Origin of the sequence: Marinomonas profundimaris (assembly GCF_000508165.1) — a bacterium.
GTDB classification, from domain to species: domain Bacteria; phylum Pseudomonadota; class Gammaproteobacteria; order Pseudomonadales; family Marinomonadaceae; genus Marinomonas; species Marinomonas profundimaris.
Genome location: NZ_AYOZ01000034.1, coordinates 173,014 through 230,684 on the forward strand (window position 1 = coordinate 173,014; position 57,671 = coordinate 230,684).

56 protein-coding genes and 1 pseudogene (2 of these 57 only partly in view) are annotated in these 57,671 nt (G+C 44.3%); 30 read left to right on the forward strand and 27 right to left on the reverse strand.

Features of this window, described 5'->3' with window-relative positions:
* Positions 1–252, reverse strand: the 5' end (the start) of a protein-coding gene (locus tag D104_RS31595; protein WP_024024656.1) for an HD domain-containing protein. The gene continues 357 nt to the left of window position 1, outside the view; the window shows 252 of its 609 coding nt (coding positions 1–252); it begins with the start codon at positions 250–252; its stop codon lies beyond the left edge, outside the window.
* Between the two features lie 161 nt (positions 253–413).
* Between D104_RS31595 and D104_RS31600 the strand changes: the two genes are divergently transcribed.
* Positions 414–803, forward strand: coding sequence for a hypothetical protein (locus tag D104_RS31600; protein WP_024024658.1), 390 nt, complete (start codon positions 414–416; stop codon positions 801–803).
* 54 nt (positions 804–857) lie between these two features.
* Here the strand turns inward: D104_RS31600 and dkgB are convergent, their stop codons facing one another.
* Positions 858–1,673 (reverse strand): 2,5-didehydrogluconate reductase DkgB, encoded by an 816-nt coding sequence (dkgB, locus tag D104_RS31605; RefSeq protein WP_024024659.1) that lies wholly within the window; start codon positions 1,671–1,673, stop codon positions 858–860.
* A 14-nt stretch (positions 1,674–1,687) separates the two neighbouring features.
* On the reverse strand, positions 1,688–2,875 hold the full coding sequence (locus D104_RS31610) for an MFS transporter (protein ID WP_024024660.1): 1,188 nt from the start codon (positions 2,873–2,875) through the stop codon (positions 1,688–1,690).
* Positions 2,876–3,061: 186 nt separating this feature from the next.
* Here D104_RS31610 and D104_RS31615 point away from each other — a divergent pair, with 186 nt between their 5' ends.
* From D104_RS31615 to D104_RS31630, 4 genes are all read left to right on the forward strand, one after another.
* The gene (locus tag D104_RS31615; protein ID WP_024024662.1) at positions 3,062–3,952 is read left to right on the forward strand and encodes a LysR family transcriptional regulator; all 891 of its coding nucleotides are present in this window, start codon (positions 3,062–3,064) and stop codon (positions 3,950–3,952) included.
* A 167-nt stretch (positions 3,953–4,119) separates the two neighbouring features.
* Entirely contained in the window at positions 4,120–4,341 is a 222-nt protein-coding gene (locus D104_RS31620) for a YgaP family membrane protein (protein ID WP_024024663.1), read from the forward strand.
* A gap of 32 nt (positions 4,342–4,373) precedes the next feature.
* Positions 4,374–6,338 carry a putative bifunctional diguanylate cyclase/phosphodiesterase gene (locus tag D104_RS31625; protein ID WP_024024664.1) on the forward strand — a complete coding sequence of 655 codons (1,965 nt, stop codon included), beginning with the start codon at positions 4,374–4,376 and terminating at the stop codon, positions 6,336–6,338.
* Between the two features lie 208 nt (positions 6,339–6,546).
* On the forward strand, positions 6,547–7,767 hold the full coding sequence (locus D104_RS31630) for an EAL domain-containing protein (protein ID WP_024024666.1): 1,221 nt from the start codon (positions 6,547–6,549) through the stop codon (positions 7,765–7,767).
* A 117-nt stretch (positions 7,768–7,884) separates the two neighbouring features.
* On the opposite strand, the gene yghU is transcribed toward D104_RS31630, so the two are convergent.
* Complete coding sequence (gene yghU / locus D104_RS31635) at positions 7,885–8,748, reverse strand: glutathione-dependent disulfide-bond oxidoreductase (protein WP_024024667.1); 864 nt, start codon at positions 8,746–8,748, stop codon at positions 7,885–7,887.
* Positions 8,749–8,793: 45 nt separating this feature from the next.
* A complete protein-coding gene (locus tag D104_RS31640) occupies positions 8,794–9,570 on the reverse strand; it encodes a ferredoxin--NADP reductase (RefSeq protein WP_024024668.1) in 777 nt (258 codons plus the stop codon).
* Positions 9,571–9,954: 384 nt separating this feature from the next.
* Here D104_RS31640 and msrA point away from each other — a divergent pair, with 384 nt between their 5' ends.
* The 5 genes from msrA (at position 9,955) to D104_RS31665 (ending at position 14,733) form a co-directional block, all read left to right on the forward strand.
* On the forward strand, positions 9,955–10,581 hold the full coding sequence (gene msrA, locus D104_RS31645) for a peptide-methionine (S)-S-oxide reductase MsrA (protein ID WP_024024669.1): 627 nt from the start codon (positions 9,955–9,957) through the stop codon (positions 10,579–10,581).
* Positions 10,582–10,829: 248 nt separating this feature from the next.
* Positions 10,830–11,399, forward strand: a complete 570-nt coding sequence (locus tag D104_RS31650) for a porin family protein (RefSeq protein ID WP_024024670.1) — start codon at positions 10,830–10,832, stop codon at positions 11,397–11,399.
* A gap of 143 nt (positions 11,400–11,542) precedes the next feature.
* A complete protein-coding gene (nfsA, locus tag D104_RS31655) occupies positions 11,543–12,280 on the forward strand; it encodes an oxygen-insensitive NADPH nitroreductase (RefSeq protein WP_024024671.1) in 738 nt (245 codons plus the stop codon).
* A gap of 49 nt (positions 12,281–12,329) precedes the next feature.
* Positions 12,330–12,854: a peroxiredoxin gene (locus tag D104_RS31660; RefSeq protein ID WP_024024672.1), complete on the forward strand. Its 525-nt coding sequence runs from the start codon at positions 12,330–12,332 to the stop codon at positions 12,852–12,854.
* 214 nt (positions 12,855–13,068) lie between these two features.
* Entirely contained in the window at positions 13,069–14,733 is a 1,665-nt protein-coding gene (locus D104_RS31665) for an EAL domain-containing protein (protein ID WP_024024673.1), read from the forward strand.
* On the opposite strand, the gene D104_RS31670 is transcribed toward D104_RS31665, so the two are convergent.
* Together D104_RS31670 and D104_RS31675 are read right to left on the reverse strand one after the other, a co-directional pair.
* The gene (locus D104_RS31670) at positions 14,730–16,184 is read right to left on the reverse strand and encodes a cache domain-containing protein (RefSeq protein ID WP_024024674.1); all 1,455 of its coding nucleotides are present in this window, start codon (positions 16,182–16,184) and stop codon (positions 14,730–14,732) included. The genes D104_RS31665 and D104_RS31670 overlap by 4 nt on opposite strands.
* Positions 16,185–16,324: 140 nt before the next feature.
* Positions 16,325–17,263: a LysR family transcriptional regulator gene (locus D104_RS31675; RefSeq protein WP_024024675.1), complete on the reverse strand. Its 939-nt coding sequence runs from the start codon at positions 17,261–17,263 to the stop codon at positions 16,325–16,327.
* A 190-nt stretch (positions 17,264–17,453) separates the two neighbouring features.
* Here D104_RS31675 and D104_RS31680 point away from each other — a divergent pair, with 190 nt between their 5' ends.
* Positions 17,454–18,107, forward strand: a complete 654-nt coding sequence (locus tag D104_RS31680) for a nitroreductase family protein (RefSeq protein ID WP_024024676.1) — start codon at positions 17,454–17,456, stop codon at positions 18,105–18,107.
* A 111-nt stretch (positions 18,108–18,218) separates the two neighbouring features.
* On the opposite strand, the gene D104_RS31685 is transcribed toward D104_RS31680, so the two are convergent.
* Complete coding sequence (locus D104_RS31685) at positions 18,219–18,431, reverse strand: DUF924 family protein (protein WP_084546035.1); 213 nt, start codon at positions 18,429–18,431, stop codon at positions 18,219–18,221.
* Between the two features lie 22 nt (positions 18,432–18,453).
* Here D104_RS31685 and D104_RS31690 point away from each other — a divergent pair.
* Positions 18,454–19,406, forward strand: a pseudogene (locus D104_RS31690) (IS3 family transposase); the annotation flags it as partial.
* Positions 19,407–19,541: 135 nt separating this feature from the next.
* On the opposite strand, the gene D104_RS31695 reads toward D104_RS31690, so the two are convergent.
* A complete protein-coding gene (locus tag D104_RS31695) occupies positions 19,542–19,850 on the reverse strand; it encodes an ArsR/SmtB family transcription factor (RefSeq protein ID WP_024024678.1) in 309 nt (102 codons plus the stop codon).
* Positions 19,851–20,039: 189 nt separating this feature from the next.
* On the opposite strand from D104_RS31695, the gene D104_RS31700 reads away from it, so the two are divergent.
* Genes D104_RS31700 through D104_RS31720 form a run of 5 tightly spaced genes read left to right on the forward strand, consistent with a single transcriptional unit; the run spans position 20,040 to position 25,130 of the window.
* Entirely contained in the window at positions 20,040–21,068 is a 1,029-nt protein-coding gene (locus tag D104_RS31700; protein ID WP_024024679.1) for an AfsA-related hotdog domain-containing protein, read from the forward strand.
* A gap of 10 nt (positions 21,069–21,078) precedes the next feature.
* The gene (locus D104_RS31705; protein ID WP_024024680.1) at positions 21,079–21,750 is read left to right on the forward strand and encodes an HAD-IA family hydrolase; all 672 of its coding nucleotides are present in this window, start codon (positions 21,079–21,081) and stop codon (positions 21,748–21,750) included.
* Positions 21,731–22,957, forward strand: coding sequence for a cytochrome P450 (locus D104_RS31710; protein ID WP_024024681.1), 1,227 nt, complete (start codon positions 21,731–21,733; stop codon positions 22,955–22,957). Before D104_RS31705 ends, D104_RS31710 begins: the two co-directional genes overlap by 20 nt.
* Before the next feature lies 1 nt (position 22,958).
* Positions 22,959–24,494: an MFS transporter gene (locus D104_RS31715; RefSeq protein WP_024024682.1), complete on the forward strand. Its 1,536-nt coding sequence runs from the start codon at positions 22,959–22,961 to the stop codon at positions 24,492–24,494.
* A 51-nt stretch (positions 24,495–24,545) separates the two neighbouring features.
* The gene (locus tag D104_RS31720; RefSeq protein ID WP_024024683.1) at positions 24,546–25,130 is read left to right on the forward strand and encodes a hypothetical protein; all 585 of its coding nucleotides are present in this window, start codon (positions 24,546–24,548) and stop codon (positions 25,128–25,130) included.
* 131 nt (positions 25,131–25,261) lie between these two features.
* Here the strand turns inward: D104_RS31720 and nadS are convergent, their stop codons facing one another.
* The 6 genes from nadS to hutU all read right to left on the reverse strand — a co-directional run bounded on the left by nadS (position 25,262) and on the right by hutU (position 31,562).
* The gene (gene nadS / locus D104_RS31725) at positions 25,262–25,552 is read right to left on the reverse strand and encodes a NadS family protein (RefSeq protein ID WP_024024684.1); all 291 of its coding nucleotides are present in this window, start codon (positions 25,550–25,552) and stop codon (positions 25,262–25,264) included.
* Positions 25,549–25,863, reverse strand: coding sequence for a type II toxin-antitoxin system RelE/ParE family toxin (locus D104_RS31730; RefSeq protein ID WP_024024685.1), 315 nt, complete (start codon positions 25,861–25,863; stop codon positions 25,549–25,551). The genes nadS and D104_RS31730 overlap by 4 nt, the downstream gene beginning before the upstream one ends.
* 256 nt (positions 25,864–26,119) lie before the next feature.
* Complete coding sequence (gene hutG, locus D104_RS31735) at positions 26,120–26,932, reverse strand: N-formylglutamate deformylase (protein WP_024024687.1); 813 nt, start codon at positions 26,930–26,932, stop codon at positions 26,120–26,122.
* Positions 26,933–26,942: 10 nt separating this feature from the next.
* Complete coding sequence (gene hutI / locus D104_RS31740) at positions 26,943–28,163, reverse strand: imidazolonepropionase (RefSeq protein WP_024024688.1); 1,221 nt, start codon at positions 28,161–28,163, stop codon at positions 26,943–26,945.
* A 77-nt stretch (positions 28,164–28,240) separates the two neighbouring features.
* On the reverse strand, positions 28,241–29,776 hold the full coding sequence (gene hutH / locus D104_RS31745; protein WP_024024689.1) for a histidine ammonia-lyase: 1,536 nt from the start codon (positions 29,774–29,776) through the stop codon (positions 28,241–28,243).
* 94 nt (positions 29,777–29,870) lie between these two features.
* Positions 29,871–31,562 (reverse strand): urocanate hydratase, encoded by a 1,692-nt coding sequence (gene hutU / locus D104_RS31750; protein ID WP_024024690.1) that lies wholly within the window; start codon positions 31,560–31,562, stop codon positions 29,871–29,873.
* Between the two features lie 309 nt (positions 31,563–31,871).
* Between hutU and D104_RS31755 the strand changes: the two genes are divergently transcribed.
* Positions 31,872–33,269 carry a formimidoylglutamate deiminase gene (locus D104_RS31755; protein WP_024024691.1) on the forward strand — a complete coding sequence of 466 codons (1,398 nt, stop codon included), beginning with the start codon at positions 31,872–31,874 and terminating at the stop codon, positions 33,267–33,269.
* Entirely contained in the window at positions 33,262–33,840 is a 579-nt protein-coding gene (locus tag D104_RS37060) for a HutD/Ves family protein (RefSeq protein WP_024024692.1), read from the forward strand. The genes D104_RS31755 and D104_RS37060 overlap by 8 nt, the downstream gene beginning before the upstream one ends.
* Positions 33,841–33,923: 83 nt before the next feature.
* Here D104_RS37060 and hutC read toward each other — a convergent pair whose 3' ends face one another.
* The gene (gene hutC / locus D104_RS31760) at positions 33,924–34,676 is read right to left on the reverse strand and encodes a histidine utilization repressor (RefSeq protein WP_024024693.1); all 753 of its coding nucleotides are present in this window, start codon (positions 34,674–34,676) and stop codon (positions 33,924–33,926) included.
* 83 nt (positions 34,677–34,759) lie between these two features.
* A complete protein-coding gene (locus D104_RS31765) occupies positions 34,760–35,419 on the reverse strand; it encodes a cytochrome b/b6 domain-containing protein (RefSeq protein ID WP_024024694.1) in 660 nt (219 codons plus the stop codon).
* Between the two features lie 165 nt (positions 35,420–35,584).
* On the opposite strand from D104_RS31765, the gene D104_RS31770 reads away from it, so the two are divergent.
* From D104_RS31770 to D104_RS31795, 5 genes are all read left to right on the forward strand, one after another.
* Positions 35,585–36,616: a hypothetical protein gene (locus D104_RS31770; RefSeq protein WP_024024695.1), complete on the forward strand. Its 1,032-nt coding sequence runs from the start codon at positions 35,585–35,587 to the stop codon at positions 36,614–36,616.
* 392 nt (positions 36,617–37,008) lie between these two features.
* Positions 37,009–38,298 (forward strand): Xaa-Pro dipeptidase, encoded by a 1,290-nt coding sequence (gene pepQ, locus D104_RS31780; RefSeq protein ID WP_024024697.1) that lies wholly within the window; start codon positions 37,009–37,011, stop codon positions 38,296–38,298.
* Positions 38,299–38,599: 301 nt separating this feature from the next.
* A complete protein-coding gene (locus tag D104_RS31785; protein WP_024024698.1) occupies positions 38,600–39,592 on the forward strand; it encodes a tripartite tricarboxylate transporter substrate binding protein in 993 nt (330 codons plus the stop codon).
* 81 nt (positions 39,593–39,673) lie between these two features.
* Complete coding sequence (locus tag D104_RS31790) at positions 39,674–40,189, forward strand: tripartite tricarboxylate transporter TctB family protein (RefSeq protein ID WP_024024699.1); 516 nt, start codon at positions 39,674–39,676, stop codon at positions 40,187–40,189.
* 7 nt (positions 40,190–40,196) lie between these two features.
* Complete coding sequence (locus D104_RS31795) at positions 40,197–41,696, forward strand: tripartite tricarboxylate transporter permease (protein ID WP_024024700.1); 1,500 nt, start codon at positions 40,197–40,199, stop codon at positions 41,694–41,696.
* Between the two features lie 381 nt (positions 41,697–42,077).
* Here the strand turns inward: D104_RS31795 and D104_RS31800 are convergent, their stop codons facing one another.
* On the reverse strand, positions 42,078–43,931 hold the full coding sequence (locus D104_RS31800) for a bifunctional sugar phosphate isomerase/epimerase/4-hydroxyphenylpyruvate dioxygenase family protein (protein WP_024024701.1): 1,854 nt from the start codon (positions 43,929–43,931) through the stop codon (positions 42,078–42,080).
* A 318-nt stretch (positions 43,932–44,249) separates the two neighbouring features.
* Here D104_RS31800 and pcaQ point away from each other — a divergent pair, with 318 nt between their 5' ends.
* Positions 44,250–45,215, forward strand: coding sequence for a pca operon transcription factor PcaQ (gene pcaQ / locus D104_RS31805; RefSeq protein ID WP_024024702.1), 966 nt, complete (start codon positions 44,250–44,252; stop codon positions 45,213–45,215).
* Positions 45,216–45,264: 49 nt separating this feature from the next.
* Positions 45,265–46,206 carry an AEC family transporter gene (locus D104_RS31810; protein ID WP_024024703.1) on the forward strand — a complete coding sequence of 314 codons (942 nt, stop codon included), beginning with the start codon at positions 45,265–45,267 and terminating at the stop codon, positions 46,204–46,206.
* Positions 46,207–46,305: 99 nt separating this feature from the next.
* On the opposite strand, the gene aroQ is transcribed toward D104_RS31810, so the two are convergent.
* The 6 genes from aroQ to D104_RS31840 all read right to left on the reverse strand — a co-directional run bounded on the left by aroQ (position 46,306) and on the right by D104_RS31840 (position 50,974).
* Complete coding sequence (gene aroQ, locus D104_RS31815) at positions 46,306–46,758, reverse strand: type II 3-dehydroquinate dehydratase (protein ID WP_024024704.1); 453 nt, start codon at positions 46,756–46,758, stop codon at positions 46,306–46,308.
* 47 nt (positions 46,759–46,805) lie between these two features.
* A complete protein-coding gene (locus D104_RS31820) occupies positions 46,806–47,738 on the reverse strand; it encodes an AEC family transporter (protein WP_024024705.1) in 933 nt (310 codons plus the stop codon).
* Positions 47,739–47,821: 83 nt separating this feature from the next.
* Positions 47,822–48,523, reverse strand: a complete 702-nt coding sequence (locus D104_RS31825; RefSeq protein ID WP_024024706.1) for a GntR family transcriptional regulator — start codon at positions 48,521–48,523, stop codon at positions 47,822–47,824.
* Positions 48,524–48,635: 112 nt separating this feature from the next.
* Positions 48,636–49,490 (reverse strand): shikimate dehydrogenase family protein, encoded by an 855-nt coding sequence (locus D104_RS31830; protein WP_024024707.1) that lies wholly within the window; start codon positions 49,488–49,490, stop codon positions 48,636–48,638.
* A gap of 273 nt (positions 49,491–49,763) precedes the next feature.
* Entirely contained in the window at positions 49,764–50,627 is an 864-nt protein-coding gene (locus tag D104_RS31835; RefSeq protein WP_024024708.1) for a class III extradiol dioxygenase family protein, read from the reverse strand.
* Positions 50,627–50,974 (reverse strand): protocatechuate 4,5-dioxygenase subunit alpha, encoded by a 348-nt coding sequence (locus D104_RS31840; RefSeq protein ID WP_024024709.1) that lies wholly within the window; start codon positions 50,972–50,974, stop codon positions 50,627–50,629. The genes D104_RS31835 and D104_RS31840 overlap by 1 nt, the downstream gene beginning before the upstream one ends.
* 254 nt (positions 50,975–51,228) lie before the next feature.
* Here D104_RS31840 and D104_RS31845 point away from each other — a divergent pair, with 254 nt between their 5' ends.
* The 4 genes from D104_RS31845 to D104_RS31860 all read left to right on the forward strand — a co-directional run bounded on the left by D104_RS31845 (position 51,229) and on the right by D104_RS31860 (position 56,282).
* Positions 51,229–52,443, forward strand: a complete 1,215-nt coding sequence (locus D104_RS31845; RefSeq protein WP_024024710.1) for a LysR family transcriptional regulator — start codon at positions 51,229–51,231, stop codon at positions 52,441–52,443.
* A 153-nt stretch (positions 52,444–52,596) separates the two neighbouring features.
* Entirely contained in the window at positions 52,597–53,544 is a 948-nt protein-coding gene (locus tag D104_RS31850; RefSeq protein ID WP_024024711.1) for a Gfo/Idh/MocA family oxidoreductase, read from the forward strand.
* Between the two features lie 101 nt (positions 53,545–53,645).
* The gene (locus tag D104_RS31855; protein WP_024024712.1) at positions 53,646–54,626 is read left to right on the forward strand and encodes an aldo/keto reductase; all 981 of its coding nucleotides are present in this window, start codon (positions 53,646–53,648) and stop codon (positions 54,624–54,626) included.
* Positions 54,627–54,971: 345 nt separating this feature from the next.
* Positions 54,972–56,282, forward strand: a complete 1,311-nt coding sequence (locus D104_RS31860) for a methyl-accepting chemotaxis protein (RefSeq protein ID WP_024024713.1) — start codon at positions 54,972–54,974, stop codon at positions 56,280–56,282.
* Positions 56,283–56,376: 94 nt separating this feature from the next.
* Here the strand turns inward: D104_RS31860 and D104_RS31865 are convergent, their stop codons facing one another.
* The 3 genes in view from D104_RS31865 to D104_RS31875 are tightly spaced (at most 42 nt apart) and all read right to left on the reverse strand, a layout consistent with a single transcriptional unit that may run on beyond the window.
* On the reverse strand, positions 56,377–57,231 hold the full coding sequence (locus tag D104_RS31865) for a class III extradiol dioxygenase family protein (protein ID WP_024024714.1): 855 nt from the start codon (positions 57,229–57,231) through the stop codon (positions 56,377–56,379).
* Positions 57,231–57,593, reverse strand: a complete 363-nt coding sequence (locus D104_RS31870; RefSeq protein WP_024024715.1) for a protocatechuate 4,5-dioxygenase subunit alpha — start codon at positions 57,591–57,593, stop codon at positions 57,231–57,233. Before D104_RS31870 ends, D104_RS31865 begins: the two co-directional genes overlap by 1 nt.
* Before the next feature lie 42 nt (positions 57,594–57,635).
* Positions 57,636–57,671 carry the final stretch of an amidohydrolase family protein gene (locus D104_RS31875; RefSeq protein WP_024024716.1) on the reverse strand. Its footprint extends 837 nt past the window's final position, so the window shows 36 of its 873 coding nt (coding positions 838–873); the start codon falls outside the window, past its right edge; its stop codon occupies positions 57,636–57,638.

A 57,671-nucleotide genomic window follows, 5' to 3' on the forward strand; every position in this document is an offset into this window, starting at 1 on the left:
TTCAACGATGTCGTGAATCAACAGCATTTTAATCACTCGATCCACATTAATCGGGTTTTCTGAACGGTCTTTTAGAATCAAAGCGTACATGGCCAAATGCCACGAATGCTCGGCAGAGTTTTCTTTTCGAGATTGATCAATGAGTGGCGATTTACGAATCACAGATTTGAGCTGGTCTATTTCACGTAGAAAATCGAGTTGTTGTTCGATGGCATTTTGATCGGCGGTGTTGTCTTCAAAAAAATCTGGCATGTGCGCTCTTACTAAATGGCTATTCGTGTAACGCGAAGAGTAACTGGAGTAACTTCCATTGGCCAGTCAGTGAAGTGTTCGTTGTGGCAATTTTTTTCTGTTCAAAGTCCATTTCGTCAGCAAGAATAGGCATTACTATAATAAATATAAAAGGAGATTGAATGGAATTCATTGAGGTTCTAGCACAACTAAAGAACAAGGGTTATCACGTCAGAAGCAACGAGCGTCGCCAAAATATTGCTGTAGGATCATGGAAAACACTGTATCGCCTTAACGTGTGTAAAAATTCGACAGGCCGATTTTGTATTGAAGGCGGATCGAATGCGTCCTTTATTTCTGGTTTATTAAGCGCCCTTTTCCTGTCTACTTTCCTATTGGGCGGAGGAATACTCAACACGTCATTGTCTAATATTCTCTTTAGTCTGGCCATGTTTGTCGTCTTGATCATGTATATGCGCTTTATTAATAAGAAGGAGCAAGCCGCCAGAGAAGACATCGATCAAATGTTGTTTGACCTCCAAATAGCAGAATATAAAACAACAAAATCCTAAGATAAAAAAAGCCAACTCAACGAGTTGGCTTTGCTTTATAAAATATCCATTACATTAACGAGACGCATCCCATTCTGGGGCAAAATCAGGGTTGGCTTGTCGGTCATTACAATCCAGCATGGCAATTTGAGCCATTTCTTCGTCGCTTAAGGTGATGTTTATTTTCTCAAGATTAGAAATAAGGTTGCTGCGCTTAGTGGACGACGGAATGGTGATAATGTCCCGTTGGGCCAACCACTGAATCACCAATTGTGCCGTGCTAACAGCATGCTTCTCGGCGAGAGCTTTCAGCGTTTTGTCGCTTAATACTTTGCCATAAGCAAACGGCATGTAGCCTGTCACCTTGATACCATTGGCTTGACAGAAGCCTACCAGCTTGTCGTTTTGTAGATACGGATGCACTTCTATTTGATTGGTGAACATATTCTCTGCGCCAAGGATCCCAATCGCTTGTTGCGTTTGGGCGATGGTAAAATTGGAGACACCAATGTCTCGGGCGAGGCCAAGCGCTTTGGCTTTTTTCAATTCGTTTAGATACAACGCCATATCAACGTCATCTTTTGGCGATGGCCAATGGATCAAGAGTAAATCTACATAATCGGTTTTCAATTTCGTCAGGCTTTCTTTCACGCTGTCGATGAATTTAACGTCGTCAAAATATTCAAACCACACTTTTGTCGTGATAAATAATTCGTCTCTTGGGATACCACTGTCTGCAATAGCCTGCCCAACGTCGGCTTCGTTCCCATAAATTTGTGCGGTATCAATGTGGCGATAACCTTCTTCTAATGCCATTTTGACCGAATCATACGCAACCTGATCCTGTAAACGAAAGGTGCCCATTCCCAAGGTAAATTTACTGTTTTTCATCATACTGATCCTAATTAAATGTTGTTGATTGGAGTGACAAAACGCTCTTTTTTATCTAAAAAACCACTTAGGCGCGTTAATGCAAAGGCGAATAATACGATGACCGCACCAACCCAAGCCGTGTCTATCAGGCGATATTGATCGACAATATGCCCGCCAATCAATGCACCAAGAGCGATACCTACGTTGAACGCTGCGATGTTTAAACCCGATGCGACGTCGACGGCGTGTGGCGTTTCTCGTTCCGCGATTTGCACCACATAAACCTGCAACCCCGGCACATTGCCAAAGGCAAACGCCCCCCAAAACAAGACAGTCACCAAGGCCAACCATGGATAAGGTGCTGTGAAATAAAACACCAACAACACCGCCGCTAACGCCAAGAAAATAGTGGATAAGGCGGCAATGGGTCCAACTCGATCCGCCATTTTCCCGCCCCAAATATTGCCAACCGCCACCGAAACGCCGTACACCAACATAATCAAACCGATCGCAGAAGAAGGAAAACCACTGACCGTTTCAAGAATAGAAGCAAGGTAGGTAAAAGCGACAAAGGTACCGCCATAGCCTACAGCTGTCATAGCGTAAACCAACAATAGTCGAGGTTTTACCAACACTGACATTTGCTTGACCAAGCTCGCACTCGACGATTGTTTAAGATTGTTCGGCACCAAGATAGCGCTGCCGATCATTGCGATTAAGCCCAATGCCGACACCACTAAGAAGGTCGCACGCCAGCCGAAGTGTTGACCGATCCAAGTACCAAGCGGCACGCCCGTGACTAACGCAACGGTTAATCCGGTGAACATCAAGGCAATCGCGCTGGCTTCTTTTTCTTTTGGTACCAAACGCGTCGCGATGGTCGAACCAATGGAGAAAAACACACCGTGTGCCAAACCCGTTAAAATGCGCGCCACAATAAGCGAGTTATAACCCGGCGCGGCCCACGCCAGCATATTGCCAAGAATAAACAAGCTCATCAGGCCAATGAGCAACCATTTACGGTTAAACGTTCCTGTGAGCGCCGTCAGCACTGGCGCGCCAATCGCCACGCCCAATGCGTAAAGACTGACCAATAAACCCGCGCTGGGCAAAGTGACGGATAAGTCGTTCGCGATGGTTGGGATCAACCCCACAATCACGAACTCTGTTGTTCCAATAGCAAAGGCACTGAGAGTCAGCGCCCAAAGAGCAAGTGGCATAATCATGCACTCCTAAGTTGAAGAAACATTCCATTAAAGAAAATGATCTTTAAAAGAGAAATCTCAAGTTGTGTTGGAGTGAAGTATGAAGCTTGCTAATATTTACAAAAACAGCATAAGTAACAAATCACTTTATCGAAATTTGCAACAATATAAGCTAGCAATAATAACAAACAGGGAGCACCAATGAATGGCATTCGATCTAAAACAGAAGACTTAGAAATACTCTTGGCGGTGGCAGATCATGGCGGCTTTTCGGCGGCCGCGAATGCTTTAGACATTCAAGTGGCAAAAGTCTCCCGCGCGGTGGCCCGTTTGGAGCAAGAACATGCTTGCAGCCTGTTCACCCGAACCACTCGAAAAGTCAGTCTGACACAAGAAGGTGAGCGATTTATTAACGCCATTCGTCATGCAATGGAACAGATTGCGGTCGCCGAATTTGCGTTAACGGAGCAAAAAACGCGACCTAGCGGTCGATTACGCGTGGATGCTGCTAGCCCTTTTGTACTTCATCAATTAGTGCCTTTGGTTAAACCGTTTAGAGCAGCGTACCCAGACATCGAACTTGAATTAGTGTCGAATGAAAGCTTTACTGATTTAATCGAAAAACGCACGGATCTCGCGATTCGGATTGGAGAATTAACAGACTCTGGCTTACACGCTAGTTTGTTAGGTCGAAGCCCACTTCACTTGGTAGCCTCACCAGACTATCTAAAGGCATTCGGCACACCGAATACCTTAGAAGAATTAACTCGACACGATATTATTGGCTTCTCCGATATCGCCAATCTAAACAAGCTCCCGACGACGCCACCAATCAGTTTGCCGATCCACATAAAAGCCAGCAGCGGCGAAACGGTTCGCCAATTATGTTTAGCGGGGAACGGCATTGCGTTGCTTTCTCACTTCATGGTGAGTGAAGACATCATAACAGGACGCTTGGTCAGCCTACTGGCTGAATCCATACAAACACCAAACCCAAGAGAACAAGTTAATGCGGTGTACTACAAACACACTCAATTAGCGTCGCGTATTGACGCATTTTTGAACTTTATAAAAACGCGTCTAGACTTATAAAGGAAGAAAGGAAGAAAGAAAGAAAGGAAGAAATGAATTCATACAAATAAACACAATTCCAATATAGCGGCCGACTTTGGGATGCACTTACTTACAGTTTTTGCATTGTTTATATTATAATCAGGGGTAATAATTGATTGTAGAATTATGTTTTCAGGAGAAATAGAATGACCAAAAACTTACACCCAATTGATCGTGTAGCACGAGGCCTAATCGGCGTGGCTATTATTGGTTTTCTGTCTTTGAATTACAGCCAGGGCTACCTTGAAGAGCCTGTATTAATTGTATTATTAGGTATTTTTGGAGTGCTAAACCTAATATCTTTAGCGACCAGCTGGTGTCCCGTTTATCATTTCGCTGGTATTAATACTCGTAAAAAAAATCAATAGACTGCTGATTTACGCTTTAACGCAAGGAATTTATGCCACCGATATTAGAACTACAACGAGACAAACTGCTTCGTTTACGGTTAATTCTTGTATGCCTTGCCGTGGCCTTCAGTGTTTCAGCCATTTATATTGTGGTTTCTTATCGCCTTTCTTCTGAGCTAGGTATCGAGGCGGAAAAAACCTCACTTCATCGTCAAGCCATGTTATTCCATGCTGAACTTGTTGAAGCCGACAACGACCCCGAAGAACGCCTTTATGAATTGGTAAACCTCATCTATTTAAACGACCATGTCGGCGCAAAACTCCTCTATGTAGAAGCTCATGGGGAAGGCTTCGACTGGTCGCTTAATCACAACATGACGCTTAACCAAATCACCACACTCAAAACCACATCGCAAGTAGAGGCAAAACAGAGCACTCACCCGTCGATGGCAAATGGCCTTGAGAAGCTCGATGGGAAACGTTTTCTTTGGCAAGTCGTCGATGGAAACGGCTTCAACATTGTCATTTTCGAATCGGCCTCCAGCGTCGATGCAGCGCTTAGCCTAATCGCAAAACGTCTATCGGTGACCTCTCTTATCGTTTTTTGGCTGGCCATTTGGTTAGCCCTCACATTATCTTCGTGGATGACGCAACGCATACAGAGAAAGAACGACGCACTGGCAAAACTCGCCACGTACGATTCCTTAACGGGTCTTCCAAACCGATTGTATTTAACCAATTTAATGCAAAGCATCATGCCGGAAAACCCATCTTCGTATGCGCTGCAAGCCTATGAAAGCGAACCTCCTGAACCCGTAACGGGTTGCCTATTTGCCATAGATCTAGACAAATTCAAAGAGGTGAACGATACATTTGGGCACGCTGCTGGCGATCTATTATTAAAAAAAGTGTCTAGAAAATTGGCGTTGTCCATTGATCCAACGCAAACCGTGATGCGCATAGGCGGTGATGAATTTATCATTTGGGCGCCTAATTTATCGATTGAAGACGCACAAAATCTTGCTCAAAGCCTGATTGAAGTATGCAATGAATCCGTGATGATCAATAAACTTTCTATTAATACTGGTGCCAGTATTGGCCTTGCACATTACCCAAGCCATGCCGTTGATGCAGAATCTTTGGTCATTTGTGCTGATATTGCCATGTACGAAGCCAAACAAAAACGCAGCGGCTGGAGTGTCTTTAGTGAACGCAATACTCAAATAGGGCGTCAGCGATTACAGCTTCGTGCGGACTTAGAAAACGGCTTATCAGAAGAACAAATCAAACTGTATTACCAACCAAAAGTATCCTTAATTGATGGCCGTATCATTGGTGTTGAAGCCTTGTCTCGTTGGTATCACCCAACCGATGGGCGACTGTCACCTGTTCATTTTATTGATCTCATCGAGCAAAGCTGCCGAGTACAAGAGTTCGGTCGATACGTGATTCAAAACGCCATTCAGCAATTGTCGATATGGCATCGCCAAGGCATTACCATTCCTGTGGCAATCAATTTATCCCCATACAATTTGCTGGATCCGGACTTACTCAACTTCACTTTGACGCGCCTAAAAGATTATGCCGTGCCACCGAATTTGTTGGAGATAGAGTTAATCGAGTCGTCCACCAGCATGAATATTGATTATATTTCTGCACGTCTAAACGATTTTAAAGACGCAGGGATTCAGTTGGCGATTGATGATTTTGGTACCGGCATGAGCTCACTGTCTTACATAAGTAACCTTCGTGTGGACAACATCAAAATAGATCGCTCCTTTATTACCGATTTTGAACAAGACCCCAAGAAACAAGCCGTGGTGACCGCGGCCATCGCTTTAATTAAATCCTTCGGCAGTAACGTCATTGCAGAAGGTATCGAGAATAAAAGCCAAGCAGATTTGCTCATCGAAATGGGCTGTCTCTGCGGGCAAGGTTATTATTTCGCGAAACCCATGAGAGCCGACGAGGTCGAAACATTATTGCTTTCTAACACCTCTCTTCCGCTCGCCTGAAAATGGGCGTTTAAACACGTCACTACCGCCATTTTACCCAGCTTAAACACTACGCAACAAAAAGCGCACAAAACCTCGCACAACAACTACGGTCATAATATAAGAAAACGCTAAACTAGTTTTATAGCCATTCAATAATGCAGTCGGCTGATGACCAATCACTTTCAACTCAACAACCCGTGAATCAATCACTCGTAGTGAGACCAATATGAATATCGACACACTGCAAGACTTTGTTTCTCCAGAAAAGATTATTCCTATCACTGCAACAATAGAAGAATTGGAAAAAATTGTTTCTGCCGTTCGAGTCTACTTAAAAATGGACATCGCTATCATTGCTGAAGTAAAAAATAACAGCTTATATTTCCGTTATGTTGACGCGGATCCTGCGAGTACGTTTCCTCAAAGCCGAGCCCCACACCCTTACGATGGATCATATTGCCAATTATTGGTAAATGGACAAATACCTAGATTAATCCAAAATACTCAAGAACACGCCGTGGCCAAAGAGTTAGCTTCAACAAAAGCGTTCAGCATTGGGTCATTTGTTGGCGCGCTGATTTATTTAGAAGACGGGACTTTTTATGGTGCCGTTTACTGCTTTCAAAACAAACCAGATTACACATTAAACGAACGAGACCTTTCGGTAATTGAATATTTTGCCGATTTAATAGGCAATACGCTCGACGATCATACGAAAAAGACACAGCAGCGCCATGAAGTTGAGAGTCGTATTCACACGGTCATTGCCAACGACTTTATCACCATGCATTACCAACCGATTCTCGACCTTAATACAAATAACATCAGTGGCTATGAGTCCTTGGCTCGCTTTAACAGTGACCCTTATGTCACACCAGATATATGGTTTGAAGATGCACAATTAGTTGGTTTGGATGAAAAACTGGAGATGTTGGCCGTGAGGTCGGCACTGAAACTTGATCATCTTTTTCGTGACAACAACCATTATTTATCCATTAATGCCTCACCTAGCCACATCCTCAGTGGCGCACTGGAAAACACCATTGGCCACCTTGCGTGTAACGTATTAATTGAAATAACCGAGCATCAACCCATTGCAGACTATGCGGCTTTTCAGCGCGCACTGTCATCGTTAAGATGCGAAGGTGTCAAGCTCGCAATTGATGATGTGGGAACGGGTTACTCCAATCTCAGTCATATTTTGGAACTGGAGCCAGATATCATTAAATTGGATTTAAGCCTGACCAGAGACATCCACAAAGACAGAAAACGCAGCGCATTAGCGTCTGCACTGTGCACTTTTGCCAAAGAAATTGACTGTGAAATCATTGCTGAAGGCATCGAAAACGTCAACGAACTCAATAAATTAAAAGAGCTCGGCGTCAATAAAGGACAAGGGTATTTCATCGGGCGACCCTCGCCTTTTCCATGCAATTACACTCATTGAGATGCATTCGCTCTCTTATAAAGTTCTTTCACTAAAGTTCGCTTAAAAAATACACATAAAAAAAAGCCTAGTCATCGGTGACTAGGCTTTGATTGTCTAACATGTTGACGCGCTTAATTAGAGACCTAACGCATTGATATCAGCCGCATCATGACGTTCAGCCAATTGCGCACCGTCACCAAAAACCTTATTCACTACTCGGCCACGTTGCACAGCAGGACGTTGTTCAATCGCTTTCGCCCAACGCAGTACGTTTTTATAAATACCTACGTCTAAAAACTCAGCGGCATCGTACAAGTTACCCAACACCAAGTTGCCGTACCAAGGCCAAATGGCGATATCGGCAATTGAATAGTCTTCACCCGCCATGTAAGTGTTGTCAGCAAGTTGCTTGTCTAAGACATCCAATTGACGCTTGGTTTCCATGGTAAATCGATCGATTGGGTACTGCATTTTTGTCGGCGCATACGCGTAAAAATGACCAAACCCGCCACCCAAATACGGCGCGGAACCCATTTGCCAGAACAACCAGTTACGGCACTCTGTTTTCCCTGCTAGGTCTTTTGGAATCAAGGCATCAAATTTTTCTGCCAAATACTGCAGGATTGAGCCAGATTCAAAAACACGCGTTGGCGGTGTGGTACTGTGATCCATCAATGCAGGAATTTTCGAGTTTGGGTTGACCTCAACAAAGCCAGAACCAAACTGATTGCCCTCACCAATGTTGATCAAATACGCGTCGTATTCGGCGTCGCTTTTGCCCAACGCCAACAGTTCTTCCAGCATGATGGTCACTTTCTGGCCATTCGGTGTTGCTAAAGAATGAAGTTGTAGTGGGTGCTTACCTACTTCCAATATTTTTTCGTGCGTTGCACCTGAAACCGGGCGGTTGATGCTGGCAAATTTACCACCGCTTTCCACGTCCCATGTCCAAACTTTTGGAGGAACGTAATCTTGATTCGACTTTGTATCAGAACTCATAACATCTCCTAAAACTGCGCATCGGTGAGAGAGTATCTCCAACCATTAATGTTCGACAAAAGCCCGTTCAATGACGTAATCCCCTGGCACACCAATTTTTGGTGATTCTTTAAAGCCCAGTTCATCCAGCAACGCGGAAGTGTCTTTCAACATACTAGGACTACCGCAAATCATCACTCTGTCATCTTCGGGATTCAAGGTTGGCAAACCAATATCTTCTGCCAATTTACCACTGCGGATCAAGTCTGTCAGACGACCCTGGTTACGAAAAGGTTCCCGAGTCACAGTAGGATAGTAAATCAATTTCTCACGGACTTGGTCGCCAAAGAACTCATTATTAGGCAATTCGTTCTCAATAAAATCTGCGTATGCGAGTTCGCTTACGTGGCGAACACCGTGTATCAACACGATTTTGTCGTATTGCTCGTAAGCGTCAAAGTCCTGAATGACGCTAAGAAAAGGCGCCAACCCCGTGCCGGTAGACAACAAATATAAATGTTTGCCCGGTAATAAATCACGCGTAACTAACGTACCTGTAGGTTTACGGCTAACCAAAACATCATCGCCAACTTGAAGGTGTTGCAAGCGCGATGTGAGCGGGCCATTGGGAACTTTAATGCTAAAGAACTCAAGGTGCTCTTCGTAGTTCGGGCTGGCAATACTGTAAGCTCGTATTAAAGGGCGCGCTTCCGTTTCCAAACCAATCATCACGAATTGACCATTATCAAAACGTAAGCTTGGGTTTCGTGTGGTCTTGAAACTAAATAAATTTTCATCCCAATGGTGAACGCTTAACACGCGTTCCGTAACAAATGCACTCATGTTTACCTCATTAAAAATAAGACGGCGGTGTCGATCCCAATCGAATCAAGCAACACAGCCGTTAACATCTTTCCCCTAACACCAACGAACAGAGTTCAACTCATCAGAATAGGAATACTATTGATTAATATGCATATTATAAGATAAGTCTATATTTGTTTAATTGATAATTTAGATGACTTTAATACATTCAGCATATATAGCTATAAACAGCACTCACACTGGCTCGGTGAAGAGTATGTCACGTAAATGTACAAAAAATGTGCGGATAGTTAGGATAAATAAATGTCTGTGTAAGAAAACCATCACATGGAACGTCCAATACACCATGAAGGCAACCATTCCTCTGGGCGCTTTTTTAAAAACCAATAAAGGACACGGTAAATGACAACTCGAAATGCACTCAATAACACAGTAGGATCGCTATTACTGGCTGGTATCGCGGTCTTTAGTGGTGCTTCATATGCCGCGCCCCAAACTATGATCGTAGCAGGTGGTTGTTTTTGGTGTGTGGAATCGGACTTCGAATTGGTTGAAGGCGTGAGCGATGTAATCTCGGGCTATACAGGCGGTCACACAAAGAACCCAACCTATAAACAAGTCTCATCCGATAAAACAGGCCATTTTGAAGCCGCAGAAATACACTTTGATGATGAGATTGTTTCTCTAAAAGCACTGGCTGAGTATTACTGGAAAACCATTGACCCAACCGATGCCGATGGTCAGTTCTGTGACAAAGGCACACCTTATAAAACCGCTATGTTTTATCAGAACGATCGGCAAAAAGCCGTTTTTGAAGCATCGCTCGCCCACGTACAAAAAAACAAACCATTTAAAGACGACATTGTTACTCAGCTCCTTCCGGCGGCAACCTTCTATCCCGCAGAGGAGTATCACCAGAGTTATTACACAAAAAACCCAATCCGGTATGCTTTCTATCGATCCAGCTGTGGTCGTGACAACCGAATTGAACGTTTATGGGGCAACGTAGCGAGCCATCAATACCATTAAACACAATCAAAAAGTGCCAGACTTTGTTCTTGGCACTTTTCTTCTCCTATTACTCTCATTCTTTCTATTGGTTATCACAAACCAACCTAACGCAAGTATCAGCAAACTCCCTTTTAGCTCCATTAACCGCATAGAAAATGGAGAAAAATCGTAAAAAACGCCAAAAACCTAGCCATTAGAAAATCCATATTCCAGAGTAATAACTCAGTTCAAGACACTCTCAACCAGTCACTAAAAGGAGTTATACAATGAAATCATTCATTCCAGTCATCGCAGGCAGCATCGTTTTGGCCGCTTTCAGTGGTGCCGCTAGCGCACAAGACATGTCTGAAAATAACAGTGGTTTTTATGTAGGCGGTAATTATGGTTATCTGAAAGTGGAAAGCGACGATGACTTTGATGACAATAACGAAGTAACGCAAGGTATCGTCGGTTATCGGTTGAATTCATTCCTTGCCCTTGAAGGCAGCTACATCAATTTCGGCCGTTACGGCAACCACGCAGCGAACGCGAAAACCACCGGTTATACGGCGGCCTTAAAAGGCACGATTCCGATTACGCAAACCGTCGAATTATTCGCAAAAGCGGGACAGCTCTGGCATAAAACAGACTACAGCATCGCCACTGTATCGGGCAGTTCGGACGATAAAAGCCTGTTTGCAGGCGCCGGTGTCAATTTTAAAGTCACCGAGAATTTTCTGCTAAACGCCCAATACACATGGTATGACGTCGATCTAGAAGCTGACAACGTGTCTTCTGACTCTAAGTTCGAGACCGATTTCAACCAAGCGAGTGTCGGCGCAGAATACCGTTTCTAACCCAATTCCTTCACCTTCACTTAAAAAGCTTACCTAAATGGGTAAGCTTTTTTGTTTTGTACTCTCTGTCCTTAATAAGGCCTTTGACCCTCCTCCCCTAAGTCATTAGTATCTAAATATCTCATTCTTTAAAGTGGTTGATTATGAACCCTATCCTTCAAGCTCAAAGTGCTCACAAATCCATTCGCCAATATACTGACAAAGCCATCGATGAGGCTTTGCTTAAGCAACTTATCCAATGCGCTCAAGGTGCAGCATCGTCCAGTTTTATTCAGGCGTACTCGATTATTCAAGTGAGCAACAAAGACAACCGAGAAAAAATTGCCACGCTGGCAGGTGGTCAAAAGTGGGTAGAATCCGCGGCGGAATTTCTCATTATTTGTGCGGACCTAACTCGTGTTGAATATTGCAGTCAGCAGCAAGGTTTAGGGGAATTAGAAGGTAATGCGGAACACTTTATCGCCGCGACCACTGACGCAACGTTCATGGCACAGAACTTAATGCTTGGTGCGGAATCGGTTGGGCTTGGTGCAGTATTTATTGGCGGCATTCGTAATGACCCTGCGCACGTCGCAGAGCTACTAAATTTACCGAAGCAAGTTTACCCTATTTTCGGCCTTTGTCTTGGCTATCCAGACACGCAGCCTGATTTAAAACCACGCTTGCCCGTGGATGTTATTCTCCACAAAGACAGCTACGACAGCAGCCGTTGCGCAGACGATGTAAAAACCTACGACGCTCAAATGCAAGCCTACTATCAAAGTAGAGGTAACAATCAAAAAATGAGTAATTGGTCAGAACAAACCGCCGCGGCCGTACAGAAAAAGAAACGCGAACATATGCTAAGCTTTCTACAGGATCAAGGTTTCTTAAAATGCTAAAACGGCTTAATCATCCAATTTAATAACCTAAAAACGGTAAGGAAAACCTATGCAGACTCATGTACCAAATGTTGTATTTAAAACACGTATTCGCAATGAAGCGGTTGGCGGTGCAAACCCATTTGAGTGGAAAGATGTCACCACGAACGACCTTTTCAAAGACAAAAGTGTCGTTGTCTTTTCTTTACCAGGCGCATTTACTCCAACGTGTTCGACATCACACCTGCCTCGCTTCGAAGCGCTTTACGACGAGTTCAAAGCACAAGGCGTAGATGCGGTTATCTGTGTTTCTGTGAATGATGCGTTTGTGATGTACCAATGGGGAAAAAGCCAAAATGCCAAGAATGTCTTCTTGCTTCCTGACGGCAATGGCGACTTTACGCGCCAAATGGGCATGCTGGTGAAAAAAGATAACTTAGGATTTGGCATGCGCAGCTGGCGTTATGCCATGTACGTTGAAAATGGCGAGATCAAGAAAATGTTCTCTGAACCTGGCCACCAAGACGATGCACCGAGCGACCCATTTGAAGTGTCGGATGCGGACACCATGTTAAACTACTTGAAGGCACGCTAAACCTTGTAATGGTGATTCGAAAAAGGAAGGAGACAATGGTTCATTGCCTCCTTTTTCATCCCGTTAAATACCAACATGTGCGTTTATTTAAATACAGAAGCTATTCAAAAAATTACACAACCTAATATTTTAAGCTTTATTATTAATAAGCGCTCAACAGAGAAAGCGCTAAGTATGATTGTTCTTTTTGTAATGCCTATTTGAGGAAATCGAGATGTTAGGATATGTCAGAAAAAAGTCCATCATATTAGACATAATTTTATCCTCCCTTGTTCTACCATCATGGAAAAATCTATTTTTTTTTATTCTACCTTTTTTATGCATTAGTATTTTCCTTCATCATTGGAGCGCGCTATCTACTGAAGAAAAAAATTTAGAGAATTACGTGAATGGCATTGCGGGACGAACAGCGCAAACTATTTTCCAGATGGAAACCAGCCTTGCCTTAGCAAATCAAAGTAAAGCCCCTCACTGTTCACCTGAAGACATAAACACATTGCGTAGAATTCTTGTCAATTACCCTTACGTAGAAGATTTAGGGCGTATTTCAGACAATAATGAAGTCACTTGCAGTGCTTTTTGGGGCGCCTTTCCCGAACCAAAAAAGCTGCCAGATGAGTACATTGAAGACACCAACTTTCAAAAAACTTGGATAGACATTGATGGGTTCTTTTCCGCTAACCAACAGCGCTCCATTTTTAATATCGGTGATGCATTCTCCGTTTCCTCCCCCGCGACTTTTTTAGCATTAAGCCGATACTCACAAAAAACAGGAAGCGTACTTTACAACGCATCGCAGAAACATATTTATCAAATTTTCGATGATATTACGTACCAGCAAGCCCGTAATATTATTACCATGCCAACAAATCATTTTTTATGGATTCCTATCCCACAAAACTTCTTAACCTTTACTTTCTGCCCGCAATATTACGAATTTTGTGTCACAGGAATGGACACAAAAATAGGCGTCTATGATATGAGCGCTTGGGAATGGTTACAAATAGCCATATTGGGCATTCTTTCTGGTTCTATTGTTTCTTTTGGGCTCACACTTTTTAAATCAAACCGTCGTACTTTAATGTACCGTCTGAAATATGCACTGAAGGTAAACGATTTCTATTCTTTGTATCAGCCTAAAATACACCTAAAGACTGGGAAAATAGTCGGTGTAGAAGCGCTTGCGCGATGGGATGACAAGGAATTAGGTTCCGTTTCACCCGATGTTTTTATTCATTGTGCCGAAGAGAATCAGTTAATTACCATGTTGACCAAAAAGCTGATTGCCAAAAATCTAAAGCAAATGAAACCTTTTTTAAATAAGGACCCTAAATTTTCACTTAGCATCAATCTCTCGGTACAAGACCTATCCGATCAAAGCCTTTTGAACTTTGTAGACAATCATGTCAGAAAAAATGGGATCAACACGGAACAAATTATTTTTGAAGTGACCGAACGTTCTGCGGCCCAAAATAATGTCTTAAAAAGAGCAACCAAGCAATTTTTGCGCAAAGGTTATAAAGTATCTCTGGATGATTTTGGAACGGGGTTTTCCAACTTATCTTGGCTTACCACCTTCGAACCAAATGAAATAAAAATAGATAAGATGTTTGTACAATCAATAGGAACACAAACCGTCAGCCAAATTGCACTAAACGGGATATTCCAACTCGTCGGTAACTTGAATGTTGCACTTGTATTTGAGGGGATAGAGTCCGTTGAAGAAATCCATTACATTATTCGACATACCCCGAATGCTATTGGTCAAGGTTGGCTTTATTCAAAAGCAATTAACACTGCTGAGCTACAGCTTTTAATTGATCAACAGCCTTACATGGAGACATCTTTTCTAGAGCATCAAAAACAAGCAAGACGTTAGAAGTTGATACTATCCATATCCTGAATCATTTTGTCTGACTGAGTTTTATGCTTAAGAACCAACTCAGTCACCACATTCAAAGAGGATAAAATCTCATCAAAGTGCTGATCTAGCTCATTGGGTGTTTCATTAAACAAACTTTCTTGAGCCTGCACAATCTGCTCAATTTGCTGCTTCACATTTATTAGGTTTTCCCCTAACGATTCTAAAGACAACCTTTGTTCACCAAAGGAACTTAAGAACTGGGTTAGCTCGCCACCAGATTGCTGCACTGATACTTTCAACGCTTCTATACCCTGCTCTAGCTCGGATAACATCACTTTAGCCTGTCCTAACGAGTCTGAGTGTTTTGCATCAGAAAAAGTTTCTATCAACACATCAAATTGATGAACATGTTGACTTAATTTGAGTAATGCATTGGTATCACCAATCAATGATGCTTCTATCTTTTTAAACTCTTTTTCATTGTTCGTATTGATCGTTATGTTATCCGTTACTCGGCTCGTCACAATGTCTAAATATTGTTCGCTACTCGCTAATCTAGAATGGATTTTTTGCGCTTTCTTTTTATTGCTGCTTAACATTTCATCGACCCGTTCACTCTCATTCGCTGCAGCGTCAATTAAGTGTGCAACCCCCTTGGCTGAATAAACCAAATCGACACTATCTTTTGACAATGACTGATTCTGACTTCGCAATAAATTCAAAATTGAATGGATGTGTAGATAGAAGTTACGGATCGTATTCAGCAAGCTATCCTGCGAGTAATCGTCATTTTCTGTGTCTTGAAACCCCTCTTTCTCAGCCTTATTAACCAGTTCAATAACCGTTTGAGGATCGTCGCCCAATTGGTAAATAACACTGCGATAAACCCAAAAAACAACGCTAAAAATAGCCAAAAACATCACAATTGACGCAATAATAAGTGAGATAGCAAATTGGTGAATTTCTGACTCTAATTCATCCACGTACACACCAATGCCTAACATCCAGTTCCATTCAGGCAAAAGCGTCATGCCATTTACCTTTACGTACAACGCATTCGAATTGGCTTTTTCACTTTCTATCACAACAAACATAAAGGGATTTTTAGAGAGGTATCCAATGTATCTTGCGTACGAAGATTGAAAGACACCAATAACATTGTCTTTTATGTGCACACGAGCAATACCGTTTGCATCATTTGCCCACAAAAAGTAATTGCCATCTCGCATATTTGAAAATAAACGAACAATGCCTTCTTCTGCTTCTTCTCGAGTTATTTTATTGGCTTTTTCGAGTTCCACAAAGTCACGTGCTTGGTTCAAAGAAAAAGTAAGAATGGATTGAATTTCATGTTTTCTAGAATCGATTAAATTGTTCTTTAGCGTATTCATGGCAAAGACACCAAAAAAAGTCATGGTGACAACCAGCACCAACGCCACAAGACCAATTTTTATAGAAAGCTTCATGCGTACTCACTTTGACAATAAATTATTATTTAAAATCACTATACGTCTGTGCATCGTGAAAATAACGTTTTTTTATGTATCAATTAGCACCAGTTATGCAATGTTTATAAAACCTATTTTATAAACATAAAGACAGTCGATTAATCTTCTAAAATGCTTTTGTCTAAAAAACCATTTTCCACCAACTGTGACAACAGCGCTTTTGTTCGCTCCCTAAACATATCCCGTAATAAGCGAACCGTTGGTGTGATCGATTGTCGGCTCGGGCAAACCAGCCAGAGTTCACCAAGATCGACTTTATAATCAGGCATCAAAGGCACAATGCGGCCAGCTAATAGATCACTGGCAATATCCAAGGAAGACTTTATCGCCACGCCTTTTCCGGCCACACACCAACGCCGCACAAGATCACCATCGTTGGCGGCACAATAGGCTTTCGGTTTGATTTTATAGGTATTATCAACATCAGAAAAACGCCATGTGTCGTTCAAAATATCCTGTAATTGATAAAAAAGCCCCTGATGATTAAGCAAATCTTTTGGATGCTGGGGCGAGCCGTGCTTTTTAAGATAGTCCGGACTGGCACAAAGAAGACGAGGCACATTGCAGATTTTAAACCCATACAAATTGGAATCCGCTGGCGGGCCGTAACGTAACGCCATATCCAACGCATCACGATAGAAATCGATATTGCTGTCACTAATGTGGGCTCTTAATGTCACTTTTGGGTTAAGTTCCATGAACGCATCAATCCACGGCATTGCCACGTTTCGCCCTAAATCCGACGACACCGCAATGCGTATTTCGCCACTTACCGTGTCGGAATCCGAATGTATGGTTTGCTTAGCTTGATCCAACATAGACAACGCCGCGGTGCATTGCGGTAAATAGCGCTCACCCGCACTGGAAAGTCGAAGGTGCCGCGTTGTCCTAACAAACAACTCAACACCTAAAGCGGCTTCAACACGCTTTACCGCCGCGCTCGCTGTTGCTGTTTGCATGTCTAAATGGGTAGCCGCCGCGGTAATGCTTCGAAACTCAGCCACTTTTAACACCACCTGAAGGTCATCAAGCTGCATTACCTTCTCCTAGAAAATGAATAATCAATGTATTATCAAATATTTTTTGATAATAATTCAATAAAAACCCTGTTTTTCATTCCATAGCTCCTCGTTACTATAGCCACATACAGTACAGCGCCAATCAATTTGAAAGAGCGCTACTCAATTTAAAAATGCGTAAATAGCCAAACGCCTTATGGAGCAAAACATGTCACACCCGATCATTGCAGACTTAAAAAAACGCCACACAGTCAAACATTACGATGCGTCTAAACGCATTCCTGCTGAAGATTTAGCGGTTATTTACGACGCATTGCGCTTGTCCCCTTCTTCGATTAATTCTCAGCCTTGGAAATTTATCGTGGTCGAAAGTGACGCCGCTAAGCAACGTTTACACGACTCTTTCGCGAACAAGTTTCAATTCAACCAAAAACACGCAAAAGCGGCATCACATACCATTTTGTTCGCACACAAAACCCACTATGCTCGCGCCGACTATGGAAAAGTAATTGATACAGACATCCAAACCGGTCGCACTCCATCAGAAAACAAAGAACAGGCATTTGGAGCTTTTGCTTTCGTGGATATGAACACCGACGATAAAGGCAATAATGCCGCGTGGACAAAGGCGCAAACTTACCTTGCGCTTGGCAACACTATGCACGCATTGACACGCCTCAACATCGACTCCACGCCAATGGAAGGGGTTGACCATGAATTGATCAGTGAATTGTTCCCAGAACTTGAGGGCTACCAATGTGACGTCGCACTCGCAATGGGCTACAACGACGCCGAGCAAGACTACAACGCCGCGTTACCAAAATCGCGTTTAGCGCTAGAAAACATAATGACAGTCTTGTAACTAATGAGTTAAAAACTCAAACACGCGTTACAAACAAGAAAAGCTAAAAAAGAGCAAGCCATGAAAATGGCTTGCTCTTTTTTATGACACTTAAGAGGAAATGAAATTTTCCTAAAAACTCGAATTGGGCTCTTGTAAAAAAACCAACTCTTCAGCTGACGATGTCCGCCCCAAAATAGTATTTCGATGTGGATAACGACCAAAACGATCCACAATTTTTTTGTGTTTTAACTCAAACTCCAAAGTATTAGACGTTTCCAACGTTGTAAACAAGACCACCGCCATCTCATGTATTAACGCAGATTCACTGTGCATAAGCGGCATATACAAAAAGCTTCGCTCTGATGAAGACAACGCCTGTGACGTGATTGGATTCTCAACAAGAATCTTACAGCGTTGGCGAATAGAGGGTGAAATTGGCGCAGATAAAAGGCCAACAGCCACTAGGCCGGAGCCTAGGAACAAGCTGAGTAAAGCGGAAAGACAAGCTGTGATTGATGTGTGTAACAGTGAAGAGTTTGCCTCGTTACCGCCAAGCCAAATTGTACCCATACTCGCCAATAGAGGTGAGTATATCGCTTCGGAATTGAGTTTTTACCGTGTATTGCACGCCCAAAATATGCTCATCACAGAGGCAAAGCTAAGCCGAGAAATGTCCATAAAAAGCCAACAAGTTATACGGCTAAAAAAGCGAACGAAGTGTGGAGTTGGGATATCAGCTACCGGCCTACAACTGTTATAGGAAAGCACTATTATCTGTATATGATTGAAGATATTTACAGTCGAAAAGTCGTTGGTTGGGAAGTTCATTACAACGAGACGGGTGAGCAAGCGGCAGCACTACTAGAGCGTAGCGTGTGGGCAGAGAAATGCTTAAAGAAAGACGTCGTGTTGCACTCAGATAATGGCGCCCCCATGAAGAACTTGACGATACGAGCTAAGATGTACGATTTAGGCGTTGTGACCTCACGAAGTCGTCCAAGGGTGAGTAATGATAATCCGTACTCAGAATCACTGTTTAGAACGGTAAAGTATCATCCAAGTTGGCCGAGTGAAGGCTTTAGATCATTAGATGAAGCGCGTAAATGGGTAAATGAATTTGTTTATTGGTACAACAACGAGCATCGCCATAGCAGGATTAAGTTTGTGACACCAAACCAGAGACTTGATGGCCTTGATGTTGGGATACTGGCGAAGCGAAAAGTGTTGTATCAGACAAAAAGAAATGAACATCCAGAGCGATAGTCAAAAGAAGAGCGAAACTGGCAGCCCATAGGCGCTGTGGAGTTAAATCCATAGCAACACAAAGAAGCTGCTTAACAATTTAGGCGATAACTGTCTTGAAAAACACCGGTATTATAAATTAGTTTAATGCGAAATAAATCGATATAAAAGACAAGGTATAGGTTTTAGTCTTAACCTATACCTTGTGACTTAACAGCCTTTTAGTAAGTGAATAAGGCCAGGATATTCTTCCTCAAGTGCTACTCGCCTTAATAGCGCGAGAGAGTGATTTCCTCTATCAATATGAGAGATTAAACCTACATCTTTCAATAACTTAAAGTGATGAGAGCGCGTTGCTTTAGAGACAGTTAAGCCAAAGGAGGTACAGTGTCTTTCTGCATCATCTTCATCATTAATCAGGTCCACAATAATTTTCAATCGCATCGGATGCGCGAGCGCTTTTAGGATTAGCAACATTCCATCGCGTTTTGAGCTGTTTTTAGTTTCGTCGTTTGGCATGACTTTTCCTTTTTATACACATATCAAACTGTTGACACAAGAATCTTGCCAATATAAGGTTTGATAAAAATCGAACGTTTAGTTTTTACAATACGTATTAATTTATTATAAACGTATTGTTATTTTCTTACCATTCTAGTGAGAAAATACCTTTCTGTCATGGATTTGTAACTAATAGAGGGAATTAGTATGGAATTTCAGAGTAATAAAACGTGTTTAAAACTGAACAAAATACAAGCGAATGTGATAACGAAAGAGCTTAGACACACCCACTGTTCATTTGGTAATACAGTAAGTAAAGAGCTTGTTCATAGAGCCGCAGTCAGCGAAGTATTTCTAACAGATGTTGATACTTTAGAAAAAGATAAATTCTATACTGGCGCGCATCTTCCAAGAACACATTCTTATTACAACGATACGCCAAGCAAAACACACTATGAAAATATTGCCTTGTTAGAAGTCTGCAGACAATCTTCTATCATCATTGCCCATAATGCTTATAGCGTGCCTCTTAATGCAAAATTCATTTTCAATGAAGCAAAATTTCATATCGAAAACAATGACACCCTATTGATCAAAACAACACCTTCCTATGTTTTAACTGAGGTGGATGTTATTTCCAAAGAATACAGAAGTGATAATTTATGCGGTTTAACCTTTGAAATGCGCCTCTATGTGGATGATTGCCTTGCTGCAACTAAACTCATGGATATTTCTTGGATGGACTCTTCTGTTTGGAAAAAAATAAGAAGAAAAGGCCTGAAATTTGTCGAAGGCTTTTCTGAAATTGAATATACAACGCCTTATTCACACCTTGAAAATAAAGACATCGTAGGCAGAAACAGTTCTGAGAATGTTGTCTTACACAAGGTCGAAGAAGTCGACGGCAAATATACGGCTAATCTTTATGTTAACAATACCCATCCTGCCATGTTTGATCATCCGCTAGACCATGTGCCCGGCATGCTATTAATCGAAGCATTCAGACAAATGACCCTTGTCTATATTCATAACAAATATAGCTTAACGCATGACGACATCTATATGAAAGAGTGTGATATCGCGTTCACTAAATTCACAGAGCTAAAAATTGATTCATATTGTTGCATCGAAAGCGTTTCTTTAGATGAAAATACCGATGAAATATCGCTTTTACTATCGACCTCTCAGAACAATGCAACAACCGCAAAGTGCCACATCAAAATCGTACGTAAATAAGGATTTACCCATGGACTACAAAATGATCTGGTTCGACTTTGGCGGGGTTTTATCACCGCCAATTGACGAGCTATTTGATATTTACCAGAGCAGAGCAGGGATACCCTCTTCTGCTCTAAAAGATGTGATGCGTAAAGTCGCTGCCGAGATGGGTTTAGAAATGTTATCACCCATAGAGAATGCCTTGATTAGCGAGTCAGACTGGGGAGCAGCACTGCGACAAAGTTTGCACACTCACTACCCTGATATTGATACCACTAAAGCACGATTAGAAGCCTTTGGCGAGCAATGGTTTAACGGTGTAAGCCCTAATCAAGAGATGGTGAATGAGTTTATTCGCTTAAAAAATGAAGGCTTTAATGTCGGTATACTCACCAACAATGTTGTTGAGTGGGAACCGTATTGGAAAGCCATGTTAAACCTTGAAACCAGTGCCGATTTTATTATCGACTCCTGTAAAGAAAGAAGACGTAAACCAGAGCCTGAGTTTTTCTATCTAGCAGAACAAAAATCAGGTTTCGCCCCTTCTCAAATGCTGTTAATTGATGACCTTAAAGTCAATTGTGATGCAGCAACAGCAAGAGGATGGGGGACAGTACACTTCAAGGATACTAAAACCGCACTTATTAATTTAAGAAATCAGTTAAATTCAGGGAAGAACAATGAGTATCGAATTGCATAATAGGCTAAGTAGTATCAATGACATACCCAACTACGATGCTAAACCCGCTTATTCAGTCATAAAAAAAGCGACCTATAAAGAACATGGTCTAATCCGCATATTAAGCGGACATGAGGCCCATCATATTATTAATTTTCAAGACGTAAAGAAAATACTGGTCGATAAAACCTGTGTCAGAGGTCCGTCTAATGCCGAAGGTGGTCCAAGTATATTACCCACTTTAACACCTAAAGATTTGCTACTGAATTTGGACTTTCCTGACCACTCTCGTTTGAAGCAATTCGTGTCTAAAGATTATAGCCGCAGTGGGCTTAGTTGGTTAAAGCAATACATAGATGAAATGACACACATTTGCGTTGATAAGATGCTAACCAGTGGCAGTAGAGACTTGTTTATAGATGTACTCGATAAAGTCTCTATTAACACTAACTGTAAACTTTTAGGGATAGATATTGACGATATCACCTATTTTCGAAGTTTGGCAAAAACGGTTCAAATATCCGATAAACAGGATATTGATGGCCTCACACAACAGTTCACTCATTTGTATGAGTATTTAATGGAGCATGTTAAAGGCACTCGCACGCATGCTGACGATGGTCTCATTCACAAATTTATTAATAATCGAAACAAAAGCACTCCCCCCTTAAACGATGATGAAATTGTCTCGATTCTGCTTGGTTCTTTACTTGGAGGTGATCAGAACACGTTAACGATTATGAGCAAAGTCTTGTATGCCGCTCTCTCCTTGCCTGATATTTGGGATGACATAGTTAAACAACCCGCGTTAAGAGAACCCTACATTGAAGAGCTATTAAGGCTCACCAACTTAGGTAATAGCTCAACGTTTCCACGTATTGCGACCCAAGACGTAGAAATTTCGACCGGTATTATTCCCGCTGGTGCCACAATTTATGCCGATGTGTTTATGGCGAATCGAGATCCTAGCGCGTTTAAAGACCCATTAACGATCAACCCAAATCGAACCGGTCCTGCTCACTTGCAGTTTGGCTATGGCATGCACCAGTGCATGGGTAGAGAACTTGCCAAAATGGAAGTCAGTGCTGTCCTCGATGTATTAGCTCAAAGATTACCTAATATGAGGCTTAAAGAGGGCCTAGAAAAAATCGACTGGTCTGAAGGCATTATTTTAAGAAGACCAGATAACTTGCCAATTAGCATTAACCCACGCCATGGAGAGCATTAACATGAGTAAAACACATCAACCTAAAAACTTTCTAATACTGTTTGCAGTACTGTTAGCCGTCTTTATTGTTCCAAGTTCCATCTCAGGAACAGCTATTGCATTACCTTACATCAGTGTTGATATTCAATCTGATCTATCGAGCCTACAATGGGTCGTCAATGCATTTAACTTAACATTTGCGTGTTTTACGCTCATTTGGGGTAAAATCTCAGACGTTTGGGGCAAGAAACGCTCCTTCTTTATTGGTGCATGTATTTACACCATTGCGTCTGTCGGTTCTGCCTTATCACCCAGCGCCCTTTGGCTTGATGTTTTCAGAGCCCTAGCAGGTATCGGCGGAGCAGCGATTTTTGCCTGTGGGAGTGCGATTTTCATCCAGACATTTGAAGGTGATGCAAGAACCAAAGCCTTTGCTTTATTTGGCACAACGGCGGGTCTTGGTATTACTCTTGGGCCAACCATTTCAGGAGTTTTACTTGATTCGGTCGGTTGGCAAGCTATTTTCTTCATGCATGCAGTGGCCCTATTTTTAGTCCTGATTGTAAGTTTTAATATCCCTGCGGATAACGCCCAAGGTGGCTCAATCTCTCAAATTGATCTGGCTGGTTCATTCTTTTTTATCGCAAGTATGTTTATGTTGATGTTAGCGCTTTCAAAAGGGTATGACTGGGGTTGGAAAAGCCAAGCAATACTACTGAGTTTTATCAGTAGTGCCCTTTGCTTTTTGGCCTTTGTTATTCGAATTAAAGCCGCAAAGTTCCCTGTACTCAGCCTCGAATTACTTAAGAATAATAAGTTTCTTGGCTTAATCCTCGTACCTGTTGTCGCAAGTTTTACCTTTGTTACTTTGCTCACTTATTTCCCCACGTTCCTCATGGGATCAATGCAACTTTCAGCTTCTAAAGCAGGCTTAATTATGCTGTTTTTAACGGCGCCTGTTTTGGTCTTCCCTTTGATCGCTGGAAAGTTGTCCGCTAAAGGCGTCAGTACTAATCTGCTGATGTACTTAAGCGTGATCAGCATGTTGGTTGGCGCAGGTGTCTTGATCTTTGTGGTACAAAGTCAAATTACAATTTTAGCTATCGCCTTTGCTTTAATTCTTATTGGGATTGGCATGGGTATGTCAGCAGGCTTAGTGGATGGACAAGCCCTTAGTTGTGTTAACGAGAATGATGTCGGTATGGCTGCAGGTTTGTTAAATACCTTTAGACTTGGCAGCGAAGCCATTGGCGTGGCTATTTACGGTTCGTTGCTTAGCTCGATTGTCAGTAACATGGTACCGATAAAGCTGCAAGATCACCTAGTAGTAGACTCTCAAGATTGGGTCAATGCCATCTCTTCTGGTAACTTTGCAAGCATGTTAGATAATACCGGTGATCAAACCGCTTTAATGGACACTATGATATCGATTTACAACAGTGCCTTTATCACGACAAATATCGCCCTAACAGGGATAGCACTGCTCTTCTCTTTTCTTATCCTTTTCTATCTAAGAAAAGAGACAAAAACAACACAAAATGAGGCTTACAACGTTTAACTGTTTGCCTTTTACATGATATCAAAATGAGCACAGGCACTGTTTGTACCTGTGCTCATTCTTATCGTTTCGTTTGACCCGTCTTTTATACGTTTCAATATAATCTCACTAAACAAAACATTCAGTAAGCCACTTAGTCGTAGAAAAGACAGAGAACTGTTCCCTCTACTGTTAAAAAATGGCCTTATCGAAGACGGAGCGAATACCTATGAGCACCTTTTAGCAACAGACTGGCCAACACGTGAACGCTATATTGAAGCCTCAACCAAATTTCTTGAATACATCACGCCAAAACTTTTACAGGCCGACTTAGCCGATTTTTTAGCCAGCAAAAAGATCGAATTGGATATAAAGGTATCTGTTGTAGAGAGAGCCGAAAAGTTTACGGTTGATTGTGGTAAAAATGACCTTATCGAATTAGCTCGGTTTTCCATTGAACAAGGCCAAGCATTGCCGACTGATGTCATCGAGAAAATGGCGAATCATGGCATTGAAAATCAAAGTATTATATTTCTACTAGCGCCTCACCTCGCACCAGAAATGAATATTGAGCAATTATTTAGAATTTTGGAGCTCTTAAAAGGGGACTACCCTCAACTAGTCTCAACTAGTATCAAAAGGAAAAGATCAGCCTAAAATTCCTAACACCCCAGAAAATCAAAAATTAATCGACACATTAAAAGCATTGGAAATAATAAACTCTTTTAAAGAAATAGCTGATGGCTTTATCAAGGTATTTAAAAAGCACAAATAATTGCTTACTAAACCTAACCATGCAGCGCTTTTAGGGCATACTCTGGATCAGCATCGACGATTTTAAGTAAAGCTCGTGCTGGTCCAGTTGGATGACGACGGCCTTGTTCCCAGTTTTCTAAAGTACGCTTGCTGACACCAAGCAGGTTGGCAAAACGGCTTTGGCTTAAGCCTGTTTTGGTGCGAATAGCCTTCACTTCTGGGTCTGCAAATTCCGTGATTCGAGCAGCTGTGCTTTGGCCTTTTATCATGCTATCTGCTTGTTGCACGCTTTCAAGTAGCTCATTAAACATGTCGTCATTCATAGTGACCACCTTTCTACAATTTGTCTTAGCGCTTTGGTTTGCGCATCGGTTAAGTTCTCTTGTGTGTTCTTAGGAAAAATATACATCATGTAAAGTTGCTCATTCTCTGTCATCCAGTAATAGATGATTCTTACACCCCTTTTCCCACGACCATCCACAGACCAACGAACTTTCCTTAAACCGCCACTGTTTTTAATCAACACGCCAAGATCGGGCTTAATAACCAAGGCTTCCTGCAACTCCTTGTATTCATCGTCGCTCATTATTTCATTAATGAGCTTGGTAAAAATAGGCGTTTCAACAATTACCATAACACCACCAAATTATACGCCATTGGCGTAATTTGTCGATTAATAATTGAGCAACAATAGGTAGAAGCAAAAGACGCTGAAGAATAGCTTTTGAACATATAAGAATTCCTTTTCCTATTAAGTTTGACACAACAACGATGACGCTCCATTGCACTATCGTCAAGAAAAAAGAGGCTAGGTATCGTATTACCAAAAAATCCTCATGACGCTTCTGGCATCCATGGGGATCTTTTTGAATTCTAACAATCCAAGACGATTAAAAAAGAACTTGCTGGCAGGCTTCTATCACATCTTTAAGCTGTTGCTGAATAAGCGGGCGTTTCGTTTCATCAAGCTGATATTCTGACTGTTTTGCCATCTCGTCGTTTAAATACGTCGCTTGGGAAAGTTCAAGCTGAATCGCATGTATATCGTTGCTCGGTTGACCGAAGTGGCGAGTGATGTAGCCGCCTTTAAACCGTCCATTCACGACTTGTGTATAGTGAGGTCGCAGTACTTGGGTTACGATGCTGGCGATGGCTGAATCGCAAGATTCGCCGGCATTGGTACCCCAATTAAAATCGGGCAATGTGCCGTCAAATAACATCGGTACTTGTGCGGCGATGCTGTGCGCATCGAATAAAATTGCGTAGCCAAATTTGGCTTTTAAACGCGCGAGTTCTTGCTCAATAGTGCCATGATATGGCTTCCAAATGTACTCCTTACACAAAGCTTTGTGTTCGTCGCTTGGCGCTTTACCGTCGATAAATATCGGGCTTTCGTCGAAGAGAATGTCCGGAAACAAGCCAGTGGTTTTGGTTGTGTACAGCGGTTTGTCGTCATAAGGACGATTAAGATCGATCACATAACGCGAATAGTTTGCCTTGATAAACCCCACGCCCAATGATTCTAAAAAGTCATAAAGTTCGGGAATAAACCAATCCGTATCAGGCAGTTTTTTGGCCTGATCCGACAAGCCCGCTTGCACTTCTGACGTTAGATTCAGACCAGAATGCGGCATGCTCACCAACAAGGGCGAATCGCCTTGTTTGATGTCGAACGCTGGCACGGGCAACCCTATTTGGCTCATATTTTTTTCCTCAATGCAGTTTACCTTCATGGACTCTGGCTTTTACTAAGTTTCCACCCAGCCAATAGCTTAACTCGCCTGGGCTTTCTACGTCCCAGCACACAAAATCAGCGACTTTGCCAACGTCTAAGCTACCATGAGTATCGCTCATTCCCAGAGCTTTTGCCGCATGAATGGTCGCGCCTGCAAGGGCTTCTTCGGGAGTTAAAGCAAACAAGGTACAGGCCATATTCATCATCAAGCGTAGTGACAAAGCGGGCGAAGTACCCGGATTGGCATCTGTGGCAATCGCCATAGGAACACCGTACTGACGCAATAAATCAATCGGCGGGCGTTGTGTTTCTTTCAACGTAAAAAACGCCCCCGGTAATAACACGGCAACCGTACCGGACGCGGCCATGGCTTTTACATCCGTTTCTTCAATGAATTCAATATGATCCGCCGACAAAGCTTGGAACGACGCCGCCATGCGAGTGCCACCTAAAGACGATAACTGTTCCGCATGGATCTTCACTGGCAACCCTAAAGACTGGGCTTTTTTAAAATAACGCTCGACCTGTTCGGTACTAAACGCAATGCCTTCACAAAACGCATCAACGGCGTCGGCCATGCCGAGAGTGACCATTTTCGGCAATACGCTTTCACATAAAAAATCGATGTACGCGTCTTTGTCGTCAAATTCCGGTGGCATTGCGTGAGCCGCCAAGCAAGTCCGCTTAATGGTGACAGGAAATTGATGACCCAATTCGGTGGCGACGCGCAGCATCTTGAGTTCACTATCAAGCGACAAACCATAACCCGATTTGATCTCGACGGTCGTCACGCCATCGGCCATCAGGCTTTTTAAACGGCGCGATGCACTGGCAATCAATTCCGCTTCGCTGGCGTTACGAGTTGCTTTCACCGACGAGGCAATGCCGCCGCCCTGCTTGGCGATGTCTTGATAACTCACGCCATTCAAACGCTGCTCGAATTCCCCCGCTCGGTTACCACCAAACACCAAGTGCGTGTGGCAATCGATCAAACCCGGCGTGATCCAACCGCCATGCAAATCATGCTCTTTCTGAGCCTGATACGCTGGCAAGCTGGCCGCTTCGCCAATCCAAACGATACGGCCACCCGATACGCCAATGGCGGCATTTTCGATCACGCTGTAGCGACCGTTTTTCATGGTCGCCACATGCGCGCCACGCCACAGGCTGTCGAGTCGTAACGGCGTATTGTTTGTCATAACCTTTCCTTTTCGTAAACCACTAAACTTGGCTATTTAACACCTGTCTATTAAACATCTGTCTATTAAACACGGGTCTATTTAACACTAGGCAATAGCCCTTCTGGCATGGTTTCGTTATGTACCGCTTCCAACAACAAGTCATTGGCTTTCTCTATGTCTGTCGCGAAGTAACGGTCTTTGTCATAAAACGGCACGCGAGCACGCAATGTCGCACGCGCATTTTCTAAGCGCGGTGTCGATTTCAGCGGCGCACGGAAATCCAAACCTTGAACCGCTGACAGAATTTCCACAGCCAAAATACCGCGCGTGTTTTCTGCCATGTCTTTCAAACGGCGCGCGGCAAAGGTTGCCATGGAAACATGGTCTTCTTGGTTCGCCGACGTTGGTAAACTGTCTACAGATGCGGGATGCGCATAGCTTTTGTTCTCGCTCGCCAAGGCCGCGGCGGTGACTTGCGCGATCATGAAGCCAGAATTCACGCCACCGTTGTCGACCAAGAAAGGCGGTAACTTGCTCAAATTACTGTCGATCAATAACGCCATACGACGTTCTGACAAGCTGCCAATTTCTGCAATCGCCAAGGCCAAATTATCCGCCGCCATGGCAACCGGTTCGGCATGAAAGTTACCACCAGAAATGATGTCGCCTTCGGCCGCAAAGACCAATGGATTATCGGAAACGGAATTTGCTTCCACGCACAATACGCTCGACGTGCTTCGAATTTGCTCCAAACACGCGCCCATAACTTGTGGCTGACAGCGCAGAGAATAAGGGTCTTGTACCTTCTCACAACCTTGGTGAGAATCGCCAAGCTCACTGGTTTCGCCCAATAAATGACGGTACGCCGCGGCCGCGTCGATTTGTGTTTTGTGACCACGCACTTCATGAATTCGTGCATCAAACGGACTGCGGCTGCCCAACGCGGCTTCCACTGACAAGGAACCACAAACAATGGCAGACGCGAACAAATCTTCTGCTTCAAACAAACCTTCCAAAGCAAAAGCGGTAGAGGCTTGCGTGCCGTTTAATAGCGCCAAGCCTTCTTTTGGCGCCAAGGTAATTGGCTCTAATCCAGCAATAGACAAGGCCGCTTGACCCGAAATCACTTCACCTCGGTAACGCGCTTTGCCTTCCCCCAACAAAATCGTGCTCATGTGAGCCAAAGGCGCTAAATCGCCAGACGCGCCCACGGAGCCTTTTTTCGGAATGCACGGATACACTTCTTTGTTGATCAGCGTTAGCAAGGCTTCGATCACTTCTAAGCGAATGCCGGAAAAACCACGCGCAAGACTGTTGACCTTCAGCGCCATGATCAGTTTAACGGTTTTGTCTTCCATTAATTGACCAATGCCTGCGGCGTGAGACAAGACAATGCTGCGCTGTAGCTCGTCCAAATCTTCTGGCGCTATGCGCGTATTCGCCAACAAGCCAAAGCCGGTGTTAATACCGTAAACCGTACGGTTTTCTGCAATCACATCGTTCACGACTTGTGTGCTGGCATGAATCGCTGGAATCGCGCTTTTGTCTAAGCTCAATTTAACTTTACGACGGCTGATTTGACGCAATTCGTTTAGGCTCAATTGGCCTGGTTTAATCGTTAATTCAAACATGGTGTTTCTCTCTGATATCAAGGCGATGTTCTGCAATATTATTTTTAAATTTTTGGTTACTGAGTCTTTAAAGCTATGATCTGCTCAATAAGCGTTATTTTTTACCCGTGATCATAGGCAGATTTAACCCCTGCTCTTTCGCACAATCGATGGCAATGTCATAACCCGCATCCGCATGACGCATCACGCCTGTCGCTGGATCATTATGAAGAACACGCGCAATACGTTCTGCCGCATCGTCACTGCCATCACACACAATCACCATGCCAGAATGCTGAGAAAAGCCCATGCCTACGCCGCCGCCATGGTGCAACGATACCCAAGTCGCACCAGACGCTGTGTTCAATAAAGCGTTCAATAATGGCCAATCGGATACGGCATCGGAGCCGTCTTTCATGCCTTCGGTTTCACGGTTTGGACTCGCCACCGAGCCAGAATCTAAATGATCTCGACCAATCACAATCGGAGCCGACAATTCGCCGCTGCGCACCATTTCGTTAAACGCTAGGCCGAGTTTGGCACGTTGTCCAAGGCCCACCCAACAAATACGCGCTGGCAAGCCTTGGAACTGTATACGCTCGCGCGCCATGTCCAACCAATGATGTAAGTGCGCATCGTCGGCGATGACTTCTTTTACTTTCGCATCGGTTTTGTAAATGTCTTCTGGATCACCAGACAGCGCGGCCCAACGGAAAGGTCCGATACCACGACAGAACAAAGGACGAATGTACGCAGGCACAAAACCGGGGAAATCAAAGGCATTTTCAACGCCTTCTTCCATCGCCATTTGACGAATATTGTTGCCGTAATCAAACGTCGGCACACCCATTTTTTGAAAATCCAACATGGCCTGAACGTGTTTCGCCATGGATTGCTTCGCCAACGTAACGATTTCTTTCGGCTGCGTTTGAGCTTTCTCGCGGTATTCTTCCCAGCTCATGCCGCTTGGTAAGTAGCCATTTAGGGGATCATGCGCCGACGTTTGGTCGGTCACCATGTCTGGGCGAATGCCACGCTTTACCATTTCAGGCAGAATGTCGGCGGCGTTGCCACACAAGGCAATCGACACCGCTTCGCCTGCGTCTGTGTATTTTTTAATGCGCGCTAGGGCGTCGTCTAAATCCGTCGCTTGTTCGTCCACGTAGCGGGTTTTCAAACGGAAATCGATGCGACTTTGCTGACATTCAATGTTTAATGAACACGCGCCCGCTAAAGTGGCCGCAAGAGGCTGAGCCCCCCCCATGCCGCCAAGACCCGCGGTTAATACCCAACGTCCTGCCAACTTGCCATCATAATGTTGGCGACCGGCTTCAACGAAAGTTTCGTAAGTGCCTTGCACTATGCCCTGGCTACCAATGTAGATCCAAGAACCCGCTGTCATTTGGCCGTACATCGCCAAGCCTTTGGCATCCAACTCGTTGAAATGTTCCCAGTTCGCCCAATGTGGCACTAGGTTGGAGTTCGCGATTAATACTCGAGGCGCGTTGCTGTGAGTCTTGAAAACGCCTACGGGTTTGCCTGACTGAACCAATAAAGTTTCGTCGTCTTCTAATTCTTTAAGCGACTCAACGATTTTGTCATAACATTCCCAATCACGCGCCGCACGGCCAATGCCGCCGTAAACCACTAATTCTTCTGGGTTTTCGGCTACTTCAGGGTCAAGGTTGTTCATCAACATGCGCATTGGCGCTTCGGTGAACCAAGATTTCGCCGTGAGCTTGTTGCCAGTTGCGGCTTTCACTTCACCGGCACGGTAACGTTTTTGAGCAAGCGTTTGTTTTGTCATCGTCTTCACCTTATTAAAAAGCCTTTCTTCAAAGCCCTTAGAATTATGCAGTTTCAAAATCAAATGTATATACAACTAATTCAAAGATAAAATCTAACTTTTTTAGATGCAAGCCATTTTTTAAAAAAATCCGACTCGCTCACGGAATCAGCGCAGATATGCGGCACATAAAAACGAAGAAAAACCCTATAAAACAAAGACTAATCGAATGAAGTACAAAGACAGGCTGAGAATCCACAAAAACCAACTTGTATATACAATATATTTTCTATTACACTCAAATGATAAAAATTGACCTAGGAATGAACTGTGAGCAGCCTTAACCGAATGAGTTCCGAGACACACGACTATTACGCTGAACGCGCTTTACTGACTTCGGGCTGGGCTGACAACGTGCTTTTTTCGGTAAAAGACGGTCAATTCCTCTCCTTTGAAGCCAATAGCAAACCCACGCCAAACTGCCATATTTTGTCTGGGCCAGTGTTGCCAACCGTCGCCAACGTGCACTCTCACGCCTTTCAACGAGTGATGGCGGGCGCGGCAGAAGTGAGCTTAAACCCCAATGACAGCTTCTGGAGTTGGCGCGATTTAATGTACAAAATCGTGCAAAAGCTCACACCAGACGACGCACGCGTGATCGCCACTCAACTCTATATTGATATGCTAAAAGCGGGTTACACGCAGGTTGGGGAGTTCCACTATTTGCATCACAGCATCGGTGGCCAGCACTATAATCAGCTGAGCGAAATGTCGAGCCAGATGATCGCCGCGGCCAATGATTCAGGGATTGGTTTAACCTTACTGCCTGTGCTGTATTCTCATTCTGGCTTTGGTGGACAAGCGCCCAACGCTGGCCAAGCGCGTTTTATTCATTCCACCGATTCTTACTTGGCGCTTCATCAAGAATGCCACGACCAATTAGCAAATCACCCGCGTCATAAACTGGGCATTTGCTTTCACTCTTTACGCGCGGTGACCCAGCCACAAATTGACACCGTATTACACTCCCTTACTAAAGATTGTCCTGTTCACATTCATATTGCGGAGCAGCAAAAAGAAGTCAAAGACTGCATTAATTGGAGCGGTCAACGCCCGGTGGAATGGCTGAATAACGAAATTGGATTAGACGAACGCTGGTGTTTGGTTCACGCCACACACCTTGACGACAAAGAACTGAACGCCATCGCCAGCAGCAAAGCGATTGCCGGTTTGTGCCCCACCACAGAAGCGAATTTAGGCGATGGTATTTTCCCTGCCGTCGAGTTTGAAAAAGCCCAAGGCCGCTGGGGAATTGGCTCCGACAGCCATGTGAGCCTTTCGATTGTTGAGGAGTTGCGCACACTGGAATACGGCCAACGCTTACGCGATCAACAACGTAATCGTTTGTATCGCCCTGCGCAAAATAGTGTCGGCGATAACCTCTTCCAGCAAGCAGTACTGGGCGGTAATCAAGCCTGCGATGTGACATTAGGCTTAACCGAAGGTAACCGCGCCGACTTTATGGTGCTAGACAGCGCAAGCCCCTTTGTCGCCGCGAGCGAATCGAAAGACCTGCTCAATCGTTGGCTGTTCGCGACAAATGAAAACCTCGTCAAAGACGTTTTTGTTGCAGGCAATCACACGATTAAAAACTTCCATCACGCGTTAGACGAAAGCAGCCGAACTGACTTTACTCAAGTCATCAAAAAGGTGATGTACGATGCCTAATGTTAGCATTATAGAACCAGCACAATACCTACGCATGCCGTGGAAGAACGGCCTTGGTGAAACCCTAGAAATTCAAAAGCTGGAAGACAATCAAGGATTACGCTTTCGTATTAGCCAAGCGGCGGTCAAAGAAGACGGCGTCTTTTCAAATTTCGCTGGATTGCATCGCACCTTGGTTTTGTTGTCTGGCAAAGGCATGACGTTAGACCATAAAAGCGAAAACTCAAGCCGCAGTCATATTTTAAGCAAAGTATTAGATATGGCTCGCTTTTCAGGCGGTGATGAAACCCATGCCATACTGAAAAATGGCAAAATCGAAGACCTTAATATCATGGTGCGAGAAGCCGACACGAAGGCAGACGTTTATGCCTATTTCGCACCAACGCAGTTTGACGTAGGGAACAATAGTGACAATCTGTTAACGGCTTTTTATGCCAATCAACCCTGTGAAATCCGCGTGAATAACAAGGAGACCTTCACCTTAGAAGCCAACGGTTTTTTGGTCATTAAGCAAAACACAGCACTCTGTTTAATGGCAGGAAGTGGTGTTTTCATCCGAATTACGGCGTAATGCTCTTGGAATAACAAGACGGGCTATTGAGTAACAATGAACGCTATCGAACAACAATGAGAGCGATAGAACCACATTGGAAGTTATCGACCAAAGTGTCCGAATAATTGAAAACGAGAACCAGGATGCAACAAACGAGCGGCGGTGACAATATCATTACCCGCCCATGTCCGGCGTTGAATCTGCAAACACGGCTCGGTTGGAGAAACTTGTAAACGCTCGCATTCTTGTGGTGTCGGCAGTACCGCTTCCACCAAATGCTCGCCTTCTGTCATTGGCGCAACGCGCATTAAGTATTCATAAGAGGTTTGTTTAGCAAAGTCTTGCTGTTCGTATTCTGGTGCTAAGCTGGCGTTCACCACTCGCTCTTCGATTTGAATCGGCAAGTCATTTTCATAATGCAAAACCACCGAACGAAAAATACCATGATTGGTACGAACGCCCAGCATCATGGCTTCTTCTACCGTGGCTTTCGCCGATTCCAATACCAGTAATTCTGAGCGATGTTTGTGGCCACGAGCGGCAATTTCTTCCGCGATGTTGTGTACTTCGAACAAGGCAGAATGCGCTTTTTTCTCAGCAACAAAGGTGCCTAAACCTTGATGACGAACCAAAAAACCTTCGGCGGTTAACTCCCGCAATGCCCGATTCACCGTCATTCGACTCACACTTAACGCTTTCACAAACTCAGATTCCGATGGAACTCGCTGATTGACGTCCCACTCACTGGACGATATTTTTTGCGAAATGGCTTGTTTCAACTTGGCATAAATCGGCTGAGGCGCATCCGGTAAATCATCAAATAAGTTTGTTAACGATACAATCGGTTCAGACACTAGGTATTCCATGGCTTAGAAGTGAGAGGTTTTCTATTGTGAGTCAGTCATGATAAACAATCAACTCGTCTATACAACAAAGCTTAGATCGGCATCATCCATAGCGCTGCGAGCCAAGAAAGTCCCATCAACAAGGAGAAAATCACGCCCCATCGCGGTGTTTTTACGTGCACAGTGGATAGGTTACGGCTCTTTTTTCGGCCATGAATCATTGGACTAACCAGCCGTTCATTCAAACAGAGTTCATGGTACAGCACAGCCAAAACATGCAGTGCAACCAAACCAAGCAAGATATTGGGTAAGAAACGATGAACCACAGCCAGCTGCTCGGCCAGCCCTTCTGGAATCAGCGAATAAAAAGGCCCAAAGGTGAAGACTTCATCGCTGGTAAACAGTCCTGTTCCCCACTGCACCGTCAACGCCACCAGCAGCACAACGACCATGACTGCGCCAATGGGATTATGGCCTAAGTAGTGTTTTGGTTTGCCTTTAAAATGTGACAGCGCATAACGTACAGCAACCGTCGGCGCTTTCACAAATTGGCTAAAACGAGCGTAATAAGAACCATAAAAACCGTACAAAACGCGGGCAATAATGACCGACGATAAACCATAGCCCATGAAGAAATGATAGTGCAGATAGTCGCCGTCAGATTTTCCTGTGAGGATCAAACCGGTGAACAACGCCACCATCAACCAATGACTAATTCGAACTGGCCAGTCCCAAACTAATGTCGATTTCATGCGCTATGCCCTTTGTTTTATGTTGATTCACAATACTGCCCGCTTGCTAAAGAGTGGCATTAAACACTATGCTGTGGAAGCGATTTCCTCTTATATTTTGGGGGTTAACTGCCCAAACCACCCTTTTTTTGATCTCTTCATAGATGAGTGAAGGACGATATACATATGATAGTCATGTTACTGCTCGCTGTTTTCTTAGGCATTGCTCTGTTGTCCTACTTACTTTTGTTTAATGGGCGATTTTTTGGCCGTGAAGGGTCGATCATTGACGCGCCGATTGAGGTAATCTCAGAAGATTTAAGTGATTTAACCAATTGGCAGCACTGGCTTCCTTGGCTTCTTTTTGAGCCTGACGCCCAAGTGACCTATGAAAATTCAAACACGGGCGTCATGTCTATCCTGCCATCTTGTTTAGTATGGAATGGCAAACGGATAAAAGAAGGGTTTCTTTCTTTGGAAGCTGCGCGTCCTAATTCCCCTTATTTTCATACATTATTAGAAGCACCCGCGTTTTACCCAAGCGATGTGCATTTCAATATTGATCTAACAAAACAAAAAGACCGCACGCTTATTTCTATTCAAATAACGGGCAAACTGCCTTTTTTCAAACGCTGGAAACAAACCAACTATAAGTTCAGAGCCAATAAAGACGCTGAATTGGCACTGTTAAAGCTGCTTTCGCACTTATCCAAATACAATACGATTTCTGACCAAGAATACATTGCTCCCGCTTTCGATTGGTTAAACAAAACCACGCTTGACCATGTGGATGCGGTTACTCGCCCTTTTAGTGTTCGTGATCAACCTATGTCTCAAAAAATGGATCAAGGTTTCCACGACCTTATCACCTCATTGGGTTCTGAAAATCAGCCAACGGGACCTGCGTTTGCGCTTTATAAAAAAGTCGACGTGATTCACCATTACTTTTCTGGTCGATTGGGCATTCCGGTTCACAACTTAGTACCATGTGAACTCAGCCCTGAACGCATCGTTCTAAAAGGAACGTATCTACATTTACGCTATTCTGGAAGCTATCAACATTTGTCACTCGCGTGGCACGTGCTGTATAGCTTCATGCGACTTGATAGACAGCAACACAATCGCAGATTATACGGTGTGGAATTTTTTGAAGTGGGGCCAACGCACACTGACAGCGCCAAAGAATTTGTGACTTCCATCTATTTACCCATCAAATAATTGGCTTAGCGGTTATTTTGTGGGAAAGTCACGATTCAATTATTCATAAGGAAACACAAAGTGGTTGTCTCTCCCAACATGATGAAGCTGATGGACAGTGTTATACGTATCATTTTAACCCTCGCTTTTTTCTACCTGTTCAAGGACATACTAAACGTACAAAATGACCTTTTGCTGGCCTTCATTTCCGTACTCTTTGCCTTCATCGTCTTTAGAAGTGGTGTGTTTATTGTTAACAAATGGAAGGCAAAAAAGACCCATTCTGAATGAGCCTTTTTTAGCGTATTCTAATGCCATCTCCCCCCGAACAAACAGCGTCGTTTGAATGGACTCAAAACGGCGCCTTCGCTGACACTGTCCACATTTTTTAGGACAGACATAGGAAATTTTCTATGACCACACTTTATCAAGAACATCTCGCGGTTCTCATTCAACGTTATGAAGAAGCCATGGCACACTTTGACCTCGACGCCATTGTGATCGCTTCCGGGGAAAAAAGTTACTACTTTCAGGATGATCACACTCACCCTTTTCATGCCTATTCCGGTGTACAGCAATGGTTGCCGTTTACTCTTGGTGCTGAAACCTATGTCATTGTGCAAGCAGGAAAAAAACCCACTCTCGTTTGGCCTGTTCGTGACGATTTTTGGCACGCGCCAAATCCGGTACCAAGTGGAGATTGGCAACAAAACTGGGAAGTATCTCTGGCGAAAAAGACCGACAAATGGTTTGCTGACTTACCAGCAAAAACGGCGTGGCTCGGCCCGCAACCTATGGCACTGGCCGTGGCATGTGATGGTTTAAAAGCCTATGTGGACTTTGCCAAAGCCGTCAAAACACCGTTTGAAATTCAAGCCATGCGACACGCTAGTCTACGCGGAGCAAGCGGTCATATTGCCGCCAAAGAAGCCTTTCTCGCGGGCATGAGCGAGTTAGAAATTCACCTCGCCTTTTTACAGGCCAGTCAACAAACCGCGGCGCAAGAACCTTACCCGGGCATTGTCGGATTGAATGAACACGCCGCGGTACTGCACTATGAACACAAAGCCATCGAAAAAATGGCGAACTCTCGCACTTTATTGATTGACGCTGGTGCTAATGAGCATGGTTACGCAAGCGACATTACGCGAACGTTTGTACGATATGACGACGACTTTAGCGCCTTGGTAAATGACCTTGATGCAATGGAGCAAGGACTTTGTCACGGCGCCATGTCTGGCGTGGCGTTTCGAGACTTGCATCAAGACACCTTAGTGGGCATTGCAACCTTGCTAAGGGATCATAAAATTTGTTCGTTGAGCATTGAAGAGCAACTAGAGAAACGTATTCCTCAAGTGTTCTTTCCACATGGTTTGGGGCATTTATTGGGCCTGCAGGTTCATGACGTTGGCGGACATCAAATAGACCAAGCAGGCACACTCAGCTTACCTGATGACAAAGCGCCCTTCTTACGTCTCACCAGAACATTAGAGGAAAACATGGTGATTACGATCGAACCAGGACTGTATTTCATCCCAATGTTGTTAGAAAAAATGCAAGTGGAGGTAAAACAGCACGGCTGCGACATGGCTCGAATTCGTCAATTCTTACCTTATGGAGGCATTCGAATTGAAGACAATGTGGTAGTCAAACAGGATTTATCTGAGAATCTCACGCGCGACGCATTTACGAAAAACTACTAAAACCCTCTTCTGTTACTCCCCCACCAGTGGCTTGTTTTTGCACTGGTGGGCGGCATTTCCTCTAAATTCCCCAAAAGAGACTCAACTTCCACATTTCAAACCGCCTATCTATAACTAAAAGACAATAAAACGGGTAAAATATGGAATACATACTGTCTTTATCAACCGCAACTCATAGGCTAAGGTTGTAGCGGTTATTCCGTACACACTTCAAATCGAATAGTGTATAAATTAACCCATTATAAAAACAAAGCTGACTCAGCCATAGCCGTCCTTTTTTGGACACTACAGAGGCCACATAATGAAAAAAACAACAATTACGTTACTAGCAGCACTATCCCTGACATCAACACTAAGTTTTGCAGATTACCCAACAAAAGACATTCAAGGCATGATCCAATGGGGAGCCGGCGGCTCAACAGACACGGTGATGCGTTCGATTGCTCCTCATGTTGAAAAAGAACTTGGCGCAGACCTTATTCTGACCAATAAAACCGGTGGCGTTGGCGCCATTGCAACCAAATACGTTAATGCGAAAAAAGCAGACGGTTACACTCTTTTAATGGGTGCTGAAAACCCTCAGATGTATAAAATCCTCGGTTTATCTAACATCGATTATAGCGATATGATTGCCATTAACGTGTTGGCTCGCGGTACACCAATCATCGTGGCAAACAACGATGCGCCTTTCAATACAATGCAAGAATTCATCGACTACACGAAAGCCAACCCTGGTAAAGTGAAAATCGGTTCGACAGGCAAAGGCGGTCTTACCTCTATTGTCCTTGCTATGTTGGACTCTCAAGTTAAGTTGGATTACATCAGCATTCCATACAATGGTGACGGCCCTGCATTAACCGCGGTTCAAGGCGGCGCAATTGATGTAATGCCAGCCGTTCTGGGCGCAACGATTGAACAAATCAAAGCGGGTCGCATGAAAGCCATTAGCCTAGTGGATGTAAAAGCCAATAAGCTGCTGCCTAATGTTGCGCCAATCACCGACGCTCTGCCTGGCATGAAATCCTACCTTCCATGGGGTCCATTCTTTGGTGTGTTCGTGAAAAAAGGCACGCCTGACGACGCGGTTGAAAAACTTCAAGCCGCTTTCCAGAAAGCCGCTTTTAACCCAGATTTTGTTGATCTAATGCAAAAGCGTGGTTTCACCATCATGAACATCTCGGGTGAAGAGGCGAACTATTTCCTAGAAGCATATCGCTCTACGTCTTCTTGGTTAGTCCATGACGCTGGTTTTAGTAAATTCTCACCAGAAAAATTTGGCATCCGCAAACCATAAGGTTTTCTTAATAACCTGATCTATAGGCGTGGTTCGCTGTACAGCAACCACGTCTCATTTTTCGCTTTATCTGGAGTTACAATGTCCAGCCATCCCCCTTTGGTACAAACCCGTAAACCCGGAGAAAGTTCGTTCTGTTTCCTCTTGGTCATGGGCAGCCTTTATTTATTCTGGCAAGCTTACAAAATCTCAGGATTCAGTGAATTAAGCTCTCCTGGCGCTTTTCCGCTGGCCGCCTCTGCGACCATGGTGCTTGCGTCTTGCATTGTCTTCATTAACACCTTAAAACGCCCAGCCGCAGAAGGTGTTCGCTTTGTTTATCATTGCTTCCCACCCATTGTCGCGACCATTATGGCGCTGATTTTGATCTACTCTGTCGTACTGGAAAGCCTTGGTTTTATCCTTTCTAGCTTTGCTTTTTTGTTTATTACCATTCAGTTTTTATATCGACGCAGTGTACTGACAACGCTCTCAATTACCCTGCTGGCGTTGGTTGTTGTCTACACTGTTTTTCGCCTCGTTTTTCAAGTCGTCCTGCCAGAAGGCATCGTACCTGAGCGCGAAATTTTGTCCTCAATAAAGTCTCTGTGGAGATAGTTATTTTATGGATGCTTTACATTATTTCGCCATGTCATGGCTGTCACCTGAATTACTTGCCTTAACGGCACTCGGTACGTTCTTAGGAATTTACGTTGGAGCCATTCCGGGTCTGTCCGTGACCATGGCTGTGTCCATCCTGATTTCTTTTACCTTCTCATGGGACGTGAATTATGCGCTTTGCTTAATGGTCGGCGTTTATATGGGTGGTGTATATGGTGGTTCTCGTACCGCCATATTGTTAAACATTCCTGGCGCGCCATCGGCGATAGCCACCGCGCTGGATGGCTACCCATTAGCCAAAAAAGGCTTAGCGGGCGAAGCCATCGGTTTATCCACCGTGATGTCTGTTGTTGGTGGTTTTGTCGGCATTATCGTCTTAGCCATTGCTGCGCCACCCATCAGTGAGTTTGCCATTACCTTCCAGCCTCGTGACTACATGTTGCTTGGCATTTTAGGCATTATGCTGGTGGGCTCACTTTCCGGTAGCAGCTTAGCAAGAGGCATTTTTGCCGGAGCGCTCGGGCTATTAATTGGTACCGTTGGGCTTGACCCAATGACCGCCGAAGAGCGCTTTACGTTTGGCGTTGTGGAACTTTGGGATGGCATTAACCCTGTCGCGGTAATGATTGGCATGTTTGGTATTTCAGAAGCCTTACACCAGCTACATCACATGAATAAAGCCGTGGTGAAGCAGAAAATTTCTCGCATTATCCCAAAATGGTCTGATGTGAAAAAGTACATGCCATTGAGCTTACAAACGTCTTTTATCGGCGTTATCGTTGGTGCATTACCGGGTACGGGTGGAGACATTGCCGCACTGATGGCCTACGACCACGCGAAACGTGTCACTAAGAACCCCAAGGTTCCTTTTGGTGAAGGTGCAAAAGAAGGTCTAATCGCACCAGAAGCCGCCAATAACGCCGCCGTAGGTGGGGCTTATATCCCAATGCTAACGCTTGGCATTCCTGGTGATGCGGTTACCGCGGTGTTTATCGGTGCTTTGTTTATCCATGGTTTGAATCCCGGCCCTTTGTTGCTGATTGAACAGCCGCACATGTTCTGGTTTACCGTCGGTAACCTGACGCTGGCCAACATATTCGTGCTGATCTTCGGCTTAACGGGGATTCGACTTTTCTCGAAAATTGTCGAATGTCCGAAAGGCGTGCTTATTCCGCTCATTTTCTTATTGTCGATTGTCGGTGCTTATGCGATCAACAATGCCATCACCGACATTTGGTGGATGCTGGCTTTCGGTGTCTTTGGCTACTTTATGCGCCTTTACGGATTCCCTGTTGGGCCCGTTATCTTGGGCGTCATTCTGAGTTCACTGACCGATGAAAACTGGCGTCGAGCGATTTTGACCGAGCGAGGCAGCGTAAGCGACTTGTTTATCAACATGCTTCAAAGCCCTCTGTCTGCCGTACTGTTCAGTGTTATTGTCTTGATTCTTGTTAGCAAAACCCCTATTTGGAAAAAAGTCTTCAAGCCAAAAATCAAGTCGTAAACCCGACTAAAACACACTAAACAACAAAGCCAAACCACCAGATTATCGATTAGTAATCTGATGGTTTGGCTTTTTTATGCCCGCGCTTTTCCTGTTGATAAACAACCCCGCTTATGTAATTGACCATCTGATTTTCTGCATCAGAAGAACAGTATATTCCTAGAAAACACATAAGTTTTCACCTGCATAGTCGCTCTCTAACGCGTTCAAAACCGCTCAAGCAGAAAAACAAACGCCTGACCTTATGACTCAATGTTTGTGAACAATTCGTCCAAAGTGCTTCTTAACGCCTTTTTTAAGCATAAAAAAACCGGAGATCGTTTCCGATCTCCGGCTGAAGAACACACCATGAATTAACCCACCCCCCGCAATGGAAATGGACTATTTTTTCTCTTGGCGTGCTTGGGAGGCAAGACGCACAAAGGCATTTGCTTCACCATAACGGCTGTAGTCACCCACTCGTTGTACAACTTCAAAAAAGACACCATGAACCTCTTCCGTGTAAAAATGGAAAAATTCACCTTCGTCATTTTGGTCGTACATAATATTGTGTGACTGCAATTTTTTAATCATCTCTGAAGGCAAGCCAAAGCGTGCTTCAATATCACGATAATAATTTTGAGGAATCGGTAACTGCTTCTCGCTATCAATGTTTTTTGCCGCCGCAAAAATATCATCACAAGCAAAGGCAATTTGATGCACACCAGAGCCTTTTGATTTCTGAATAAAACGCTGAGCGGACGCATCACGCGCATTGGTCATATTCAGAGGAATACGCACGCGCTTGTCTTTGCTCAATGCCGTACGACTGACAACCAAACCATGAATATCAGGCAGGTCTTGGCTGGCGTCGATATCAAAGCCAAACAAAGATTTATAGAAGAAAGTCGCGGACAAGAAATCCGTATTAGTCACCGTTTGTCCGATGTGATCAAAGCGCGTTAAGCCAACGCCAGATTCCCCTTGAATACCTTGAATCGGCTTAAAGTCGACATCAAAAAAACGCACAGCCGCGTCCGCAGACACCAGATACACCAAACTGTCGCCAATACCGCGAATCGCTGGAATGTTTAACTCGCCAGGGCCAGCCTGATTATCAAAACGCTCGACTAAATAACGTTCCGCAAGGGACAAGGTGGCTTTCACATCGTCAGAAGCAAACGCCATGGCACACACCGACACGCCGTGTTTTTGGAAGTGCTCGTGTGCCTGACTTTTAGGCTCACGGTTTAAAATCAAATTGATATTGCCTTGGCGCATTAAACTGACATTTTTAGAACGGTGTTTATGCGTTTCTTCGAAACCCAATTGAGCCAATGTGTTGGTCAGTGCTTCGCCGCTCTCCCCTTCGATCGCAAACTCTAAGAACTCAACGTCCTTCACTTGAGGCGCTTGAATGGGGGCGGTTTTTTCTTCTCGCTTACTGACTGTTTGATCGTCTAACCAAATCAATGAGCGCATGCCATCAATGGCTTTTTCTAGCGGAGAAGAAGAACGGAACTCGTCGTTGAAAATTTCATGGGACAGGTAATCATCAAAGCCTTTGTCTTTCAGAACTTGTAGAAATTCGACAACCGGCATATCGCCTTGGCCAGGGAAACAACGGAAGTGTCGGCTGTATTGAAGCACATCCATTTGCAAACTTGGCGCATCGGCCACTTGCACAAGAGCAATCTTATTCAGTGGGATCTCATCGCGCAAAACGTCTAGGGTATTGCCACGGGAGAACATGTGAAAAGTGTCTAAAATAATACCGAGGTTCGGATGGTCAACGCGCTTAACAAGATCCCATGCATCATGGTAATCCTTAATATGGAAGCCCCACGCCAACGCTTCATAACCCAGCATGATGCCTTCTTTTTTGGCGATCTCGGCCAGAGCAAACAAATCCGCCGCGCACACGTCACGATCAGGGGAAGAGTAAGGCTGCACATTACTGCAAAACAAAAGACGGTTCGTGCCCAACTCATGCGCTACGTCGATCTTATGTTGCAACATGCTCGCCTTTTGTGAACGCATGGGTTCTGGCATGCCTTCCATGTCACGGAACGGCTGCAACGCAATAATTTCCAAGCCAAGATCTTGCGCCATGCGACGCGCGTCTTTTGGCGTCCCATCAAACTGAGTCAAATCATTTTCGAAGATCTCTACACCTTGAAAACCGGCTTTTGACGCGGCTTCAAATTTTTCTCTCAGCGTGCCTGAAATGGTAACGGTTGCGAGTGCTGTTTTCATGATGTCGCCCTGACGGTTCGTATTCTATAACTAAATCGATATATAAGAGACAATGCAGGTTTATTGCTCTTATATTTACTATTATTGATGCTAGCACAAGATTTTTGTCTGTAGCGCCATCTTAAGAATGAAATAAAGCGCAAAAAATATATCGAAAAAGGAATACATAGAGCCTTTTCAAATACGGCATTTAGGAGTGTAATATAGAAAATTATTCCCTTATTAGCGTGGGCTTCACGCCTAATTCCTGTGTGTTTCTTACAAGCGACTGATTGATCAGCCACTAATACCCATGCGTATACGACGGGAGTCTCTTCTATGCTAGAAAACCGTATCAAATATCGCCACCTTCAATGTTTTTTGGAAGTTACTCGACAAGGCAGTGTGGTTCGCGCCGCCGATGTGTTGGCACTCACACAGCCCGCTGTATCAAAAAAACTCAAAGAATTGGAAGACATTCTTGGCGTTCGTTTACTGGAACGCAGTAAAAAAGGCGTTGAATTGACACCGTACGGCAACGTCTTTTTAGAGCACGCTAGCACCAGTGTAGCCGCCTTGCGAGAAGGAACAGAGCGTGTCGCTCAAGCGCAACAAAAAGGTATTAGCCATATTAGTATTGGCGTATTACCAACCGTTGCAACCAGCATTTTACCCGAATCAGTCAAACGTTTTCGCACCGGTGGAATGGACGCTCGCCTGCATTTAGTAACCGGGCCAAACGCCATGTTAATGAGCCAATTACGAGTGGGGGAACTGGATTTGGTCGTCGGCCGCTTGGGTGTGCCTGAAGTCATGTCTGGCTTGTCTTTTCAGCATCTGTATTCAGAACAAGTCACTTTTACGGTTCGCCCTAATCATCCGCTTTTAACGAAAGAAAATTTTCAAATCAGCGACGTTGCAGACTACACCGTGCTATATCCACCCAAAGGTTCCATCACAGCGCCGTATGTAGATCGCTTTTTGTTGTCTCAAGGCGTGAGTACGCTGAATGACCGTATCGACACTGTGTCGGACTCTTTTGGCAAAGAGTTCATTCGGAATAATGATGCGGTTTGGATCATTTCTCGTGGGGTTGTCGCGCGTGAAATCGCAGACGGTGAGCTGGCCGAACTGCCCATTGACACCAAAGAAACCTTGGGCGCGGTAGGACTCACTACACGGGCAGATTCAGTACCCTCTATGGCGTTAAAGCTCTTCATGACGGCGATCCGAGAAACCGCAAAAACCTTAGACAGCTATTACAAACCCATAGACCACCATCCCAAAGACGGTCCTACAATTTAATTCATTTCGCTTAATAAGCACGTAGACTGTCGCCGAAAAGGAACAAGAAATGCTGACTATTGTTGCCATCACCACGCCTATTTTCATCATGATAATGTTGGGGTATTTTGCGGTTCGTAGTCAGTTGGTTCCCAGCGATACCATTGCCGGCATGTCGAAAATCGTCATGTATTTTACGCTGCCTGCTTTGATTTTTAGTACCTTAGCAAGAATGGAGTTCGATGAAGTCATTGTGCCAACCTATCTTGCTACTTACGCCATTGGCTCGGTATTAACGCTGCTGATTGGCTTGTTTATTAGCTTAAAACTGATGAACAAGTCTTTGACGGAGAGTACGCTGAAAGGCTTAGGGATGTCGAATTCAAACTCCGCGTTCTTTGCGTATCCGGTCATGTTACTGGCGTTTAGCAATCCGCCAACGGCATCTTTTGCCATGTCGCTGATCATCGAGAATATTCTAATTCTGCCACTCGCGTTCGTCATTCTGGAAGTCAGCTCTTCCCGTGGACAAGGCCTTAACCCTGTTCGAATGGTGTATACCGTTCTGAAACGATTACTCAAGAACCCACTTATTCTTGCGGTAACAGGTGGTGTATTAGCGTCGACCTTTCACTTGGCCATGCCCGCGGTGATCGATCGCGTATTGGTCATGCTGTCAGGGGCTTCCGCCACGCTCGCGTTGATTGTATTAGGCGGCTCTTTGGTCGGCACCAGCTTAAAAGGCAACGCTACCGACATTTGTTTTGTGACGGTTGGTAAACTGGTATTGCACCCAATCATGATCGCGGTTGTCGCGCTGTTTATGCCAGACATGGACCGCAATTTATTACTCGGCGGCATTTTGATTGCCGCGGTACCAATGATGAGCATCTACCCTATTATTGGTAGCCAATATGGATTTCGCTCAATCTGTGCCAGTATTTTGCTCATTACCACATTGGCGTCTTTTGTCACACTCGCCATTATTTTGTCGCTAATGGGACTCAGCTAACTCGTACAAAAAACCGAGTGTTGGTTCTAATAAGCAGTGACTCGAAACAACACTCGGTCTCAATTTTCATCGGAAGCAATGTGTTGGCAATCGCCATGCTTACGCTTTCAGTTTGCTCACCAAACCTTGAATCCCCAACACGTAGCCTTGCACCCCCATGCCGACCACAATACCCGCTGCGGCAGGTGAGATGTAAGAATGATGACGAAACGCTTCACGCGCATGGACATTGCTAATGTGCACTTCGATCACAGGCACATCGGCGCCTTTTATTGCATCATGCAATGCAATCGACGTATGCGTATAAGCACCTGGATTGAACACCACGCCCAACATGTCACCTGTCTTCACTCGGCGACCTGCTTCATGAATCCAATCAATCAAAGCACCTTCATGGTTAGATTGATGACACTCAACGTCATGACCCAATGTCGCGGCGGCATCCTGACACAGGCTTTCCACATCGGTTAAGGTTTCATAACCATAGGTTGCCGGCTCGCGCGTGCCTAATAAGTTTAAGTTAGGACCATTTAATACCATGATAGTAGACATAATAATTTCTCCTAAAAGTCAGCGTAACAATTCAATAAGTCGTACTTTTATACTAAAAAGCGCAGCAAAACACTTAATGTAAAAAAGGATAATACGGTGGTAATCAGTAAGGTACTGGCGCAAAAACTGCGCTCGCCATATTCGCCGCAAATTATGGGATAAGAACTAAACATAGGCATCGCCGCAAAAATAACCACCGCGATTTTCAATTCATTTGGCATGGTTGGCGTCAACAATAATAACGACATAGCCATCACGGGGAACACCACCAGCTTACCGACAGCCACCAAGAAGATCGGTGCTAAATGCCCCTTGATCGACACGCCCACCAGCGATCCGCCAATCACGATTAATGCAGTCGACGCAGCACTCGCAGCCAACAGATCCAACCCTTTACCGGCAAAGCTTGGCAATCGCCAATCTAAAAGAGAAAACAACAGTCCCGCCGCCAACGCGATTAACATCGGGTTTGTTGAAATCCGCTTCAATACGATCAGAAATAAGTTTTTGCCGTTGCTTTCACTTTTACCCAACATGGTTTCGATAAAGATCAAGCAAACGGGCAATAGGATAATATTTTCCACCATCAACGCCATCACAAACGCTTGCGTTAAGGGGTAATCAAAAAATTGAAGAAGAACAGGAAAGCCAATAAATGCACTGTTGGACATGCTGGCTCCAACACCTCTGACGCCCGCTTTCACCAAACCATTTCCAAGCAATTTCCAACTGAACAAGACGATGGTAAAAAATGTAACCAATCCACTTACGGCATAAACAGCAAGGTAATCGAAATGCAGAACCTCTTGTAATTCCATGTTGGAGAGTTTCATGAAGATCAAAGAAGGTAAGGCCAAATACAGCACAAAACGGCTAAGCCCCGGCAGCGCTGCCTGTGGAATAAATGAATAACGAACACAAAGAAAGCCCACCAATATCAGGAAAAAAATTGGCGCAGTGATGTTGATTACGGCTTCCATATCGACAAGTCCTCGTTACTATTTAAATAATACCGTTAATTGAATGTTTTATGTTTCCACTAAGAGGCATTGAAAGGTGACTATCAGGCAGAAGCAGACCCTTTCAACTGTGCCATTACCGGATCAGGAAGTGTTAACCCTTTTTGAATATGAGAATCGAGGATAAACAACACTTGCTCCATATCATCATCAATCAAGTGTTTCAGAAGTGTTTGGTGCTCTTCCATTGACGCTTTGCCGCGAAACGGACGACGATGCAACGCCAATACTTGATAACGCATATACAGTTCAATCACCGACGCATGGTAACGAATTAGTTGCTGAGAACCACAATGTGACACCATGGTCACGTGAAAATCTCGGTCCGCTTTTTCCCACGCCTGAACATGACTACCTTCGTCTTCCAGCATCAATTTTTCGACACAACTTAACCGAAAATGCGCACTTATCAAGGCCGATTTCCACTCCATGTGCCCTGTTTTGTTTTCCATGGATTTTTGCACACCAGACAATTCTAACATCTGACGAAGCTCTAATAATTCACGTAAATCGGCAGTAGAAACCGGTTTAACCGTAAACCCTTTCTGATCAACAAACAGCACAAAGCCATCCGACACTAAACGCATCAAGGTTTCACGAAGGGTATTCACGCTGGCACTATAACGAAGACGTAAGGAGTTTAATTTAAGCTTTTCGCCTGGTGAAAGCGCTCCGGTTACAATATCGGAGCGAAGCTGTTCATAAACAGACTGCCCAACCAGTTTACGGTCATCGGAGTTAATCATAGAAAAATCTAGGGACCTTCTTTCGTTGTTGTATTGAGACCCAAACGAAAAGACGCCTTAAGGCGTCTTTATTACCATTCATTCTATGAGTTTATTCGCCTTACAACAATCTCTAGATCAATGAACTCACGACGTCGTACTTTTCACGGAATTGGTCCCATACCGGTTTTACATCCGTTACTTTTTGACCGGTAAAGATCTCAAATGCGTCGATACCTTGATAAAAGAACAAATCAAAACCCGATACAATTTGCAGGCCTTTTTTATTGGACTCCACCAAAAACTCCGTGTCCATCGGTGTATAAACTGCATCAAATGCCCATTTTTGGTTCTCAATCAGCGCCGCTGCCAATGGCATTCCTGGGCTTTTTAAATGGCCGACTGGCGTGCAATTCACCAAACCGTCTACTTCTGCAGCGGCCGCTGAAATGTCTTCTTTTGCGACATAACGCGCCTTGTAACCAGCATCATTGATCGCATCAACCAAAGACTGCGCGCTGCGCTCACTCAAATCTGTCACCAACACTTCGGTGGCGCCGACTTCAAACAAGGCAAAACCGATCGCTCGGCCAACACCACCCGCACCGATCATCAGTACTTTACCCGCCGGCAAGTCCCCAACACGACCTTTATAGCCACGAATAAAACCCGTGTAATCCGTATTAAAGGCGCAGACTTTGCCATCTTTTAGCAAGAGCGTGTTGCTTGCTCCTACCTTTTTCACAGCATCGTTCACTTCATCTGCGCTGTCGATGGCAATTTGTTTATAAGGAAAGGTTACGTTGGTACCCACAAACCCTAAGTTTCGGATTTCAGTCAGCTTGGCATTAAAAGAGTCTGCTGTGTCATCTTCAGGTACTTGTAACTGATAATCCACAGGCAACTGATTGAGCTCTCCTAACATCATGTGCAAAGAAGGAGAGCGGGAAGCTGCAATAGCCTGACCAATTAGACCTAAATGTAACATTGTAATTGTCCCCAACGTATTCCAAAAAAGAATGTCATACCGTAAATGGTTAAGTAGTAAAAAATTAAAAAGCACCGTTTATAACGGCGATTGAACGACCTGTAAAGGCGGTTTCTATCACGAAAACCCGCGTTAATGCTTGTTATCCGCAAATAGACACCACACTGATCACAAGGTTGAATCGTACGTTTTTCTAATATGAAAGAAGCGTATAACAAAACTCATGCTTTGTTGTATGACAATTTGACATGTATTTTGGGTGGAAAAATTATATCAGCATTGATTGACGTCCACGGCATCGCTTGTCGCCAACAATTGCAGCCCCGCACCAGTGTTGGAAATCGGCAAATGATAACTGCGATGCCGCTCTGTTAATTTTCCCTGTAATGCTCCGCGCATAGCTAACCACATGTTCAGCTCAACGCCTTGAGAACCTGCTTTCTCAATCAAATCAAAGTTGGTGAGCTTAGTCAGTACTTCTGGCTCATCGACAATTTTATCCATGCAATACAGATCGAATAATTTATTGATAAAACCTGCGCGCTGCCCATCCAACTGATGAGACAAACCACCGGTGCCAAACACCACCACGTTTTGCTCGCCTGGGTAGGAGCGAATCGCGTTACCTATGGCCTTGCCAAAATCAAAACAGCGACTGGGTTTTGGCATTGGATGACGCTCACAGTTGATCGCGATCGGAATCACTTTTATGTGGCCGTATTGATGACCCGGCCACATCAATGTAAGTGGCACCGTCAATCCATGATCGACTTTCATTTCTTGGCAAACGGTTATATCGAAGTCATGCTCAATCAACTGGTTAACAATGTGCCAAGACAATTCCGTTTCTCCTGTCACGGGCGGAATTTCAGCAATCCCCCAACCTTCGTCAGCGTTCTCATATTGAGGAGCCGCACCAATAGCAAACGTCGGCTTACGATCATGAAAGAACTCTAATCCATGGTCATTGTAAAAAACGACGACGATGTCAGGTTCTTGTGAGTACAACCATTCGCGTACCGGAGGATAAGCGTCAAAAAAGCTTTTCCAATACGGTGTTTGCTCAAGACCTTTGTCCATGGCGACGCCAATGGCTGGAATATGTGATGTGGCAATACCGCCCATGATTGTCGCCATTATTTCTCTCCCTGCTGTACTAAAAATGCTTTAAATTCGTCTGTTGTCATGCCCGTTTGTAAACCACCCACATCTTGTACATTGAGACCCAGAATCCCAGCAAATTTCGCCAGATAATAAATACTCCCTCCGGCTTCTAACATGGCAATGACATCACGGTTCTTAACCGCCTTTTTTTGTTCTTCAGTAAGACCAAAGCTTTCACAGTAAGCGTCTTCATTGGCTAAAAACGACTCTCGTGCCTGTACGTTATTAAAGGAAAAGCACATTTTATTTAAGGGATAGCCCTTCGTTGCCATTGGTCCATCGAACATAATATTGCCCGGAATAGGATTCACCTGATTCATTCTGTTACCTCGCTATCTATTCTTTTATTTCATCTTAAAACACCGAATGGCAGCGAGTATAAGAACAAACGAGCTGTACAATCCTTGATCTAAATCTATTTTTTACCATTTAAAAAATAGAACACATGCATTTTATTTTTTGGGGGGGAAATGATTGGTTTTGGCTATATATAGGAAAAAAAGCGCAATTAATCTTTCAATTTCATTTATTTGATATTCATTTTTGATATAGTTTAAAAAAACAAGGGGGTCCTATGGAGATCGCAATTCCAAATCTACGGCATTTGCGCGTGTTTCTTGCCGTCGCCGAGCTAAAAAGCATCACACGGGCTTCCGAGTACATTTTTCTGTCTCAGCCTGCCATTACTCAAGCCATTGCCAAGTTAGAAGGTTTGCTGGGCGCGCCTCTCTTTGAGCGCCATTCTGATGGTATGTACCCCACGGCATCGGGTGAGGTTTGGCAGAAACGGGTGAGTCGCGCCATCGATCACATCCAAACTGCCACTCAAGACATTGTCAAAGACAACACGCATAAAGAACACGCCCCGAAAAACCTCGTCGCCTTAATCAGCACAACACAATTAAGAGCACTGGTTGCCGTGAGTGAGGCGCAGAACTTCAGTATTGCCAGCCGTAATTTGGGGGTATCTCAATCGTCCGTGCATCGTGCTGCCCGAGATTTAGAGCGCTTGTTAGGTGTGGTTTTGTTCGAGAAAAACAGCTTAGGCACCAGCGCAACCAAAGCAGCACAAAACCTATCGAAAGCGACCAAGCTGGCATTCAGTGAACTTCGCCAAGGCATTTACGAAATCAACGCCCTGCAATTTAAAGACGTCAGTACGATCACCATCGGCAGCATGCCCTTAGCCCGTATGACTGTTTTGCCCAAATCCATTTTGCAGTTCAATGAGCGCCACCCTGATGTGAACATCAACGTGACCGAAGGCCCATACGCGGATTTATTGCATCACCTCCGGCAAGGTGACATTGATATTATATTGGGTGCATTGCGCCATCCGACCCCCGCTGACGACGTGGTTCAAGAAGAGCTATGGGCGCCGCCCTTGTCTATTGTTGCGCGCAAAAACCACCCGCTAATGACCAAAAAAGCCATCAGCGCGCAAGACTTAACGGAGTTTCCATGGGTGGTTCCCGCCAAAGGCACACCGACTCGACAAGCCTTCGAAAACATTTTCACGGAAGCTGGCGTACCTCTACCAACACGACTGGTTGAATCCAGTTCGCAAATACTCATTCGTGAATTATTAATCGAAAGTGATCGACTCACGCTCATTTCAGCACATCAAGTCGAGCGGGAAATTAATATCGAATTGCTAAACGTGCTCGACTTTCCATTGGAGCATACTCGCAGACCAATTGGCCTTTGCGTCCGTAAAAGCTGGCTTCCAACGGTTACTCAGTCGCACTTTCTTAGCCTTTTGAGAGAGATATCAGAGCATTTCAGATAATACATTTAGATGCCATCATTGCATAAAATGAATGGCTAATGCGGTTTATGGATTATCCCCCCGCAAAGGTGAATGTTAGATTTGTCATCAATATCAAACTTGGGCGCTCACAAACCCACAACAATAAACACTCGCACTGTTAGGAGTAGACTAATGAGAATTTGTATCGCTGGCGCATCTGGCGCTTTCGGCATGAAACACATGGACGCGATTGCAGCCATTGAAGGGGCGGAAGTGGTTTCGGTCGTTGGCACTAAAATCGACGCCATCAAAGCCTTTGCAGAAGACCGCGGCGTTCTTCATTACACAACCGATTTAGCGGAAAGCCTAGCGCGTGACGACGTGGATGCCGTTATATTAGCAACCCCTACACAATTGCACGCCGCACAAACTATTCAATGTCTTGAAGCGGGCAAACACGTGATGTCTGAAATCCCAATGGCTGACACCATTGAAGACGCACGCAAGGTCGTTGAAGCTCATAAAAAAACGAATCTAGTTGCCATGGCGGGTCACACTCGTCGTTTCAATCCTTCTCATCAGTGGATTCACAATAAAATCGAAGCGGGTGAATTAACCGTTCAACAAATGGACGTGCAAACTTACTTCTTCCGTCGCTCCAACAAAAATGCCCTAGGCCAAACTCGCTCATGGACAGACCATTTACTTTGGCATCATGCGTGTCATACGGTCGATTTATTTCAATATCAAACTGGCGCAACCGCTAGCAAGGTACAGGCGCTACAAGGTCCAATCCATCCAGATCTTGGCATCGCCATGGACATGAGTATTGGCATGAAGGTGCCATCTGGCGCCATCTGTACGCTGTCGCTGTCTTTTAATAATGACGGACCATTTGGTACGTTCTTCCGTTATATCTGTGACAACGGTACTTATCTTGCTCGTTACGACGACCTTTATGACGGTAACGAAAACAAGATCGATCTTAGCGATGTCGCCGTGTCTAACAACGGCATCGAGTTGCAAGACCGTGAGTTCATTGCCGCTATTAATGAAGGCCGCACGCCAAATTCTTGCGTGACTCAAGCCATCGAAGCAATGGAAACCTTGCATCGTTTAGAAGCGTGCCTAGTAGAATAATCACCGCAAAAAAACCAGTAAACAGGGAGCCTAGGCTCCCTGTTTTCGTTACACTCTTTTGATGATATCAGCATGGTTAAGCACCATACGAGGAGCCTTTTATGTCGAAACATCCACATCTCGCCAATCCAGACATCGGTTTAGGTTGCATGAATTTATCTCATGCTTATGGTTCACCCGTTGCAGAAGAGCAAGCCATTAAAGCCCTTCACGCCGCATTTGAAATGGGCTATCGCCATTTTGACACAGCGACATTGTACGGCGGCGGTAACAATGAATTGTTGGTGGGTAAAGCGCTAAAAGATCGTCGTGATGAATTCTTTCTCGCGAGTAAATGTGGCATGGCGATGGTCGACGGCAAAAAAGAAATCAATGGCCGTCCAGAAAACATTCGCAAACAATGCGAAGACAGCCTAAAACGCCTGCAAACCGATCACATCGATTTGTACTATTTGCATCGTTTGGACTTTAACGTGCCTATTGAAGAAAGCGCTGGTGCCTTAGGGGACTTGGTGAAAGAAGGCAAAATCGGTGCGGTCGGTTTGTCCGAAGTGTCTGCAGAAACTCTGACTCGCGCGCACAATGAATTCCCAATTACCGCGATTCAGTCCGAATATTCCTTATGGACACGCAACCCAGAAATCGCCGTATTAGAAGCCTGTAAGCAACTGGACATTACCTTTGTGGCGTTCAGTCCCTTAGCTCGCGGGTTCTTAACCGGCACCCTCAAAGACGTTGCGGACTTAGAAGAAAAAGACATTCGCAATAATATGCCGCGCTTTAATACAGAGCATTACGCCAACAATTTAGCGTTATTAAACGACTACTTTGCCCTTGCAAAAGACATTGGCTGCACACCAGCACAACTCGCTTTGGCTTGGCTGACGTCTAAAAATGAAAACATTGTCCCCATTCCGGGCACTCGTTCGGTTAACCATATGAGAGACAATTTAACCGCCAGCCAATTAACGCTAGACGCAAAACAAATGACGTTACTGGATGAAATGCTTCGCCAAGACAACATACACGGCGCTCGCTACAATGCCGTACAGCAAAAAGAAATAGACACTGAAGAGTTTTAAGATCACGCCCTTTACTGACACTCAACAGTAAAGGGCACTTCCCTGCCCGAATTGCACGATAATCACATTTTGATTCATACTCTCTCTATGGATACCTTTCCTCCTGAATAATACAATCTTGAAAATAAAAAGCGGGTGGCACTCGTATCACAGAGCATTATCAATGTAAGCCGAGAAAACATTCTTCTACTTTTACTAACATTTAGTTACCTTTTAAAAACTGTTTAGCTACATCTAATCGTTTTTAAAAAAACTATAGTCTTACAATGTACGTAGGATATTGCCTACAGAGAAGCAGCACTTCCCCACAAGACCAACGTATCGAAGCGAATAGAGGGCATTACTATGTTTTTTACGAAAAAAGCAAACCAAGTAAAAAGTGAAGAGTCTGGGGCATCCGAAAGTGACGCCATCATTCAAGCCATGAGTAATTTTTGTGCGACTATTTACTTCCTGCCAGATGGCACTATTCTGGATGCAAACCCTCATTTCCTTGGCGCCGTTGGTTATTCGTTAGAAGAAATAAAAGGTCAACATCACTCGATGTTGTGCCCTGATGAAATCAGAGCAAGCGAAGAATACAAAGACTTTTGGCCGCGACTGGCTTCCAACAAATGCCAACAAGGTACATTCTTACGTAAGAAAAAAGACGGCTCAGACCTTTGGATAGAAGCCACCTACTTTCCCATTAAAGTAGGCGGTGAAGTCGTCAAGGTAATGAAAATCGCGTCTGACATTACACAAGTAAAACAACTGGCAGATAACCAAAAAGCCGTTTACAACGCCATTGACCGTTCTAGCGCGATGATTGAATTCGAACCAGACGGCACGGTAATGACCGCCAATGACAACTTCCTCGCAGCGATGGGCTTTGGCTCTTTAAAAGAGATTGTCGGCAAACACCACAAAAAATTCTGTAAAGATAAATTTTATGAAACCAACCCGAATTTCTGGGCGGAACTCGCGAACGGTGAATTCAAAACGGGCCAGTTTGAACGAATCAATAAGCAAGGCGAAACGATCTGGCTAGAAGCCAGTTACAACCCTATTTATAATCACCTCGGTAAAGTCGACAAGATTATAAAAGTGGCCTCCGACATTACCGAGCGCATTAATGGTCAGCAAGCCATCCAGCACGCGGCCGAAGTAGCACACTCTACTTCCGTAGAAACAGCGCAAGTATCGGAAAATGGCGCAAAAATTCTTCGTCAAACAGTAGAAACGTCGAATCAAATTGTCAGTGAAATCGAAAATTCAACTCACTTAATCGAACAACTCAATAAGCAATCTGAAAACATTGCCAAGATCGTCACCACCATCGGTTCCATCGCCGATCAGACCAACCTGCTTGCACTGAATGCCGCGATAGAAGCTGCACGAGCTGGCGAACATGGCCGAGGCTTTGCGGTCGTGGCGGATGAAGTCCGAACCTTGGCAGCGAGAACCAGTACATCCACCGTTGAAATCGAAGAAATGGTCGCTCAAAACAGCAACCTAACTCGTCAAGCCAAGACAAGCATGATCAAAGTCAGCGAACGCTCTGGGGAGAATGCAACGCTTATTGAGGAAGCATCCGGCATCATTAATGAAATATTAACGGGCGCAGAACACGTCGCCAACACGGTGAATAAACTGCTCGATATCGATAAAAAATAAGCACTTTTCGTCCTGATCATAAAAAATCCGATGCCTGTTTCCAGACATCGGATTTTTTTGTACTTACCTTTCCAAATTAGCGGCTATGACACACTCACTCAGCGGTTGGCATTTCATTTTCTAACAGCATCAACCCAGAGCCTGTATTGGAAATCGGCGCATGGTAGTTACGATGACGCTCAGTTACCTTGCCTAATAAAGTGCCACGCATGGCAATCAGCATATTCAGCTCAACGGCTTGCGCGCCGCCTTGCTCAACCAAGTCCATATTAGAGTATTTCGTTAACGCTTCTGGGTTCGACACCAATTTGTCGAGGCAATCAATGTCAAATGCACGATTGATAAAGCCAGCACGTTCGCCGTCTAACTGGTGAGACATACCGCCTGTACCAAAGACGACCACATTAATATCTTCTTCATAAGACGCCACAGCACGACCAATCGCTCTGCCCAGTTCAAACGTACGCCAAGGTTGAGCCATTGGGTACTGTTCGCAATTAATACACACCGGAATCACTTTAACATGACCATATTGATGACCTGGCCACATTAAATTAAGCGGAACCGTCAAACCATGATCGACCTTCATTTCTTGGCAGATTGTCATATCAAACCCTTCATCGACAATGCTATTCGCAATGTGCCAAGAAAGATCCGACTCGCCGGTGACTGGCGGAATGGTAGGAATGCCCCAACCTTCATCTGAGTTGTAATATTCGTCTGCTACGCCCATAGCAAAAGTGGGTTTTTTATCGATAAAAAACTCTAAACCGTGATCATTGTAAAAAAGAATGATGACGTCAGGTTTTTTCTCGTTTAGCCAATCCCGTACCGGTGGATAACCATCAAAAAAAGGTTTCCAATAAGGGGTTTCTTCCAATCCATTCGCCATTGCGTTCGCAATCGCCGGAATATGGGAAGTCGTTACTGCTCCAATAATTTTAGCCATTAGACTTCTCCTCGACCGTTTCTTTCTAACATTGCTTTGAATTCATCCGTGCTCATGCCCGTTTGTAATCCACCAATGTCTTGCATGTTTAGCTTTAGTAAGCCGGTAAACTTTGCTAAATAATAGATACTGCCACCTTCACGCAAAAGTCCGATCACATCTTTATTACGAATCGCTTCTTTTTGTGCTTCCGTCAGTTTGAACTTCTCACAGTAGGCTTCTGGGTCCGCATTAAATGCATCGCGTGCTATCTGATCGTTAAACGAGTAACACATTTTATTTAAGCCGTAGCCTTTTTTGGCCATCTGACCATCAAAAAGGTACGTGCCTTGAAATTTTCGATCTGTATAGTTACTAGCCATGTCGGTAACCTCTATTTTTATACGTTTGTCGCGTTATTAGGATTACTTCCAATAAAGACACATTGGATTATCGACCAA

Coding starts and splice junctions, on each gene's coding strand:
- D104_RS31630 (WP_024024666.1), top strand. CDS start 6,547: ATGAATATCGACACACTGCAAGACTTTGTTTCTCCAGAAAAGATTATT.
- D104_RS31620 (WP_024024663.1), top strand. CDS start 4,120: ATGACCAAAAACTTACACCCAATTGATCGTGTAGCACGAGGCCTAATC.
- yghU (WP_024024667.1), bottom strand. CDS start 8,748: ATGAGTTCTGATACAAAGTCGAATCAAGATTACGTTCCTCCAAAAGTT.
- D104_RS31835 (WP_024024708.1), bottom strand. CDS start 50,627: ATGGCGACAATCATGGGCGGTATTGCCACATCACATATTCCAGCCATT.
- pepQ (WP_024024697.1), top strand. CDS start 37,009: ATGACCACACTTTATCAAGAACATCTCGCGGTTCTCATTCAACGTTAT.
- D104_RS31700 (WP_024024679.1), top strand. CDS start 20,040: ATGGAATTTCAGAGTAATAAAACGTGTTTAAAACTGAACAAAATACAA.
- D104_RS31850 (WP_024024711.1), top strand. CDS start 52,597: ATGAGAATTTGTATCGCTGGCGCATCTGGCGCTTTCGGCATGAAACAC.
- D104_RS31730 (WP_024024685.1), bottom strand. CDS start 25,863: ATGGTAATTGTTGAAACGCCTATTTTTACCAAGCTCATTAATGAAATA.
- D104_RS31870 (WP_024024715.1), bottom strand. CDS start 57,593: ATGGCTAGTAACTATACAGATCGAAAATTTCAAGGCACGTACCTTTTT.
- D104_RS31670 (WP_024024674.1), bottom strand. CDS start 16,184: ATGAAGCTTTCTATAAAAATTGGTCTTGTGGCGTTGGTGCTGGTTGTC.
- D104_RS31765 (WP_024024694.1), bottom strand. CDS start 35,419: ATGAAATCGACATTAGTTTGGGACTGGCCAGTTCGAATTAGTCATTGG.
- D104_RS31640 (WP_024024668.1), bottom strand. CDS start 9,570: ATGAGTGCATTTGTTACGGAACGCGTGTTAAGCGTTCACCATTGGGAT.
- D104_RS31855 (WP_024024712.1), top strand. CDS start 53,646: ATGTCGAAACATCCACATCTCGCCAATCCAGACATCGGTTTAGGTTGC.
- dkgB (WP_024024659.1), bottom strand. CDS start 1,673: ATGAAAAACAGTAAATTTACCTTGGGAATGGGCACCTTTCGTTTACAG.
- aroQ (WP_024024704.1), bottom strand. CDS start 46,758: ATGTCTACTATCATGGTATTAAATGGTCCTAACTTAAACTTATTAGGC.
- D104_RS31860 (WP_024024713.1), top strand. CDS start 54,972: ATGTTTTTTACGAAAAAAGCAAACCAAGTAAAAAGTGAAGAGTCTGGG.
- D104_RS31795 (WP_024024700.1), top strand. CDS start 40,197: ATGGATGCTTTACATTATTTCGCCATGTCATGGCTGTCACCTGAATTA.
- hutH (WP_024024689.1), bottom strand. CDS start 29,776: ATGTTTGAATTAACGATTAAACCAGGCCAATTGAGCCTAAACGAATTG.
- D104_RS31675 (WP_024024675.1), bottom strand. CDS start 17,263: ATGCAGCTTGATGACCTTCAGGTGGTGTTAAAAGTGGCTGAGTTTCGA.
- D104_RS31705 (WP_024024680.1), top strand. CDS start 21,079: ATGGACTACAAAATGATCTGGTTCGACTTTGGCGGGGTTTTATCACCG.
- D104_RS31665 (WP_024024673.1), top strand. CDS start 13,069: ATGTTAGGATATGTCAGAAAAAAGTCCATCATATTAGACATAATTTTA.
- D104_RS31615 (WP_024024662.1), top strand. CDS start 3,062: ATGAATGGCATTCGATCTAAAACAGAAGACTTAGAAATACTCTTGGCG.
- D104_RS31610 (WP_024024660.1), bottom strand. CDS start 2,875: ATGCCACTTGCTCTTTGGGCGCTGACTCTCAGTGCCTTTGCTATTGGA.
- D104_RS31685 (WP_084546035.1), bottom strand. CDS start 18,431: ATGCCGCTTATGCACAGTGAATCTGCGTTAATACATGAGATGGCGGTG.
- D104_RS31800 (WP_024024701.1), bottom strand. CDS start 43,931: ATGAAAACAGCACTCGCAACCGTTACCATTTCAGGCACGCTGAGAGAA.
- hutI (WP_024024688.1), bottom strand. CDS start 28,163: ATGACAAACAATACGCCGTTACGACTCGACAGCCTGTGGCGTGGCGCG.
- D104_RS31770 (WP_024024695.1), top strand. CDS start 35,585: ATGATAGTCATGTTACTGCTCGCTGTTTTCTTAGGCATTGCTCTGTTG.
- nfsA (WP_024024671.1), top strand. CDS start 11,543: ATGAACCCTATCCTTCAAGCTCAAAGTGCTCACAAATCCATTCGCCAA.
- D104_RS31660 (WP_024024672.1), top strand. CDS start 12,330: ATGCAGACTCATGTACCAAATGTTGTATTTAAAACACGTATTCGCAAT.
- hutG (WP_024024687.1), bottom strand. CDS start 26,932: ATGAGCCAAATAGGGTTGCCCGTGCCAGCGTTCGACATCAAACAAGGC.
- D104_RS31830 (WP_024024707.1), bottom strand. CDS start 49,490: ATGTTACATTTAGGTCTAATTGGTCAGGCTATTGCAGCTTCCCGCTCT.
- pcaQ (WP_024024702.1), top strand. CDS start 44,250: ATGCTAGAAAACCGTATCAAATATCGCCACCTTCAATGTTTTTTGGAA.
- D104_RS31785 (WP_024024698.1), top strand. CDS start 38,600: ATGAAAAAAACAACAATTACGTTACTAGCAGCACTATCCCTGACATCA.
- D104_RS31840 (WP_024024709.1), bottom strand. CDS start 50,974: ATGAATCAGGTGAATCCTATTCCGGGCAATATTATGTTCGATGGACCA.
- msrA (WP_024024669.1), top strand. CDS start 9,955: ATGACAACTCGAAATGCACTCAATAACACAGTAGGATCGCTATTACTG.
- D104_RS31680 (WP_024024676.1), top strand. CDS start 17,454: ATGTCACACCCGATCATTGCAGACTTAAAAAAACGCCACACAGTCAAA.
- D104_RS31650 (WP_024024670.1), top strand. CDS start 10,830: ATGAAATCATTCATTCCAGTCATCGCAGGCAGCATCGTTTTGGCCGCT.
- D104_RS31810 (WP_024024703.1), top strand. CDS start 45,265: ATGCTGACTATTGTTGCCATCACCACGCCTATTTTCATCATGATAATG.
- D104_RS31820 (WP_024024705.1), bottom strand. CDS start 47,738: ATGGAAGCCGTAATCAACATCACTGCGCCAATTTTTTTCCTGATATTG.
- D104_RS31865 (WP_024024714.1), bottom strand. CDS start 57,231: ATGGCTAAAATTATTGGAGCAGTAACGACTTCCCATATTCCGGCGATT.
- D104_RS31695 (WP_024024678.1), bottom strand. CDS start 19,850: ATGCCAAACGACGAAACTAAAAACAGCTCAAAACGCGATGGAATGTTG.
- nadS (WP_024024684.1), bottom strand. CDS start 25,552: ATGAATGACGACATGTTTAATGAGCTACTTGAAAGCGTGCAACAAGCA.
- D104_RS31625 (WP_024024664.1), top strand. CDS start 4,374: ATGCCACCGATATTAGAACTACAACGAGACAAACTGCTTCGTTTACGG.
- D104_RS31715 (WP_024024682.1), top strand. CDS start 22,959: ATGAGTAAAACACATCAACCTAAAAACTTTCTAATACTGTTTGCAGTA.
- D104_RS31845 (WP_024024710.1), top strand. CDS start 51,229: ATGGAGATCGCAATTCCAAATCTACGGCATTTGCGCGTGTTTCTTGCC.
- D104_RS31825 (WP_024024706.1), bottom strand. CDS start 48,523: ATGATTAACTCCGATGACCGTAAACTGGTTGGGCAGTCTGTTTATGAA.
- D104_RS31710 (WP_024024681.1), top strand. CDS start 21,731: ATGAGTATCGAATTGCATAATAGGCTAAGTAGTATCAATGACATACCC.
- D104_RS31600 (WP_024024658.1), top strand. CDS start 414: ATGGAATTCATTGAGGTTCTAGCACAACTAAAGAACAAGGGTTATCAC.
- hutU (WP_024024690.1), bottom strand. CDS start 31,562: ATGACAAAACAAACGCTTGCTCAAAAACGTTACCGTGCCGGTGAAGTG.
- D104_RS37060 (WP_024024692.1), top strand. CDS start 33,262: ATGCCTAATGTTAGCATTATAGAACCAGCACAATACCTACGCATGCCG.
- D104_RS31790 (WP_024024699.1), top strand. CDS start 39,674: ATGTCCAGCCATCCCCCTTTGGTACAAACCCGTAAACCCGGAGAAAGT.